The sequence below is a fragment of the Micromonospora sp. NPDC049497 genome, assembly GCF_044465805.1.
Lineage (GTDB): Bacteria > Actinomycetota > Actinomycetes > Mycobacteriales > Micromonosporaceae > Micromonospora.
The window spans coordinates 62416-120086 of the sequence record NZ_JBITMC010000011.1 but is presented as its reverse complement, the minus strand read 5'-3'; the positions used below and the strand labels follow the sequence as shown (position 1 = coordinate 120086).

Below are 57671 nucleotides of genomic sequence, written 5' to 3'. Positions count from 1 at the left end.
GTGGGTCTGGAAGAGCTGGGCGGCGCCGTAGATGGGTCGCCGCCCCCAGTCGTCGCGGGTGAAAAGCGAGATGAGCCGTACCGACAGGTCGTCGGCGATCTCGTCGAGGGTCCGCTTCACGCCCGAGCGGGTCGGGTACTCGATCTGGAGGTCGTCGCCGAAGAACGCCGCGTAGTCGCGCAGCGCGCTGATCAGCAGGAAGTTCGTCGGCATCCAGATCGGGCCGCGCCAGTTGGAGTTGCCGCCGAACAGGCCGCTGGTGGACTCGGCCGGCTCGTAGCCGACGCAGAACTCCTGCCCGCCGAGGGTCACCGAGAAGGGCTTGTCCAGGTGGGCGCGGGACAGCGTCCGCAGGCCGTACTCGGAGAGGAACTCGTCGGTGTCGAGCATCCGGGCCAGCAGCCGGACGATCTGGTCCGGGCCGACCATGGACAGCAGGCGCTGCTGGCGGCCGTCCGGGCCGAGCCGGCGGGCGCCGATGACCGAGGCGAATTCGGGACGGTTGGTGAGGAACCAGCGCAGCCGGGCACCTAGCTCGGGCAGCCGGTGCAGGGTCTTCGCGGTGAGCCGGGTGACCGCCGCGAGCGGGAGCAGCCCGACGACCGAGCGCACCTTCAGCGGCACCTTCGTGCCGTCGGTGAGGCGCAGCACGTCGTAGAAGAACGCGTCCTCGGGATCCCAGAGGCCCTGCTCGTACGCGGCGGCGGCGATGTAGGCGAAGTGCTCGAAGAACTTGGTGGCGGTGTCCACCCAGGTGTGGTCGTGCTCGGCGAGCACGATCGCGATGTCGAGCAGGTTGAGCGCGTACATGGCCATCCAGCCGGTGCCGTCGGACTGCTCCAGCACCCCGGCGACCGGCAGCGCGGCCGACCGGTCGAAGGGACCCACGTTGTCCAGCCCGAGGAAGCCGCCCTCGAACACGTTGTTGCCGCCGGTGTCCTTCCGGTTGACCCACCAGGTGAAGTTGAGCAGCAGCTTGTGCATCACCCGGGCGAGGAAGGCGTGGTCCCGCCCGCCGTCGATCTCGAAGACCTTCAGCGCGGCCCACGCGTGCACCGGCGGGTTAACGTCACCGAACGCCCACTCGTACGCCGGGATCTGCCCGTTGGGGTGCAGGTACCACTCGCGCAGCAGGAGCAGGATCTGCTCCTTGGCGAAGCCGGGGTCGACCCGGGCGATGCTCACGCAGTGGAAGGCCAGGTCCCAGGCGGCGTACCAGGGGTACTCCCACGGGTCCGGCATGGAGATGACATCGAAGCTGGTCATGTGCCACCAGGCGCTGTTGCGCCCGTGCCGGCGGCCCGGCGGCGGGGGCGCCGAGCCGGGATCGCCCTCCAGCCACCGTTTGACGTCGAAGTGGTAGAACTGCTTGCCCCACATCAGCCCGGCGATGGCCTGCCGCGCCACGAGGGCCTCGTCGGGGGTCGCGGCGGTCGGGATGACACCGGCGAAGAACCGGTTGGCCTCGGCCCTGCGGGCCCAGACGACCGCGTCGAAGCCGGCGCCGAGGTCGGCCGGCGGGGGCGCGGTGCCGCCGGGTGGCGGTGCGGTACGCGTCAGACGCAGCCGGATCTGCCGCTGCTCCCCCGCGGGCACGGTGAGCACGTAGTGCAGCGCGCCCTTGGTGCCCTCCCGGTCGGGGTTGACCGTGGCGGCGCCGTTGACCACGTGGTCGTTGATCCCGTCCTTCGGGTAGCGGGACCGCCCGTGCAGCCCCCAGAGCCGCTCGGCGTTGGTGTCGTTGTCGCAGAGCAGCGGGATCGGGTCGCCGTCGCCCTCGAGCAGGAGCTGGCCGAGCACCCGGTGCTCGCCGACCAGCCGGGAGCCCTCGCCGACGAGGCGGGGGATCCGGTCGCCGCCGGGCAGCCCCCACGCCCAGGTGTTGCGGAACCAGAGCGTCGGCAGCACGTGCAGGGTCTCCGCCCGGTCGCCCCGGTTGGCGACGGTGACCGTGACGCACATGTCGGTCGGGGTGGCCTTGGCGTAGTCGACGGTCACCGCCCAGTACCGGTCGTCGTCGAAGATCCCGGTGTCGACCAGCTCGTACTCGGTGTCGTCCCGGCCGCGCAGCGCGTTGACCGCGACCAGTTCGTCGTACGGGAAGGGGGCCTGCGGGTAGTGGTAGCGCCACCGCATCCAGGAGTGGGTGGGGGTGGAGTCCTCGTACCACCAGTAGTCCTTGGCGTCCTCGCCGTGGTTGCCGCCGTCCCCGCCGAGGCCGAACATCCGCTCCTTGAGGATCGGGTCCCGGCCGTTCCACAGCGCCAGGGCGAAGCAGAACGTCTGCCGGTCGTCGCAGACGCCCGCCATGCCGTCCTCGCTCCACCGGTAGGCTCTGGACCGCGCGTGGTCGTGGGGGAAGTAGTCCCACGCCGTGCCGTGTTCGCTGTAGTCCTCCCGTACCGTCCCCCACGCCCGCTCGGACAGATAGGGACCCCATGCGCGCCAGTCCTGCTCCCCCGCGTCAGCCTGGGCGAGCCGGATGCGCTCCGGGTCGGGCGCGGAGGTGAACGGGTTCGAGGGGTCGGTGATCACCTGCACATCTTCGACGCCGCCGGGGTACTTGACCACAGCGGCCATTCTCGTCGTGGCGTGTGGCACCCCGTTGCCGGTGGAGGAAAGTTGATCGACATTCGCTTCGGTCCGCAGGTGTGCGGCGACCTGACCAGCGGGGCGACCCGGGAATGGGTCGTCGCGGACGGCCTCGGCGGGTACGCCATGGGCACCGTGAGCGGGCTGCGCACCCGCCGGTACCACGGTCTGCTCGTGGTGGCCGGCGACACCCCGGCGTCCCGGAACATGGGACTTGCCAGCCTCGACCCGGCGGTGGTCCTGCCGTCCGGCGCCCGGGTGCGCCTCGGCGCGCACGAGTGGTCCTCCGGCGACGTGGACCCGCGCGGCTTCGAGCTGCTGGAACGCTTCGACCTGACCGACGGGCTGCCCCGCTGGCGGTGGCGGATCGGCGACGTGGTGGTCGAGCGGGAGATCGCCATGGCGTACGGCCGGTCGTGCGTGGCGGTGGTGCACCGGCTGGTGAGCGGCGGCCCGGTGCAACTGGAGTTGAGCGCCGCGTGCACCTGGCGGGACGCGCACGGCGAGCGGCGCGCGGACGGGCCGACGCCCCGGGTGGAGCCGGTCGCCGGCGGGGCGGTCGTGGAGGGGGCGTTCCGCCTGGCCGGGCCGGGCTGGTCCCCGGAGGGCCAGTGGTGGGTCGGCGCGCACCACCGCGAGGAGGCCGCGCGCGGCCTGAACCCCGACGAGGACCTGTGGCACGCCGGCCGGTTCTCCGGCGCTCTGGAGCGGCCGGGCGACACCGTGTCGGTGCTCGCCTGGGCGGGCGACCTGGCCGACGAGCCGCCGGAGGCGACCGAGGTGGTGGCGGCGGCCCGGGCCCGCAACCGGGCCGTGGTGACCGCGGCGGAACCGGCCGACCCGGTGGAGGCGACGCTCGCCCTGGCCGCCGACGCGTTCGTGGTCGGTACGGCGAACGGGCCGGACGTGGTGGCCGGCTACCCGTGGTTCGGCGCCTGGTCGCGGGACACGATGATCTCCTACGAGGGCCTGTTCCTCTGCACCAACCGGGCCGCCGAGGGGCGGGAACTGCTGCGGTCGTACGCGGCGACCCTGTCCGAGGGCATGCTGGCCAACACCGCCGACACCGGGCGGGTGGAGTACAACACGGTCGACGCGACGCTGTGGTTCCTGCACGCGGTGAGCCGGCACGTGACCGCCACCGGCGACACCGACCTCGGCGACGAGCTGCTGCCCGCGCTGCGGGGTGTCGTGGACGCGCACGTGGCCGGCACCCGGTTCGGCATCGCCGTCGACCCCGACGACGGGCTGCTCACCCAGGGCGGCACCCCGGGCACCGCGCTGACCTGGATGGACGCCCGGGTGTACGGGGTGCCGGTGACCCCGCGCACCGGCAAGCCGGTCGAGGTCAACGCGCTGTGGATCAACGGCCTGGCGGGCCTGGCCGAGTTGGCCGAGCTGGCCGGGCAGGACGCCGAGGACCTGCACCGGCTGCACGAGCGGGCGGCGAAGGCGTTCCGCGACCGGTTCCCGTCCCCGACCGGCTGGCTGCACGACGTGGTGGACGCGCCGGCGCCCGCGTATCCGCTGGGTGGGGCCGCGTACCACGACGACGACGTGCTGCGCCCCAACCAGCTGCTGGCCTGGTCGCTGCCGTACGCCCCGCTGGAGCCGGACGAGCCGACCCTGCGTCGGGTGGCCGCCGGGCTGCTCACCCCGCTGGGCCCGCGCAGCCTGTCCCCGGACTCGCCGGAGTTCCTCGGGCGGCACCGGGGCGGGCCGGCCGAGCGGGACGGCGCCTACCACCAGGGCACCGTGTGGCCGTGGCTGCTCGGCCCGTACGCCGACGCGGCCCGGCGGGCGCGGCTCGGCGTCGACGACCTGTTCGTGGGCATCGAGGCGCACCTGACGGAGTACGGCCTGGGCTCGGTCAGTGAGACCGCCGACGGCCTGCCACCGCACCAGGCGACCGGCTGCCCCTTCCAGGCCTGGTCGGTGGCGGAGCTGCTCCGGGCGCGGAGGGGCCGCCGGTAGCGATTTACACGACGGCAACGGTCGCGTCTCCGCTGGTTAGCCGGATGCCAGCAGGATGGGTTCCGATCCAGTTACACGCCTGACGGGCATCGATTCCGGTGCCGGTCGGCGCGGGCTCGGGGACAACTCAGAGGGGGCGCCGCATGTCACCAGAGGCCGACGTGATCGACATCCACCCCGCCCGGCACCAGCGCGTGCTGATGCTCTCCTGGGAGTACCCGCCCGTGCTGGTCGGGGGCCTCGGCCGGCACGTGCACGCCCTGTCGGTGGCGCTGGCCGCCGCCGGGCACGAGGTCACCGTCGTCACGCGGCACACCGAGGGCGCGCCCCTGGAGGAGTACGCCGACGGCGTGCGCATCCTGCGCGCCGCCGAGGACCCGGTGGCGTTCCCGCTGGCCACGTCGTCGTTGCTGGCCTGGACGATGGCGTTCAACCACACGCTGACCCGTGCGGCGCTGCGGGCCACCGAGTCCGGCGCGTACGACGTCATCCACGCCCACGACTGGCTGGTCGCGCACACCGCGGTCACGCTGGCCGAGCACCTGGACCTGCCGCTGGTCACCACGATCCACGCCACCGAGGCGGGCCGGCACCAGGGTTGGCTGCCCGAGGACATGAACCGCACGATCCACGGCGTGGAGCACTGGTTGAGCAACGCCTCCACCCGGGTCATCGCCTGCTCCGGCTACATGCGCGACCAGGTCGCCCGGCTGTTCGACGTGCCGGACGACCTGGTCGACGTGGTGCCGAACGGGGTCGACGACCGCGCCTGGCACGCCCGGCCCCGGGCGGTCGCCGCCGCCCGCGCCCGGTTCGCCGGGGACGGCCCGCTGGTCGGGTACGCGGGCCGCCTGGTCTACGAGAAGGGCGTGCAGCACCTGGTCGACGCGGTGCCGCACCTGCTCCAGCGGCACCCCGGCCTGCGCGTGGTGATCGCCGGCGACGGCCCGTACCGGGACGAGCTGGTCGAGCGGACACGGCGCCTGGACCTCGGCGAGTCGGTCCGCTTCGCCGGTTTCCTGGACGCCACCCAGTTGCCGGCGGTGCTGGCCGCCACGGACGCGACGGTGGTGCCCAGCCTCTACGAGCCGTTCGGAATGGTGGCTCTGGAGGCGGCGGCGGCCGGAGCACCCCTCGCCGTGGCGCGCACCGGCGGCCTGGCGGAGATCGTCGAACCCGGCGTCACCGGCGTGACGTTCCCGCACAGCGACCCGGACGCGCTCGCCGGGGCGGTCGGCCACCTGCTCGGCGACGAGGTCTTCGCCCGGCGGGTGGCACGGCGGGCCCGGACGATGGTCAGCGAGCGGTACGGCTGGGCGACGATCGCGGCCCGGACCGCCGCCACGTACGCCACCGCGCGCCGGGAGCACGGGCCGGTGCAGGTCCGCCGGGTCACCGCCCGGCTGGGCGGTGGCCGGCAGGCGATCGTCATCCCGGAGGGGAACCTGCTCGCCGTCGGCGGCACCGCCTGCTAGGAGGACCGGGAAACCCGCCCACAGTGGATAGGCGGCTCCCGATCTCCTGGCTAAGGTGAACGCCGGGCGGGGCCGGGGCGGGGGTGGAGTGTGGAGCAGCGGCTGGTCGCCGGGCGGTACCGCCTGCTCGACCTGGTCGGGCGCGGCGGCATGGGCCGCGTCTGGCGGGCCCGGGACGAGGTGCTGCACCGCGAGGTCGCGGTCAAGCAGGTGGTCCCGCCGAGCTGGCTCACCGACGACGAACGCGACGAGCTGCGCTCCCGGGCGCTGCGCGAGGCGCGGACGGCCGCCCGCATCGACCACCCGAACGTGGTCCGGGTCTACGACGTGGTCCGGGTCGGTGACAGCCCCTGGATCGTGATGGAGTACGTCCCGTCCGGCACCCTCCAGGACGTCCTGGACGCCGACGGTCCGCTGCCGCCGGTCCGGGCGGCGGCGGTCGGGCTGGCACTGCTCGCCGGGCTGCGCGCCGCGCACACCGCGGGTGTCCTGCACCGCGACGTCAAGCCGCAGAACGTGCTCGTCGCCCACGACGGGCGGGTGCTGCTCACCGACTTCGGGCTCGCCGTGTTCGACGGCGGCGACGGGGCGATGACCCGGCCCGGCATGGTCCTCGGCTCCCCGCAGTACGTCGCCCCGGAGCGCGCCGCCGAGGGCGTGTCCAGTGTGGCGGCGGACCTGTGGTCGCTGGGCGCGACGCTGCACGCCGCGGTGGAGGGCCGGTCCCCGTACGCCCGGAGCACCGCCATGGCGACGCTCAGCGCGCTCGCCGCCGGCCCGCCCGACCCGGCGCCGCACGCCGGCCCGCTGGCCCCGGTGCTGGCCGGCCTGCTGCGGCGCGACCCGCGACGGCGGACCGACCACGAGGAGACCCACCGCCGGCTCGCCGAGGCGGCCGGGGAACCCGGATCCGACCGGGCGGAGGCCGACACCGCGGGCGAGACCGTGCCGCTGCCCCGCCCCACGGGCGGGCCCGACGTCGACGGGTCCCCGGTCGAGGGCGAGCGGATTCCGGTGACGCCCTCCGGCCCGGACGAGGACCCGGGCGTGCCCGGCCCGGCGGTTGCTGAGACGCGCGGCGGCAACGACGCGTTCCCCGCCCGTCGTCCGCCGCTGCGCCGCTGGGCGCTGGTCGGGGTGGCGTTGCTGGTCGCGGCGGCGGCCGGCGTGGGCACCGCGCTGGCTGTCGCGGGGCGTCCCGACGACGGCCCGGAGGCGGCGTGGTCGGTGGGCGGCCCGGGCGGCTACCCGCCGCCGGAGGACCACGACCGCCCCGGCGGTCCGGGTGGCCCGCGCGGTCCCGCCCCGGGCGACCCCCGGGTCACCACGGCGGACCAGCGGTACGCCCCGGACCCCGTACGGCCGCCACCGCCGGGAGGCCGGCCCCCGCCGCCGTTCCCCTGCGTCCGGCCGTACGTGGACGGCACCCTCGTGGTCGCCGCGTCCACGCCGCCCGAGGTGTCCTTCCGCCCGCCACCGGGCTGGGTCTGGCACGCCGACGACGGTTTCCGCGTGGCCGTGCCGGCCGGCTGGCGTTACTCCCGCGACGACGACGTCGCCTGCTTCCAGGACCCGGCAACCGGCCGGACGCTCAGCGTCGCCACCTCCTCCGACGCCACGGCCGACGCGCTCGACCGGCTCCGGGCCGCCCGGGCCCGCGCGCGGGCGGCGGGCACCCTGCCCGGGTACGTGGAGATCCGGCTCGGCGCGACCGCGGACTCGGCGGAGTGGGAGTGCGAGTGGGACACCCCCCATGGCGGCCGGCTGCGCGCCGTGCAGGTCGTGCCGACGCGCCCCGCCGCCCCGACCTCCCGCACCCTGGGCTGGATCACCCGGGACCGGGACTGGGCCGGGGCGGCGGAGCAGTTCCGGATCATCCGCGCGAGCCTGCGGCCGGCCGCCTGACCGACGACACGGCCGATCGCTGCGCATGAGAAATGCCGGAATGCTGACTATCGTGTGACTCGGGGTGACCGAGGGGGAGCGCGCGTGCGCCAAGGGCTGATCGCGGGCCGGTACCGGCTGTTCGACCTGGTCGGCACCGGCGGAATGGGCCGGGTCTGGCTGGCCCGGGACGAGATGCTGCACCGCGACGTCGCAGTCAAGGAGATCGTCCCGCCGACCTGGCTCGCCGAATCCGAACGCGCGGAGCTGCGGCTGCGGACCCTGCGCGAGGCGCGCACGGCCGCCCGGCTCACCCATCCGAACGTGGTGCGGGTGTACGACGTCGTGCACGACCGGGACAGCCCCTGGATCGTCATGGAGTACGTCCGGTCCCGCTCCGTCCAGCAGATCCTCCACGCCGAGGGTCCCCTGGATCCCCGGCGTACCGCACGGATCGGCCTGGCGGTGCTGGCCGCGCTGCGGGCCGCGCACGCCGCCGGAGTGCTGCACCGCGACGTGAAGCCGCACAACGTCCTGGTCGCCGACGACGGGCGGGTGGTGCTCACCGACTTCGGGCTGGCCACCTTCGAGGGGGGCGACGGCGCGATGACCGGTCCGGGCATGGTGCTCGGCTCGCCGCAGTTCGTCGCCCCGGAACGGGCCCGCGCCGGCGTCTCGGACCCCCGCACCGACCTGTGGTCGCTGGGCGCCACGCTCTACGCCGCCGTGGAGGGACAGTCCCCGTACGCCCGGGCGAACACGATGGCCACGCTCAGCGCACTGGCCACCGAGCCGCCCGACCCGATGCGCCGCGCCGGGCCGCTGCGTCCGGCGCTGACCGGGCTGCTGCAGCGCGACCCGTGGCGCCGCCTCACCGCGGCCGAGGCCGAGCCGCTGCTGCTCGCGGCGGCGGCCGACCACGACCGCCCGGTCGGCCCGGACCTGCCCCCCACGGGTCCGGGCGCAGCGCCCACGGTGGCCCGTCCCGGCACCCGCGCCTCGGCCCCGGCCGACCACGGACATCCGACCGACCACGACCGTCCAACCGGACCGGCACGGCGACCTCGACGGCGGTGGCTCGCAGCGGGCAGCGCCGCCGTCGCGCTGCTCGTCGCCGCGGGGATCGGCGTCGCGCTCACCCGGCCGGACGACACGAGGACGCCCTCCCCCGGGTCGGGCGCGGGCTCTCCGGCACCCAGGCCCGCCGCGTTCGCCTGCTCCACCCCGCCACCGCCCGGCGCCACGCCCGTCCCGTCGAAGCCACCGCCGCCCGGGGCGCTGCGGCTGGTCGACAACTGGACGTGGCACGAGGACCCGGCCGGCTGGCGGATCGCCGCGCCGGTGGCCTGGCTGCGCTGGACGGAGGGGTCGACGACCTGCTTCCGTGAGCCGGGCGGCCCTCGCGTGCTCAGCGTGGAGAGCGGCCCGCGACGCGCGGACCCCGTCGGGTGGTGGCGGTCGGAGGAGCAACGCCTCACGGCGGCCGACAGCGCGCTGCGCGACTACCGGAAGGTGGACATCTCGGCCCTGGACATGTTCGGCGGGGCGGCCCTGTGGGAGTGCGCCTGGACCAACGCCGCCGGGGACCGCGTCCAGACCGCCCGGCTGCTGGCGAACACCTCCGCCGAGCGCGCGTACACCGTCTCCTGGCTGACGAGGGAGTTCGACTGGGGGATCAACCGGGAGTTCTTCCTGATGATCCGGCAGAGCTTCACGCCCCTGCCCTGACGCGTTCCCCAGTGGACGACCGGGTGATGCCCCTGCGCCGCCACGCCGAACTACAGTGACGTAGTTTTGGCGCTCAAGATCCCCGGGAAGGTGAGCCGACATGATGGGACCGTCCCACGCGCTGTCCGGCGCGGCGGTGTGGTTGACCGGGTCGTGGGCGCTGAACCACTTCTACGACTACGAGCAGTCACCGCTGGCGATCGCGGTCGGCACGGCGGTGTGCGCCGGTGGCGCGCTCTTCCCGGACCTCGACCTGTCCGGAAAGGTGACCCGCAACCAGGGCGGGGCCACCGTGGCCCGCACGTTCGGCGTGTTCTCGCTGTTCATCGCCGAGGTGACGGAGAAGGTCTCGCTCGGGGTCTACTACGCGACGAAGCTGAGCAAGGACCCCCGCCGCAACAACGGCCACCGCACGCTGACCCACACGCTGCCGTTCACCGCCCTGGTCGGCTGGGGCACCACCGCGCTCTGCGCCGCGTACGGCAAGTGGGCCGTGATCGGCATCCTGTTCTTCATGTTCGGCCTGGCCCTGCGCGGCCTGTTCGACGAGTGGGCGGAACGGGCCGGCTGGGTGATCGTCACCCTCGCCTCGGCCGCCGCGGCCTGGTTCACCTTCGCCAACCTGCCCGGCGACCGCGGCTATCCGATGATCGGCCTGGCCGTCGGGGTGGGCTGCTTCGTGCACATCATCGGGGACATGATCACCCGGGCCGGCGTGCCGATCCTGTGGCCGATCCCGATCAAGCGACGGATGTGGACGATGATCAGCCTGCCCGACCGCATCGCCCTGCGCGCCGGCGGCAAGACCGAGGTGCTGGTGGTCCGCACCGCGCTGACGATCGTCTCCGTGCTCGCCACCCTCGGGCTGGTCGCCCCGTCGGTCCTGCAACGCTTCAACATCGACGTGTGACCGTGCTCTCCGACGCCCACCTGCCGCCGGCGGCCGACGACGAGGTGCCCGCGTTCTGGCAGGCTCTCGGGCTCCCCGGGCTCGCCGACGTGCACGTGCACTTCCTGCCGCCCCGCCTGCTGCGCCGGGTCTGGGCGTACTTCGACGCGGCGGGGCCCCTGGTCGGCACCGAGTGGCCGATCCGGTACCGGTGGAGCGACGCCGAGCGGGTCGCCCACCTGGGCCGGCTCGGCGTACGGGCGTTCAGTGCCCTCGCGTACGCCCACCGACCCGGCATGGCGGCGGAGCTGAACCGGTGGACGCTGGAGTTCGCCGCGACCACACCGGGGTGCCTGCCCTCGGCGACGTTCTTCGACGAGCCGGAGGCCGAGCGGTACGTCGCCGACGCCCTCGACTCCGGCGCCCGGGTGTTCAAGGTCCACGTGCAGGTGGGCAACTTCGCGCTGACCGACCCGGCGCTGGACCGCGTCTGGGGGATGCTCGCCGACGCGGGCGTCCCGGTGGTCACGCACGCCGGGCACGCGCCGGTCGGCACCGACCACACCGGACCGGATCCGTTCGCCGCCCTGCTCGCCCGGCACCCCGCGCTCCACGCGGTGGTGGCGCACCTGGGCGCGCCGGACTACCGGGCGTTCCTCGACCTCGCCGAGTCCTACGAGCGGGTACGCCTGGACACGACGATGGTGTTCACCACGTTCTTCGACCGGTTCGTGCCGTTCCCCGCCGACGAGCGGCCCCGGCTGCGCGCGCTGGGGCTGGCCGGCAAGGTGCTGCTGGGCAGCGACTTCCCGAACATCCCCTACCCGTACGCGGAACAGCTCGCCGGCCTGGCCCGGCTCGACCTGGGCGACGACTGGCTGCGCGCGGTGTGCTGGCACAACGCCGCCGCCCTGTTCGACCTGGACGGATAGATCAGACGCCGACGCGCTGCGGCGGGACGGTCAGACCGTAGAGCGCCATCAGCTCGGGACTGTCGACCCGGCTGCCGTCGGCCACCGAGTCGCAGGCGATGTCGACGATCTGGTCCTTGTGCGCCAGCAGGTACGGCCGGGCGCCCACGTCGGCGCTGGCCAGGGTGGCGATGCCGGACCAGTGCCGGCGACCGAACAGCATCGGGTAGCCGCGCAGCCCGCCGTAGGTGGCGCACACCAGCACGTCCGGGTACGGCAGCGCGGCCACCCGGCGCACCGCCGCGGTGGTCAGGCCCGGCATGTCGACGGGGACCACCACCACCGCCTCGATCCCCTCGTCGTCGAGGGCGGACAGGCCGGCCCGGATGGACGAGCCGACCCCCGTGCCCCACGCCCGGTTGACCACGACCGTCGCCCGGGTCAGATCCGCCGTCTCGCGGACCTGGTCGGCCGCGGCGCCCAGCACGACCACGATCCGCTCGCAACCCGCCTCGGTCATCGTGTCGATCATCTGGTTGACCAGGGGCTTCTCCCCCTGGTGCAGCAGAGCCTCCGGGCCACCGATCCGGCGTCCCCCGCCCGCGGCGATGATCATTCCTGCGATCCGGTTCAGCTGGGCCCCCTCCACAGTGGGACGGGCCGGCACCCTGGTGCCCGTCCGTCCCGTCCTACGCACACCGGTTGCAACGAACGCGGCCGGACGTGAGTAGCGGGGCAAATCGCATCGATTAGGTATCTATCCCGTTCCGCCCAGCGGGTGGTCGCCGCCCCGGGGCGGGCCATTCGTCTGGTTCTGTCGCAGAGCTTCCTCGAGTTGGTCTTCGAGGATGACGATCCGGCAGGCGGCCTCCAGGGCAAGACCCTGGTCGACCATCTCGCGAGCCCGGGCCGCCAGGCGCAGTTGATAGCGGGAGTAGCGTCGGTGCCCTCCGGCGGAGCGGTGCGGGTTGATCAGTTTCGCCTCGTCCAGGCGGCGCAGGAAGTCCTGGGTGGTGCCGAGCATCTCCGCGGCCCGACCGATGGTGTAGGCCGGGTAGTCTTCGTCGCCGAACATGTCGTCAGGGTTTTGCGTCATGTCACCTCCACGTCGAGGGCCCCGGCGCGTCAGCGCCGGGGCCCAGGGTTACGGGTCAGAACACCATCTACCGACAGGAACGTCGGCTTGTCGTATGCGCACCAGCCGCAACTGACGGCTTCGGGTGCGAGGATCGCATAAGCGTGACCGGAGACCACCTCTCGTTCGATGGAAACTGCGGTGTCCGCCGAGCCTGGAATGACGGCCGATGGCGGGCGATCCAACGGTGTACGGCCCTCCCTTTCCTCTGCTTCCGTTTCCCTTGCTGTCGTACGGTCCGCCAGCGTCGGGGCCCACGCGACTTCCTGGCCCCTGCACCTACGGCGAACATCAGGTGGAGCCCCGAGAAAGCATCGGCCTCACCTGCGCGCCCCGCGCAAATCCATCGGGGCTGATCGTGCTCCTACCACCTCTACGAGGAACGGTGAAGATCTTTCCGTTCCTCGCCGTCCGTCGTGACCTCACGGCCGGACGGTCCGTCTGCGTCGTGACGGATCTGTACTCTCGACTTGAGGAAGAGTATGCCACCCCGCCGAAGATATCCAGTCGTTCCAGCCTAGATTTTCGCTCCGTCATCAGGGGGTAGCGGATCTTGCGGTTCAGCAGAGCGCTGGCCGCGCCGGACAGCGGCCAGACGCCCGTGCCGCACCGGCCCTAACCACCAGGAACAGCCTCGTCCGGGACGAGGACGACTCGCCAAGGCCCGGTGACATGCTCGGGCACGATCTCCACGGTCACCGGGTCACCGGGGCGCAGGTCGAGCCCGAAGGGGCTCTTCCACCCCTGGTCCTTGTCGCCGTACATGCCGTTGCCGCTCGTCCCGTAGTCCCACCACTCGCCCGTGGTGACCTCGACGCCGTTGACCCGCACGTGCAGCAGACCGGGCGTCTGGGCGACCATGTCGATCTGGGCGAGCGTCCGCCAGGCCACCGTCTGACGGACCGGACGCAGCGGGTCCGTCGGGTCCGAGCGGATGACGACGGCGTCGGCGCACGCCGCCGGAGCGCAGTTCGGCGGCATCCGGTCCAGCGGAGTGGGCGTTGCCGACGGCCGGGGCGGCAGCGGATAGCGGTCGAACGGGATCCGCTCGCCGACCGCGATCCCGAACGTCGCACCGTCCGGGATCGGTGCTGCGGCCCTGCTCGACTCGTCCTGCCGCTCTGCCCCGCTGAGCCTCATGACGAAGGTGGCGGGTTCACCAACCCCGACGCCCAGGCCTGCGAAGTCCGACGGGCGCAGCGATCCACCACAGCTGCCGTCGGCCAGTTCGCGGCCGTTGACGCGCAACTCGTGCATGATCGAGACGTTCTCGCCGGCGCCGTCGCAGCGAGTGAAGACGACGAGGTCGAGGGTCGTCGGCACCACCGTCAGCTCGACCCGTTGCTCCGGCGCCGTCCCGGAGGCTGCGGCGACGACACGCGCCCCCAGGGCGTACTCCGGGAATCCCTCGATGCGTGCCGGCGACGGGCTGACCGCCGGAGCGGGGGTGACGTCCGGCTGCCCTCCAGGTACGGCGACGGCCAGCGCAACCACCGCGACCACCGCGGCGGTGGTCCAGGTCGCGATCCGCCGCCGGCGCCGCGCGACCACCCTGGTCCGTACGCCACGCAGCCGCCCCTGCGGCACGAACTGCTCGGCCGCGCCGACGGAACGGTCGTCGAACACCTGCTTGAGGTCGATCAGATTCATTGCCGAACCCCTTCCGGCGCGAACGTCTCATCGAGTCGCAGCTTGGCCAGCGCGCGGCTGGCCTGGCTCTTCACCGTTCCGACCGAGCAGCCGAGGGTCTCGGCGGTCTCAATCTCAGACAGGTCCTCGAAGTAGCGCAGCACCAGCACCGCGCGCTGCCGGCGAGGCAGACCACCCAACGCCCGCCAGAGCCGCTCCCGATCGTCCACGGTCTGGTACGGGTCGGCGCACTCCCCCGATTCGGGCAGGTCGGCGGTGGGCAGCTCGCCCCGCCACCGTCGCCGCCACGACGAGGCGTACGTGTTGACGATGATCCGCCGCACGTACGGCTCGGGATCGCCCTCGACGCGCCGCCACGCCTCCCATGCCCGCGCCAGGGCCGTCTGCAGCAGGTCCTCCGCCAGCGCCCAGTCGCGGGTGAGCAGGAAGGCGGTGCGCAGCAGCCGCGGTGAGCGGGTCGCGACGAAATCGTCGAACCCCTCCGGTGTGATCACATGCCGCCCTTCCGTCGAGTCGGTCACCCGGTAGTACCGGTCGTCGCCGGAAAAGGTTGCGTCACCGCTCCCCGCTCGGTGTCACGCGGCGTCGGCGTAGCTCTCCACGACGGACACGTCCAGCGGGAACCGCACCGGGGTGTCGCCGAACAGCAGCGCCGACGCCCTCTCGCCGCTGCGGCCGACCGCCTCCGCCACCGCCTCGGCCTGCTCCGCCGGGCAGTGCACCATCACCTCGTCGTGCTGGAAGAACACCAGCTCGGCGCCCGTGCCGGCCAGCTCCCCGCGCAGCGTGGCCAGCAGCGTCGACGCCCACTCCGCGGCGGTGGCCTGGATGACGAAGTTGCGGGTGAACCGCCCCCGTGACCGGGCCGCCCGGGCCCGGGGTGACTGCGGGTCGCCGCCGCCGCCGTCGCCCTCCCCCTCGTCGCCGAACCCGGCCGTGCCCGGCGGGCAGGTCCGCCCCAACCACGACCGGACCAGTCCGCCGGCCTCCCCGGTGCGGGCCGCCGCCTCGACGTACGCGAACGCCGTCGGGTAGTTGCTCCGCAGCACCGCCAGCGCCGGCACCGCCGCGCCACCGGTCTGCCCGTACATCGCGCCGAGCAGGGCCACCTTGGCGCGGGGCCGGTCACCGCCGAAGGCGTCCTTCGCCAGGGCCGCGTAGAGGTCCCCCGCCCCACCGGCGGCGGCCAGCCGGGCGTCACCGGAGACCGCGGCGAGCACCCGGGGCTCCAACTGGCCCGCGTCGGCGACGACGAACCGCCACCCCGGGTCGGCCACCACGGCCCGCCGGATCACCTTGGGAATCTGCAACGCCCCACCGCCCCGGGTGGCCCACCGGCCGGAGACCACCCCGCCCGGCACGTACTCCGGCTGGAACCGGCCGTCGGAGACCCAGGCGTCGCGCCAGGCCCAGCCGTGCGCCGTCCAGATCCGGTAGAGCTCCTTGTACTCCAGGACGAGCGGCACCGCCGGATGGTCCACCCCGCGCAGCACCCAGGCCCGCGTGTTCGGCACCTCCACGCCCGCCCGTGCGAACGCCCGCACCAGCTCCGCCGGGGAGTCGGCGTGCACCTGACGTACGCCGAGCGCCTCCGCGATCCGCCCGGCCAGCTCGGCCAGCCGGCGCGGCGGGCCGCCGACCGGGGACGGCTCCCCGAGCAGGTCGGCGAGGAGCGCGTCGTGCACGTCGACCCGCCACGGCAGGCCGGCGGCCCCCATCTCGACCGCGATGAGCGCACCGGCCGACTCGGCGGCGACCAGCAACCGGAACCGGCCGGGGTGCTCGGTGGTGGCGATGCGGGCGAGCTGGTCCGCGTACACCCGCGTCAGCGCCTCGATGCCCGGCCCCGGTGAACCGGACGGGGCGTCGAAGAGCGCGTCCTGACCGTGGCCGGGTGGCGCCGCCGGGCGCGGCGGCGGATCGGCCGGCACCGGCGCGCCGGTGAGCCGCGCCCAGGCGGCGGCGAACGACCGGGGCTCGCCCCAGCGGCCGGCGTGCCCGAGCAGCAGCGCCTCGGTCAGCTCGACGTCGTGGCACCGCTCGACCCGGGCACCGGCCCGCAGCAGGGCGGGGTAGACCGTGGCGCCGGAGGCCCACACCCAACGCGGGTGCCCGTCGCGCTCCCGGGCGGCCACGGCGGCGGCGAGGTCGGTGACGACCTCGGCGGGGCCGGCGGGACGGCCGGTCGGGTCGAGGGGTTGCAGCACTCCCCCGCCGACCTCGTCCGCCACCACCGCCACCAGCACGAACGTGATTCTGCCTCGCCGGTCCGACACTCCCCGCCCCCCGCCCCCCTTCGCGGGAGTGGGGCCAGTTTCACGGAAAGAGTGGTCATTCCCCCGGGAATGGCCACTCTTTCCGTGAAACTGCGTGCTCGACGGCGAGCGACGGGCGGGCGGTGCCTACTTGCTGACGCCGGCAGTCAGGCCGGACTGCACCTGCCGCTGGAAGACGACGTACACGACGAGCACCGGCAGCATCGCCATGGTCACCCCGGCGAACAGGCCGGACCAGTCGGACTTGTAGCCCTGGTTGACCGACAGCTCGATCAGGCCCTGGGCGATGACCTGGTTCTTCGGCTCCCCCGCAACCGACTGCATGAGCAGCGTCGGCAGGTACCACTGGTTCCACTGCCCGAGCACGTTGAAGATGCCGATGCTGATCAGCCCCGGCTTCGCCATCGGCAGCATCACGCTGAAGAACAGCCGGGTGTGCGACGCACCGTCGACCATGCCCGCCTCGGCGATCGCGTTCGGCAGCGTCCGGAAGAACGAGTGCATGAAGAAGACCGTGAACGACAGCGACCAGGCCACGTACACGAGGATCAGCATCACGTGCTTGTTCGGGCCCAGGAACGGCAGCACCACGCCGGTGTTGTAGACGCCCTTGAACAACGGCACCGCGGCGAGGTAGATCGGCAGCGTCAGCCCGGACAGGAACATCCAGTAGATCAGCCGGTTGCCCGGGAACTCGTAGCGGGCCAGGACGTACGCGGCCATGGAGCCCAGCAGCATGGTGAGGAAGACGCTGCCGACCAGCACCAGCAGCGTGTTGAGGAAGAAGCTGTCGATCCCCGCCGTCCAGGCGCGGGCGAAGTTGTCCCACTGGAGTGACTCGGGGAACAACGACAGCGGCTCGCGGATCACCTCGGAGTCGGTCTTGAGGGCGGACATCACCACCCAGGCCAGCGGGTAGATGACCATGACCGCCCACACCACGAGGAACAGGTGCGAGAAGCCGTTGAAGATCCGGGCGCCGAAGCCGTTGGCGGCGGAATCGGTCCCCCGGCCCGGCACGGCGCCGGCCGGCGGCGGAGCGGCGGGTCGGGTCCGGTCGGAGCTGTGTGTCACCGTGCTCATCGTCCAGGCCTCCTCAGTACTCGATCCGCTCACGGCGGGTGATCCGGAGCTGGAGGGCGGCCAGCAGGATCGTGAAGATGGCCAGTGCCACGGCGATCGCGCAGGCGTAGCCGAACTGGCCCTTCTGGAACGCGTTGAAGTTGATCACCGAGGCGAAGATCTCGCTGGCGTGGTTGGGGCCGCCCTGGCTGGGCGTCATCACGTACACCAGGGCGAACATGTCCAGGGCGATGAAGCCCAGGTACACCCAGGCCACCGAGACGGTGTCCCGCAGCAGCGGCAGGGTGATCCGGAAGAACGTGTGGAAGCGGCCCGCGCCGTCGAGCAGCGCCGCCTCGTAGATGTCCTTCGGGATCGACTGCATGGCGGCGGAGAAGAGCACCATGTAGAACCCCGCGCCGCTCCAGACCGCGATGATCAGCAACCACCACAGCACCGCCGGTACGCCGAGGAACGGCTCGGGGTCGTTGGTGAAGGCGATCGGGTTGTCGGCGTCGACCAGCCCGATCTTGATGAGCAGGCCGTTGATCAGACCCTGGCTGTCGGCCCGGTAGATCTGCTGCCACATGACCGCGATGACCACCAGGGACAGCACCTGGGGGAAGAAGAAGATCACCTTGTACAGACCGGAGCCGAAGACGCCCCGGATGCCGGCCCTGTCCTCGCGTCCGCCCACGTTGAGCAGGAACGCGAGGAACAGGGCCAGCGCGATCGTGAACAGCGGCACGGTGACCAGGAAGAACACGTTGTGCCAGAACGCCTTCCTGATCAGCTCGTCGGAGAACAGCCGGACGTAGTTGTCCAGCCCGACGAACTGCTGCCGGTCGGAGTAGCCTCCCCAGTCGGTCAGCGAGTACCCGGCCGCCTGGGCGAAGGGCCAGACCACGTAGAAGAGGTACAGCGCGACGGGCAGGGCCAGGAAGCCCGTGACGAAGCGCGCGACACCGTGCCGCATGGACTCACTCTTTTCGCTCGGTCAGGCGGTACGGGTCTGCTTCTTGATCGACGAGTCCTTGGCGACCTTGTCGGCGGCCGCCTGCATCTTGTCGACGAACTGCTGCGCGGTGAGCCGGCCGGCCATCAGCTCGGCGGAGAGGTTCTGGCTCTCCTTGTCCAGGTCGGCGTAGAAGTTCCACAGCTTGATCGAGATGAGGTCCGATCCGGCGTTCTTCATGACCTCGTTGGCGGTGGCGATCGCCGAGTCCTGCACGTTGTCCCCGGAGCCCTTGGTGGAGGCCAGCGACTTGGTCAGCTCCGCGAACTTCGCCGAGCCGGCCTTGGACAGCACGGCCCGCAGGAACTCCTTGGCCGCCGCCTTGTTCGGCGCCTTGCTCGGCACGACGAAGCCCTCACCGGCGCCGGCGTAGACGTCCTTCGGCGCCTTGTCGCTGGCGCCCAGGCCCCAGTAGTCCGACAGCTTCATCTCGAAGCCCGGCGGGATGGTCGACGCCATCTCGTTCTTCAGCCAGGTGCCGACCTGGATGAACGCGGCCTTGCCGTCCAGCCACGCCTGCTGCGACTGGGTGTGGTCGAGCTTGCCCGGGAGCAGCAGCTTGTCCTTGACCATCTTCTCCCAGACCTCGATGGCCGGCAGGACGCCGTCGGCCTTCCAGGCGTTGTCCTTCAGGTTGTCGATGTCGACGACCGCCTGCTTGCCGGCGGACTTCCAGACGGTGGCCATGATCGCCCACCGCGGGTAGTAGCCGTGCACGGCGTCGTGGACGTACGGCGCCATGCCCTTCGCCTTGATCTTCGGCGCGAGCGCGAAGAACTCCTCGAACGTCTTCGGCGGCGTCCAGCCCTCCTTGGCGAACAGGGCGCCGTTGTACCAGTTGCCCCACACCGTGTAGGCCACGTTGACCACGTAGAGCTTGCCCTGGTAGGTGCCGTCCGCGGCGGTGCCCGGCAGGAGCGAGTCCCCGACGGTGCCCTCGCTGTCCCAGGCGGGAGCGGTGAGCAGGTCGTCCAGCGGCTCGATCGCACCCTCGTTGATCAGCGTGCTGATGTCCATCATGTCGGCGCCCGAGTTCATGACCAGGTCACTCGGCTGGGTCGCCATCTTCGGCTGCTCTTCGGTCTTGATCTTCTGGGTGGAGCTCATGTTGACCGTGACGTTCGGGTGCTTGGCCTTGAAGATGACCTGGTCTTCCTTGGCCCAGGCGTCACCGAGACCACCGTTGAAGATGACCACCTTGACGGCGCTGTCGTCCTTCAGGCCGAACGGGTTGTCCTTGCTCTTCGCGGCACCGGAGTCGTCGGACTTGGTCGGCTCGCTGCCGGCGCAGGCGCTGAGCAGGCCGACGGCCGGCGTGACGAGCAGGCCCGCCGCCGCCGCGCGGCGCAGCAGGGTGCGGCGGTCGAGTTCGGGGGTAACAGACATCTGCGACTCTCCTTGGGATTCGGGTCAGGCGGTACGCCGGAGGCGCCCGGCGTACCGCGACTCGAGGGCGTGGTTGTGCTCGTCCCCACCGGGGACGTTGGCGGAGAGGTAGATAGGGGGTACCTCTCCGGCCTGGTGGAACCGTCGTACGACCTCGGCGGTCAGCAGCTGCGCCAGGAGCGCCGCGGTGACCGAGGAGACCGCACAGACCGCGCCGCCGCCCTCGAGCGGCAGCAGTGCGTCGCCGTACGGCGCGCCGTTGTCCAGCACGACGTCGGCGAGGTCGACGAGCCGCTTGCCGGACGGGTGCCGTGGGGCGACCCGCGCGGTGTGCTCGACCGAGGTGACCGCGATCAGCGGGTGACCGCGACCGGTGACCAGCGCCGCCAGCTCGACCACCGAGCCGTTGATGCCGGACTGTGACGCCACCACGAACACGTCCTGCGGTTGGGGCGTCGCGAGTGCGTAGAGCTGGTGGGCGACGGCCGGGTCGCGCTCCAGCTTCGGGTCGGCGAGCATGTCGCGCGGGGCGTCGCCGTGCAGCACCAGGTCGTGCAGGGAGATCCGGTTGGTGGGTACGAGGCCACCGGCCCGGGCGACCAGCTCCGCGGCGAACGCCTCGGAGTGGCCGGCGCCGAAGGCCTGCAGCACGCCGCCGGAGCGGAGACTGCCGGCGATCAGGTCGGCGGCGGCGGTGAGCGCGTCGGCGCTGTCGTCGACCAGCCGGTCGAGGACCGGACGGACCGCCTCGGCGTACCCCCGGGCACTGATCATGACGTGACCCCCTTCGCGGCCTTGTGCCCGTCGACGGCCTGGGCGGTACGCCGGAAGGCCGCGTGGGCGCGGTCGTGGGTGCGCTGCGCGACGGCGATGTAGAGCAGGTCGAGCACGACGAGCTGGGGATGCCGGGCGGACAGCGCGTCCGGGCGGAAGGTGGTGGCCTGGCTGGCGGTGAGCAGCACGATGTCGGCCAGCTCGGCCAGCGGCGAGCGCGGGAACCCGGTGAGCGCGACGGTGGTCGCGCCTCGGCTGCCGGCCTCGGCGAGCATCTCGATGGTCTCCCGGGTCTGGCCGGTGTGCGAGATGCCCAGCGCGACGTCGCCGGCCCGGAGCAGGGCCGCGCTGGCCAGCCCCTCGTGCACGTCGTTCCAGGCCCAGGCGGCCACCCCGATGCGGTGCAGGCTGAACTGCATCTCCTCGCCGACCAGCGCGCTGCCGCTGGCACCGAAGATGTTCACCCGGCTGGCCCCGGCGATGGCGACGGCGGCCCGTTCCACCTCGGCGAGGTCGAGCAGTGCGGCGGTGTCGTGCATGGCCCGGGTGTCGGCAGCCATGATCTGGTTGAGCACCCGGGACAGCGGGTCACCCGGTTGGATCTCCCGCCCGATGTCGACGGTCCAGCCCGCCGAGCGGGCCCGCCCGGTCTCGGCGGCGATGCCCAGCCGCAGGTCGGCGTACCCGTCGAAGCCCATCGCCCGGCAGAACCGGGTGATGGTCGCCGGCGAGGTGCCGCTTCGCTCGGCCAGTTCGACGATGGTCGCCCGGGCCGCTGCCTCCGGGTCGCTGAGCACGTGCTCGGCGACCCGGCGCAACGCCCCCGTCAACTCTCCCGCCCCGGCGCGGACCCGCGCCAGCACCCCGTCGGAGGCGACCCGCCGGTCGAACCCGTCGGCGTCGACCACCGCGGTTCCCGCGGCGGTGTCCACCTCGTGATCAACCATCGGACGCCCTTTCGGAAAAGAGTGTTAACTGTTAGTGGTAAAAGTTCTTACTGAAGGGCCCTCCCTGTCAAGACCGTGGGCGAAGTTTTCAAACTGTTACCTGGCGCACAGCCCCTGGACGGCCTCCACTCTTGCCCGGACACCCCCGCGCCGACCAGCATGAACGCTGGTTGATCAGGGAGGTGACGCCGCATGTCCGACACCGTCGTGGTCGGTCTCGACGTCGGAGGTACGTCCACCCGCGCGACCGCCCTGACCCTCGACGGCCGCCGCGTCGGCAGCGGCCGCGCCGGCGGCGGCAACCCCACGAGCCACGGCGCGGACCGGGCCGCCGACGAGCTGCGCGCGGCCCTGCGCGCCGCGCTCGCCGAGGTCGACCTCGACCGGGTACGCGCTGGCGTGATCGGCCTCGCCGGAGCCGCCCGCCTGCTCGCCGACCCCGCCGGGCGGGACGCCTTCGACCGGGCCTGGCACGACGCCGGCCTCCGCTGCCCGTATTCGGTTCACGGCGACGCCCTCGTCGCGTACGCCTCCGGCACCGCCAGCCCGCACGGCACGGTGCTGATCGCCGGCACCGGCGCCATCGCCGCCGCCGTACGGGACCTGCGGCTGGACCGCGTGGCGGACGGGCACGGCTGGCTCCTCGGCGACGCCGGCTCCGGCTTCTGGCTGGGCCGCGAGGCGGTCCGGCGCCTCCTGGCCGACCTGGACCGGGCCCGCACGCCCGACCCGCTCGGCACCCGCGTTCTCACGTCGCTGCTCGGCTCGGCCGAGGTCGCGCCCCGCCCCCGGCACACCGTCGACACGCTGATCCAGGCGGTCACCCGCCGACCCCCGGTCGAGCTGGCGCGACTCGCTCCACTGGTCGTCGACGCGGCCCGCGACGGCGAACCCGTCGCCACGGCGCTGATCGCCGAGGCGGCAGCGCACCTCGCCGAGAGCGCCGCGCGGATCCGCCCGGCCGGCGCCGCCGAGCCGGTCGTCCTCGGTGGCGGCCTGCTCACCGGCGACACCCCGCTGGGAGTGGCGGTCCGCGCCGAGGTCACGTCACGCTGGCCCGACGCGGACGTACGGACAGCCGGGGACGGTGCGGCGGCGGCCGCGTGGCTCGCCGCGCTGGACCTGCCCGAGGTCACCGACCCCGAGGCCCTGCACGCCCTCCTCGTCCACACCCCCTGACCACCCGCGACCGAGCCCCGCACCCCGCGCAAGATCAACACGATGTCATTGAAGTCGGGCTGTCCTGGGCCCGCCGACACCGCGATATCAGTGACATCGAGTGGATCAAGGCCTGAACGGCAGAACGGCAGGACCGGCGGAACGACGAAACCCGCGGAACCGGCGGAGGGAAGGTCTTTCCCCGTGATGTCTGTCAGACATAAAGATGTCCGACAGACATCACGCTCACTCAACCACTCACCGACATCCTCGACCCACCACCCACGAACCCGTGCGGACGCTTCAGGAGCAATAATCAATAACGGTCACGCGAGCGGAGTCGGGTCGGCGTGCGCAAGGAGGTCGCGGTACGCCGCTCCCAGCTGCTTGCCCATCGGAGTCGAAGGTCAGCAGGTCGACCTCGTCCGGCAGTTCCCTGCGGGCAAGCCCCTCGGCCACGTCGTGCCAGCCCGTACCGTCGCAGGACACTCCCGCCCGGGCGAGGGTCGCCACGGCCCGCTCCATGTCCACGCCGTGCAGCAGGAGACCGTAGCGGGGGCGGCTCCGGCCGCCGCAGTCGCGCACCGGCGGGTCGTCGTGCTCGACGAACACGAACGGCGCGAAGCTGGTCCGGTCGATCACACGACCGATCTATGGGCACCCGCACCCGTCCGGTGTTGTCCGGCACACCCGCCGCAACCGCGTCACTTAAGCTGGCCGGCGGTGAGGCCGGACTGCACCTGCCGCTGGAAGATGACGTACACGGCGAGCACCGGCAGCACGGCGATGGTGAGGCCGGCGAAGAGCCGGGCGTAGTCGCCGGCGTAGCCCTGGCTGACCGAGAGCGCGAAGAGCCCCTGGGCGAGCACCCACTTGTCCTCGTCGCCCTGCATGAGCACCTGCGGCAGCAGGAACTGGTTCCAGTGGTTGAGGAAGTTGAAGATCGCGACACTGATCAGTCCCGGACGCGCCATCGGCAGCATCACCTGGAAGAAGAGCCGGAAATGTCCGCAGCCGTCGACCAGCGCCGCCTCGGCCACCGAGGTGGGCAGCGTCCGGAAGAACGCGGTCAGGAAGAACACCGTGAACGGCAGGGAGTACGCGGCGTAGACCAGGATCAGGCCGGTCCAGGTGCCGAACAGGCCGGCGTTGCGCACCACGAAGAACAGTGGCACCAGGGCCAGGAAGACGGGGAACATCAGCCCGCCGACGAACAGGTAGTAGACGATCTGCCGGCCGCGGAACTCGTACCGGGCGAAGACGTAGGCGGCGGTGGCGCCCATCAGCATGGTCAGGCTGACCGAGCCGGCCACGACGATGAGGCTGTTGAGGAAGTACCGGCCGATGTTCGCACCGGTCCAGGCCCGGACGAAGTTGTCGAAGCGCAGTGCCTCGGGCAGCCCCCACGGGTCGGCGAGGATCTCGCCGTTGCTCTTGAACGCGCTGACGACCATCCACACCAGCGGCAGGACGGTCACCGCGCCCCAGAAGAGCAGGAAGCCGTGCGACAGCAGGTTCGCGACGCCGAGTTCACGGCGCAGGGGACGGTCGGCGGCGGGTGCGGCCGGAGCCGCGGTCACCGCCGCCGGCGCCGTCTCGTCCAGAGTGGTCACGACAGTTCGATCCGATCACGTCGGCCGGCCCGCAGTGCCAGCACCGCCACCGAGAGGGTCAGGAAGAACATCACGACGCCCATCGCCGAGGCGTACCCGAACTTCGTCTCGCTGCCGAACGCGGTGTCGTACATGCGCACGCCGATCACGTCGGTGGAGAAGTTCGGGCCGCCGTTGGTCATGAGCTGCACGAGAATGAACCCGTCCAGCGCGAAGATGGCCAGGTAGACCCAGGCGACCTGGACGGTGTCCCACAACAGCGGGATGGTCACCCGACGCAGGGTGGTGAGCCGGGAGGCACCGTCGAGCATGACCGCCTCGTAGATCTCCTTCGGGATGGCCGCCATGGCCGCGCCGAAGAGCACCACGTAGAAGCCGACGTTGCTCCACACCATCACCGCCAGGACACACCAGAAGGCGGTCGCCGGGTCGCCCAGCCAGGTCGGCGCCGACAGCCCGAGGCTGGCCAGCGAACTGGTCAACAGTCCCTTGTTGGGGTGGTAGACCTCCTTCCACAGCAGCGCGATGATCACGACGGAGAGCACCTGCGGGAAGAAGTAGACGGTGCGGTAGAAGGCCGTGCCGCGTACGCCGCTGACGCCGGCACGGCCCTTTCGACCGCCCATGGTGAGCATCGAGGCGAAGAAGAGCCCGAGGACGATCGTCACCACCGGCACGAGTGCCAGCAGGATCGCGTTGTTCTGCAACGCGTTCCAGACGTAGTCGTCGCGCCACAGGGCCCGGAAGTTCTCCAGTCCGATGAAGTTGGCGTCGGCGGAGTAGCCGAGCCAGTCCGTGGTGGAGATCTGGAACGCCTGCAGGTACGGCGACACGACGAAGACGACGTACAGCAGGACCGGCGGCACCAGGAAGGTGACGATCAGCGGCCACTTGCCATGTCTCACGGTGCTCTTCCCCTCCCAGGGCGGACGGCGTCAGGCGGTCCGCTTGTACTTCTTGACCGAGCTGTCCTGGGCGATCGAGTCGGCGCCCTTCTGGCACTGGTCGAGGAACTCCGCCGGGCCGATCCGGCCGCTGAAGAACTCGCCGCAGGCGGCGTCGACGAGGTTGCGCTCCAGCTTGCGGTAGTAGTTGTTGTAGACCCAGTTGAACCCGTCGGCGCCGGACGCCTCCAGGGCCTTGACCACCGTGTTCAGGCCGTACGGCAGCTCGACGCCGTCGCTGGCGCCGGCGACCACGGTCAGGCTGGACACCTTCTTCGTGAAGTCCTGGGCGCCCTTGCGCGACAGCATCGTCCGGAAGTACTCCAGGCCGCCGGCGAGGTTCTTCGCCTTGGCCGGCACCATGAACGGCTCGCCGGCGGTGCCACGGACCGCCTCGAAGGGCAGCTTGTCGCCGCTGCCCAGGCTCGGGGTGGGCTGGACGGCCATGTTGAACCCGGCCGGGGTGACGTCCTTCTGCTCGGCCTCCAGCCAGGAGCCGCACGAGATGAAGGCGGCCTTGCCCTGGCACCACGCGGTCTGCGACTGCTTGTGGTCCAGGCCCGGGGAGCCCTCCAGGATGAACTTGTCCTTGACGATCTGGTGCCACGCGTCGGCGGCGGCCTTCATCGCGTCGGACTTCCAGGCGTTCGGCTCCAGGTTGTCGATCGCCACGGCGACCTGCGGCCCGCCGAACTTGATGGCGGTGGAGATCAGCGGCCAGCTCATGTAGCGGGGGTGGGCGCCCGCGTACGTCCAGGGGGCGATGCCCGCGGCCTTGATCTGCCTGCACAGTGCGATGTGGTCGTCCCAGGTCTTCCCGTACTGCCAGTTGCGCTCGGTGAAGAGCTTGCTGGAGTGCCAGATGCCGTAGACGGTGTAGGTGTAGTTCATCACCAGGAACTTGCCGTCGTACGAACCGACCTCGACCGCGCCGGGCAGCAGGGTGTCGCGCACCTTCTTGCCGGGAATGTCGAGACTGGGTGCGTCGAGCAGCTCGCCGAGGTCGGCGATGGCGTTCTGGGAGACGAGGCCGTTGAAGTCGATCTGGCCGGCGCCGGAGTTGTTGACCACGTCCGGCGGGGTGCCGTCGACGAAGCGGGGCTGGAGGGTCTTGCTGATCTCCTGCGTCGCGGAGTGCTTGATCGTCGCCTTCGGGTACTTCTCGGTGTACATGGCCTCGTGGGCCTTGGCGTACTCCTCGCCGAAGCCGCCGTTGAAGATGACCACCTCCAGCGGCGCGTCCTCCTTGACGCCGAGCGGGTTCTGCTCGCTCTTGGTGCCCTTGTAGGTGCCGGCGTCGCCGCCGTCGTCGTCGCCACCGGTGGCGCAGCCGGCGAGCAGCCCGGCGGCGGGGGTGGCCAGCAGGCCGGCGGCGGCGCTACGCCGCAGGATGTCACGCCTGTTCATCGTCTCTCCTCGGATTCGGTGTTCCGACGACCACCGGGTACGGGGGAGGCGGTCGTCGCGCGAGGCACGGGGGAAGTTTGTCTTCAGTTCGCAACGTGTTACTGAAGAATTTCTACGGCAGGAGGGCTCGGACTTCAAGACCCGACGGCCGAACCGTTATCACCACCGGCCACACCACAGCTGGCATACGCTCGCTCCATGCGCCGACTGCGTGCGCTCGCCGAGGCCACGCCGGCTGGTCGGGAACGGATCGTCGACCTGCTCCGGGCGCTCGCCATCGTCATGGTCGTTCTCGGCCACTGGGCGGTGGCCACCATCGGGTACGACGCCGCCGGCAGGCCGACCGCCCGCTCCGCCCTGCCCGACCTGCCGTGGGCGTACCCGCTGACCTGGGTCGCCCAGGTGATGCCGGTGTTCTTCCTCGTCGGCGGGTTCGCCAACGCCGCCTCACTCTCCGCGCGCCGGGCCCGGGGCGGCGACGCCACCGGATGGCTGCTGGACCGGGCGGCGCGACTGCTCCGGCCCACCACCGCGCTGCTGGTGACGCTCGCCGCCGGCGCGGCCGTGGCGTCGCTGGCCGGCGCGCCGGCCTCGCTGGTCCGCGCCGTCGTGTACTACGCGACCATCCCGCTGTGGTTCCTCGCCGCCTACCTGCTGGTGGTTCCCCTGACCCCGGCGATGACGGCGCTGCACCGCCGCTTCGGGCTCGCCGTCCCGGTCGGGCTGGCCGTGCTCGTGGCGGCCGGTGACCTGGGACGGGCACTGGGCCCGGAGGGCCTGGCCCTGCCGAACTACCTCTTCGGCTGGCTCGCCGTGCATCAGCTCGGCATCGCCTGGCACGAAGCCCGCACGGGTGCGCCCGCGCTTCCGCTGTCCCGCCGTGCCGGCGCGGTGCTGCTGGCCGGCGGCCTCGGTGCGACGATCCTGCTCACCACCGTCGGGCCCTACCCGGTGGTCATGCTGAACGTCCCCGGCGAACGCCTGGACAACGCCGCGCCGCCGAGCCTCGCGCTGCTCACGCTCGCCACCGCCCAGGTCGGGCTGATCCTGCTGGTGCACGACCCGGTCGAGCGCTGGCTGCACCGCACCCGACCGTGGCTCGTGGTGATCGCGGTCAACGCGGTCGTGCTCACCGTCTTCCTGTGGCACCTCACGGCGGCGATCCTGCTGGTGGGCGCCCTGGACGCGGTCGGTCGGCTGCCGACCCCGCCGGCCGGCTCGGCGGCCTGGTACGCCGGGCGACTGCCCTGGGTGCTGCTGCTGGCCGTGCTCCTCGCCGTCCTGGTCGCCGTCTTCGGCCCGATCGAGGCCCGCACCGGGCGGGGCCGCGCCGACGCCCGCGCCGGCCGGGCGTCCGTCCGCACCACGCTCGCCGTCGTCGCGTACGTCGCCGTCGTGTACGCGCTGGTCGCCAACGCCCGCACGTCGCGCTCGGCCCCGGAGCCGCTGGGCCTGCCGGTGCCGGCCCTGGTGGCGTACGTCGCCGGGGCCGGCACCCTGCGGTTGCTCAGGACTGGGTCGGGAAGCCGAGGTTGATCCCGCCGTGGCGCGGGTCGAGCCAGCGGCTGGTGACGACCTTGCTCCGCGTGTAGAACCGCACCCCGTCCTCGCCGTGCGCGTGCAGGTCCCCGAAGAGGGAGGACTTCCAGCCGCCGAAGGAGTGGTAGGCCATCGGCACCGGGATCGGCACGTTGATCCCGACCATGCCGACCTCCACCTCGTGCTGGTAGCGCCGGGCCGCGCCGCCGTCGTTGGTGAAGATCGCCGTGCCGTTGCCGTACGGGCTGGCGTTGACCAGGTCGACCGCCTCGTCGTACGAGCCGACCCGGAGCACGCTGAGCACCGGCCCGAAGATCTCGTCGGTGTAGATCGACATGTCCGGGGTGACGTGGTCGAACAGCGTCGGGCCGAGCCAGAACCCGCCGGCGTCGCCGTCCGGCTCGACGTCCCGGCCGTCCACCACCGGAGTCGCGCCGGCCGCCACACCGGCCTCGACGTACCCCCGGACCCGCTCGGCGTGCGCCGCCGTGACCAGCGGACCCATGTCGCAGCCGCGCCGGCCGTCGCCGGTCCGCAGGTCGGCCACCCGCTCGGCGATCTTCGCGACCAGGGCATCGGCGATCGGCTCCACCGCGACCAGCGCGGAGATCGCCATGCACCGCTCCCCCGCCGAGCCGAACCCGGCGTTCACCGCCGCGTCGGCGGCCAGGTCCAGGTCGGCGTCGGGCAGCACCACCATGTGGTTCTTCGCCCCGCCCAGGGCCTGCACCCGCTTGCCGGCGGCGGCGCCGCGCTGGTAGACGTACCGGGCGATCGGGGTGGAGCCGACGAACGACACCGCCCGGACCGCCGGATGGTCCAGCAGCGCGTCGACCGCCTCCTTGTCACCGTTCACCACGTTGAGCACCCCGTCGGGCAGCCCCGCCTCGGCGAACCACTCGGCAAGCAGCAGCGCCGCGCTCGGGTCCTTCTCGCTCGGCTTCAGCACCACCGCGTTGCCCGCCGCCACCGCGACCGGAACGAACCACAGTGGGACCATCACCGGGAAGTTGAACGGCGAGATCACGGCGACCACGCCCAGCGGCTGCCGGATCGTGTACGAGTCGACCTCGGTCGACACGTTCTCGCTGAACGCGCCGCGCAGCGCCGAGGGCAGGCCGCAGGCGTACTCGATGACCTCCAGCCCGCGCTGCACCTCGCCGGCGGCGTCGGCGAGGACCTTGCCGTGCTCGGCGGTGATCACCTCCGCGAGCCGGTCCCGCCGCGCGTGGACCAGCTCGCGGAAGGCGAACAGCACCGCCGTCCGCCGGGCCAGGCTCACGTCCCGCCAGGTCCGCGCGGCCCGCTCGGCGGCCTCGACCGCGACCGCGACGTCCGCGGCGGAGGCCAGCTCCACCTGACCGGTACGCCGGCCGGTCGCCGGATCGAACACGTCCCCGCGCCGCTCCGACGCGCCGCCGGTCCGCTTCCCGTCGACGAAGTGCCCGATGACGTTCATGCCGTGACCGCCTCGGCGGAGGAGCGGACCGCCCCGACCAGGATGGCCAGGCCCTCCCGGGCCTCGTCCTCGGTCAGGGTCAGCGGTGGGCCCATCCGCAGCACGTTCCCGTGCAGGCCGCCCTTGCCGGCGAGCAGGCCACCGGCGCGGCACGCCTCGAACACGCGGGCGGTCAGCGCCGGGTCGGGTTCCGCCGTGCCCGGCCGGACGAACTCGACGCCGAGCATGAGGCCCTTCCCGCGTACCTCGGCGACGCAGTCGAGACCGGCCAGGGCGGACCGCAGGCCGTCGGCGAGGATCGCGCCGACGCGGGCCGCGTTGGCCTGGAGGTCGTGGTCGCGCAGATAGTCGAGGACGGCGTTGCCGGCCGCGGTGGAGACGGGGTTGCCGCCGAAGGTGGAGAAGCTGATCGCCGGCACCGACTCCAGCACGTCGGCCCGGCCGACCACCCCGGCCAGGGCGAAGCCGTTGCCGATGCCCTTGGCGAAGGTGAGCAGATCCGGCGTGACACCGTGCGCCTGGTAGCCCCAGAAGTGCTCACCGGTACGACCCCAGCCGGTCTGCACCTCGTCGCTGATCAGCAGAATGCCGTGCTCGTCGAGCACCTTCTTCCAGGCCGCGAAGAGCCCGTCCGGCGGGGCGACGAAGCCGCCGACGCCCTGGATCGGCTCGGCGATCAGGCAGGCCACGTCGCCGGCGGTCTGGGTGGCGAGAACCTCGCGCAGATCCTCCACGGCCGCCTCGATCCGGTCGGACTCCGGCAACCGGGACAGCAGGCCGCGCAGCCGCTCACCGGAGTGCAGCCAGGCCACCTGGAGCGGGTTGAGGCCGCTGGCGGACCAGTTGCGGTTGCCGGTGACGCCCATCGCCGCGTACGACCGGCCGTGGTAGCTGTTGCGCACGGCGAGGATCTGGTGCGAGCGCCGGTGGTTGGTCGCCACCAGCAGGGCCGCCTCGTTCGCCTCGGTGCCGGAGTTGGTGAAGAAGACCCGGGCGTCCGGGATGCCGGACAGGCGGGCGATCTTCTCGGCCAGCTCGACCTGCTGACGGATCAGGTAGATCGTGGAGGTGTGCACGATGCCGGTGCGGATCTGCCGCTCCACCGCCTCGCGGATCTCCGGAATGTCGTAGCCGATCATGTTGGTGAGCACGCCGCCGAAGAAGTCGAGGTAGGTGCGCCCCTGCGCGTCGGTCACCCGGCGACCGGAGCCGGAGACCAGCTCGATCGGCTCGGCGTAGTAGAGCGGCATCCAGGACGGGAGCACGGCGCGGTGCCGGGCCAGCAGGTCGTCGGTGGTCATCGTGGCACCTCTCAGCGCGGTTGGCGTCCCCGCACGCTCTCATCACCCCGTGCCAGGGACAACTGTCACTGTGTAGCGCGAGCGCACCATCCTCCTGACACCGCGTCAACCCCGGGTCGGCACGGATTCCGGGGCGTGACACCGCCACCATGCCGCTTTCCCGTCGTGGCGATGCCCGCCGGCAACGGGATCCGTGGCAGCGCCCGCCGAACTGGCGACCGGGCGGATGCCGCGCGTCGACCCTTGTCGGAGGTAGCATCCGGCTCGTGCGGATCCGGGACGTGGCGTTGCCGAGCGGCGCGGCCGGCACGAGCGTCGCCCAGCTGACGCAGGACGTACGGGCCTGGGTGGAGTCACCCCCGCTGCGGTCGCTCGTCGGGCACTTCGGCGGTGACTGGCCCACCGGCGACCTCGCCGCGGTGCTCGACGCCCTGGACGACTTCTCCGCCCGGCACTGGGACTTCCGCGCCGGTCGCGAACGCCCCGACGCCCGGGAGCCGGCCTTCGACCTGCACACCGTCGCGCTCGTCCTCGACGCCGCCGCCGCGCTCGGCCTGGTCCGTCCCGCCCCACCGAGCCGGGCGGCGTACGCCCACCTGGTCGTGCTGGGCGGGCTGGCGCACGCCTGCGTGCGCCGCGTCGCGTACGCCGCCCACCTGCTGCGCACCGGCCCGGAGGTCACCGGCGAGGCCGCCGTGCTCGGCAGCTTCCGGCCCCTGTCCGAGGTGGAGCGACGCATGCTCGCCGACGCCGGGCTGCCGCCGTGCGCCACCGAGGTCGACGTGCTGGACGCGGCCGTCCGGCGGCTGTTCGGGGTGGCCGCACCCGCCGACGAGGACGGCCACGACGCCGGGCACCCGCACCACTCCTGGTCCTCGCGGACGTACCGGCCGCCGGGCCTGCCGCCGGTCCGGGTCCTCGCCGCACCGTCCAGCGAGCCGGAGCACCGCCGCGCGCACACCGCCGACACCCAGCGGTTCTGGGCCGGGCACGTGCGCCTCTCCCCCGGCGACGAGGTGCTGTGCGTGACCGCGCCGATCTACGTCCCGTTCCAGCACTGCGACGCGCTGCGCACGCTCGCGCTGCCGTACGGCTGCGGGGTGGAGACCGTCGGCGTCGACCCGGCCCTGCCGGACGTGGCGGTGCTGCCCGAGCCGACGCTCACGCCGGGCCGGTACCTCCAGGAGATCCGCTCGGCGATCCGGTCGGCACGGGCGCTGCTGGTGTAAGGAAGGGCCCCCGCTTAACGCCTGAGGTAGAGGAAGGGCCCCTTCTTAACCGGTGGCGGTGTCCCGGACGGCCTGGGCGAACACCTCGGAGCGGTGCTCGAAGTTGCGGAACCGGCCGTAGCTGGGGGCGGCCGGCGACAGCAGCACCACCCCGCCGGGCGGGGTCACGTCGCGGGACAGCCGGACCGCGTCGACCAGGTCGTCGACCGTCTCGGTACGCACCTTCGGCAGCCCGTCCAGCGCCGCCACGATCCGGAGCCCGCTGTCGGGGATGCCGATGACGGTGATCTCGCGTTCGGCGAGGTGCTCCGCCAGCGGGGTGTAGTCCAGGCCTCGGTCGGTGCCGCCGACGATCACGGTCAACGGCCGCCCCTCGTACGCGTCGATGGCGTGCATGGCCGCGTACGGGCTGGTGGCCAGGGTGTCGTCGACGAAGGTGAGACCGGACGGGTCGACGATCTCGGTGAGCCGGTGCGCGAGCCCCTGGAACTCGGCCACCGCCACGGCGAGGGTGTCCTTCCGGGCGACCACGTCCACGCCGAGGGCGTCGAGCACGGCGAGGGCCACGCAGAGGTTGCCCTCGTTGTGCCGGCCGACCAGCGGCAGCACCGCGCGGGGGAACAGCGGCTGGTCTCCGAGGTGGAACCAGGGCGTGCCGTCTCCGCCGGTGGCCACGTGCGCGGTGTCCGGAGTGCCGGCGCGGACGGCCGGCCGGTCGCCCAGCTCGGCGGCGAGCCGCGGGTCCGCGCCGTTGACCACGACCGTCTCCGGCCCGTGCGCGAGGAGGTTCAGCTTGTCCCGGTAGTACTCCCGCTCACCGCCGTGCGCGTCCAGGTGCTCCGGGAACAGGGCGGTGACCACCGCGACCCGGGGCGAGTCGGTCAGGTCACTGCACTGGTAGCTGGACAGCTCCAGCACGTACAGCTCGGCCTCCGGCAGGTCCAGCGTCGGCACCCCGATGTTGCCGCCGAAGACGTTGGGCCGGTCCATCGCCGCCAGCAGGTGGCTGATCAGGCTGGACGTGGTGCTCTTGCCCTTGCTGCCGGTCACCCCGACGGTGCGGGCGCCGTGGTCGGCCATCCAGAGGGCGGTGCCCTGGGTGACGGTCACGCCGCGCCGTCGCAGCTCGACCAGCCACGGGTGGGTGTTCGGCACGCCGGGCGAGCGGACCACCACGTCGGCGGCGAGCAGCTGAGCGAAGCCCTCCTCGCCGGTGACCAGGGGGGCCGCCTCGGCGAGGGGCCCCTCCCACGGCAGGCTGAGGAAGTTGGCGCTGTCGTCGACCGCGACCAGGTCGGCCGGGCCGTGCGCGGCGATCGCGGTCACCGCGGCCCGACCCTCCCGGCCGGCCCCCCAGACGGCGACGGTACGTCCGCGTAGGTCAGACAGGCGCACAGGTGATCTCCTCCAGGTCGGCCGGTCGGAACGGTCGCTCTCCGGCGCACTCGGGCACCGCGGACGAACCAGGGCCTAGTATGGCGTGTGCCCAACGAGCAGCTCCGGCGGATGGACGCCTTCACCTTCCCGTCCTACTCGATCGACCTCTCCACCGGGGAGGTGTTGTTCGACTACGCCCTCAGCGGCCCCGACGGCGAGCAACGGTTCACCGAGGTGATCACGCTTCCGCTGCCGGAGGCGCCGCCGTCGGACGAGACGGTGGCGACCCTGGGCCGGGTCCTGGAGCTGCTGCACGTGGTCGCCGGGGTCAGCTACTACAAGGCCGCCGCACCGGGCCGGCTGGTGCTGCCGGCGCCGCTGGGCGAGGCCGCCGCCGCACTGGTCACCGCCGTCTACACCAAGGGCCTGGCGGAGTACGCGTACCGCAACGGGCTGCCGCACGTGCTGCTGCTGACGCCCGAGGTGCCGGCCGGCACCGTCGCCGCCGCTCGCGGGTACGACAACTCCGACCTCCGTCCCCTCTCCGCCGTCGGCGGTGGCAAGGACTCGATCGTCAGCCTGGAGGCGCTGCGGCGGGCGGGCTTCGACCCGGTGCCCTTCTCGGTCAACCCCAACCACGTGATCGTCTCGGTCAACGAGGCGTCCGGCCTGACACCCCTCGCCGCCCGACGGCGGATCGACCCGGTGCTGTTCGAGCTGAACGCGGCCGGCGCCCGCAACGGGCACATCCCGGTCACCGCGATCAACTCGCTGATCGCCGTCGCCACCGCCGTCCTCCACGGCCTGGGGCCGGTGGTGATGTCCAACGAGCGCTCCGCGTCCGACCCGAACCTGGTCTGGAACGGTCACGAGATCAACCACCAGTGGTCCAAGGGCGTCGAGGCCGAGGGCCTGCTGCGGGCGGCGCTGGCCGAGCACGCCGGGCTCACCGAGCCGTACTTCTCCCTGCTGCGGTCCCTGTCCGAGCTGCACATCGCCCGGCTGTTCGCCGCGATCGACCGCTACGACGACGTGGTGACCAGCTGCAACGCGGCCTTCAAGCTGCGCGACGCCAGCGAGCGCTGGTGCCGCGACTGCCCCAAGTGCCGGTTCGTCTTCCTGGCCATGGCGCCGTTCATGCCCCGCGAGCGGATCACCCACATCTTCGGCGGCGACCTGCTCGCCGACGACACGCAGATCCCCGGCTACCGGGAACTGCTCGGCGTGGACGGCCACAAGCCGTTCGAGTGCGTCGGCGAGGTCGAGGAGTCGGTGGTGGCGTTGAGCCTGCTCGCCCAGCAGGCGCAGTGGCGGGACACCCCGGTCGTCCGCGCCCTCGTCGACGCCGTACCCGACACCGCCTGGCAGGCCGCGACGACGAGCGACGTCTTCACCCCCGGCGGCCCGAACCACGTCCCCCCCGCCTACGTCAAGGCCCTCGAAGCCCTCACCTGATCCGCACCCCCGCTCCATGCTCCGCGCTGTTTCACGGAAACAGTGGCTATTCGCGGCCGAATAGCCACTGTTTCGGTGAAAGTGCGGGCGCCGTCAGGCGCGAGGGTGGCGGCAGGGGTCAGGGGGTGCGGATGGCGTCGAGGGCTTCCAGGGCCACGTGCAGGGAGAGGCAGGCCTCGACCGAGTCCAGGTCGACGTCGAGGATGCGGGCGATCCGGGCCAACCGTTCGTAGAAGGCCGGCCGGGACAGGTGGGCGGCGGCCGCCGCCGCGGACTTGTTCCGGCCCGCGTCCAGGTACGCCCGCAGGGTGCCGAGCAGCTGCTCGCGGGGGTGCTGCGCGTCGTACGCCAGCAGGGCCCCCAGCTCGCGCTCGACGAACGTCTGCACCCGGGGCTCGTCCCGCAGCAGGTGCAGCAGGCCCGCGAGCCCGACGTGCGGCAACCGGAAGATCGGCAGGTCCCGGCGGTCCCGGCGGGCGGCGTCGGCGATCTGCCGTGCCTCGACCAGCGAGCGGCGGGCCTCCCGCAGGCTGCCGACCCCCGACCCGGCGGCGATGATCACGGCGCCGGTGGCGGTCACCCGTCCTCCGGAGCCGGCCACCGCGCGGGCCGGGCCGGCCTGCCGGGGCGCGGACGCGTCGGGACGGCCCCGCCGCAGCGCGGCGGCGAACGCGGCCAGCGCCCGCTCCTCGGCGGCGGCCTCGGGCAGGGCCAGCAGCGCGCCGACGGCCTGGTCGTCGACGGCACTGGTCAGCCCGGTCAGTTTCGCCTCCCGCAGCGCCTGGCCGACCGCCTCGGCCAGGTCACGCAGCCGCGCTGGCGCGGCCTCCGGGTCCGGTTCGCCGGCCGGTGCGCCGTCGTCGGTCCGGTGACGGACCACCACACCGACGAGGTGCCGGCGGTCCAGCACCACCCCGAGCGCCTTGGCCCGCAGCGCCACCTCGTCCACCGGCCGCGAGTGGTCGAGCAGCGCGGTGAGCAGGGTGCGGTGGATCTGTCGTTCCAGGCCCTCGGCGTCACGGCGGATGAGCCGGCCCAGCGCGAGCGTGGACGCGGCCCGCTCGACGAGGATGGTGAGCCGGGTCGGCGGCACCGCGACGGTCCGGCCGGCAGTGGCCGGAACCGGGGTCTCCGGGTCGCGCCCGTCCGGCTCCCCGCCGGTCGGGTCCGCGGCGGTGTGGTCTGCGGCGGTGTGGTCCCCGGCGGGCGAGGTGGCCAGGTCGCCGCCGCCGGGCCAGCGCAGCAGCAGGCGTCCCCAGTCCTGGCCCCGGGCGCCGACCGTGGTCACCAACCAGCCGCTGTCGCCGTCGTACGCCGTCCGTCCGGCCGGTCGGATCCGCCGGGAGTGCTGCTCCCACCCGTCGAGCAGCAGCTCCGCGCTCTCCCCCGCCGGGTCGTACGCGAGCACCTGCCGGGACAGGTTCTCCAGCACGACCGGGCAGCCGGACAGCTCGGCCGCCTGCCGTACCACCTCGCCCGGGCCGGCGCCCTCCACCGACAGCTCGGTGAAGCGCTGGTGGATCTCCTCGGTGGCCCGCAGCTCGGTGAGCTGCGCGTCGACGATCAGCGCGTGCACGGCCTCGGTGATCCGCACGAACGGGGTGGCCCGCCGCAGCTCCACCAGGGGCAGCCCGCGGCGTTCGGCGGCGGCGGCCATCACCCGGGGGACCTGGTTGAGGTACCGGCGACCCAGCTCGACGACCAGCCCGGACACGCCGACATCGGCCAGGTCGCCGATGAAGGCGCGCAGCCCCGCGTCGTCGGCGGGCAGTCCGATGCCGGTGGTGAGCACCAGTTCGCCGCCGCCCAGGAGCGTGGCGATGTCCGGCACCTCGGTCACGTGCACCCAGCGGACCGGCGCGTCCAGGCCGCTGTCACCGGCGACCAGGCGCGGAGCGCCGTGGCGGACCGGGTCCAACGCGAGGACTTCACGCACGGTAGGGAACACGGCCGACACGCTACCGTCCGTGACCTGCGCTGCGCGATCGGCCGGTCGGTGGCCCGATCAGTCGGAGGTCTCCGCGCGGAGGCGTCGCTCAGTCGACGCCGAACTCCATCGCGGCGCGGTCGAGTGCCTCGTCGTCGCCGGAGGAGACGCCCCGGGACGCGATGGCCTCCGCGCCGCCCTGTGGCATCGCACCGATCAGCCCGGTCGAGGCCGCCTGCGCGGCACCGACCATCCGCTGCGGGCTCGCGCCGCCGACCATGCCGAGGGTGGCGTACTGCTCCAGCTTCGCCCGCGAGTCGGCGATGTCCAGGTTGCGCATGGTGAGCTGGCCGATCCGGTCCGACGGGCCGAACGCCGAGTCCTCGGTGCGCTCCATCGACAGCTTGTCCGGGTGGTAGCTGAACGCCGGGCCGGTGGTGTCCAGGATCGAGTAGTCCTCGCCCCGGCGCAGCCGCAACGTCACCTCGCCGGTGACGGCCGTGCCGACCCAGCGCTGCAACGACTCGCGCAGCATCAGCGCCTGCGGGTCCAGCCAGCGCCCCTCGTACATGAGCCGACCGAGGCGGCGGCCCTCGCTGTGGTAGTTCGCCAGGGTGTCCTCGTTGTGGATGGCGTTGACCAGCCGTTCGTACGCGGCGTGCAGCAGCGCCATGCCGGGCGCCTCGTAGATGCCCCGGCTCTTGGCCTCGATGATCCGGTTCTCGATCTGGTCGGACATGCCCAGGCCGTGCCGGCCGCCGATGGCGTTCGCCTCCAGCACCAGGTCGACGGGGCTGCCGAACTCCTTGCCGTTGATCGTCACCGGACGTCCCTGGTCGAAGCCGATCGTGACGTCCTCGGTCGGGATCTCCACCGACGGGTCCCAGAACCGGACGCCCATGATCGGGTTGACCGTCTCGATGCCGGTGTCGAGGTGTTCGAGGATCTTCGCCTCGTGCGTGGCGCCCCAGATGTTGGCGTCGGTGGAGTACGCCTTCTCGGTGCTGTCCCGGTACGGCAGGCCACGTTCGAGCAGCCACTCCGACATCTCCTTACGCCCACCCAGTTCGGTGACGAAGTCGGTGTCGAGCCACGGCTTGTAGATGCGCAGCTGCGGGTTGGCCAGCAGGCCGTACCGGTAGAACCGCTCGATGTCGTTGCCCTTGAAGGTCGACCCGTCGCCCCAGATCTGGACGTCGTCGGAGATCATCGCCCGCACCAGCAGGGTCCCGGTGACCGCCCGGCCCAGCGGGGTGGTGTTGAAGTACGCCCGCCCGCCCGAGCGGATGTGGAAGGCCCCGCAGGTCAGCGCCGCCAGGCCCTCCTCGACCAGGGCGGCGCGGCAGTCGACCAGTCGGGCGACCTCGGCGCCGTAGCTGAGCGCGCGACCGGGCACCGAGGCGATGTCGGGCTCGTCGTACTGGCCGATGTCGGCGGTGTAGGCGCAGGGAACGGCGCCCTTTTCGCGCATCCACGCGACCGCGACCGAGGTGTCGAGGCCGCCGGAGAAGGCGATGCCGACACGTTCACCGGTGGGCAGGGAGGTGAGAACCTTGGACACGAGGAAGATTATGCACGAAGTTGCATGGTCATGCAATCAGAAGGGTCCGAACGGCGGGTCGTCGCGACCCAGCTCCCAGAACGCCACCGCCGCGGCGGCGGCCACGTTCAACGAATCCACCCCGCGCCGCATGGGGATGACCACCCGTACGTCGCTGGCCGACTGGGCCGCCGCGGTGAGGCCGGGGCCCTCGGCCCCGAGGAGCAGCGCCGCCCGCTCACGCTGCGCCGGAGTCAGCCGCTGGATCGGTACGGCGTCCGGCGCCGGCGTCATGGCGAGCACGGTGAAGCCCGCCTCGCGCACCTGGTCCAGGCCCGCCGGCCAGCGCTCCAGCCTGGCGTACGGGACCGCGAAGACCTCCCCCATGCTGACCCGTACGCTGCGCCGGTACAGCGGGTCCGCGCAGGTCGGCGACAGCAGCACCGCGTCGATACCGAGCGCGGCGGCGCCCCGGAACACCGCGCCGAGATTGGTGTGGTTGTTGACGTCCTCCAGGATCACCACCCGTCGGGCGGTGGCCAGCACCTCGGCGGCGGTCGGCAGCGGCTTGCGCCGGAACGACGCCAGCACCCCCCGGTGCACGTGGAAGCCGGTCGCCCGTTCCAGCACGTCCGGGGTGGCCGCGTAGACCGGTGTGTCCCCGGTGTCCAGGTCGGCGAGCTGGTCGACGCGCTTGGCGTCCACGAGGTACGACCGGGCCGGGTACCCGGCGCGCAGCGCGCGACGCAGCACCAGCTCGCCCTCGGCGATGAACAGGCCGTGCGGAGGCTCCCAGCGGGTACGCAGCTCGACGTCGGTCAGCGCGCGGTAGTCGGCGATCCGGTCGTCGTCGGGGTCGGTGATCTCGTGGACGGGCACCGCACGATTCTGCCCGAGCCGCAGGTCGGGCCGACGCGTGCGGGGTGCCGCAAGGGTGTAAGGAAGGGCCCCTTCTTAACGCCTGGCGTTAAGAAGGGGCCCTTCCTTACACACCTCAGCCGCGGCGGTCGAGCCAGCGGCGCAGGTCGGCGAGGGGGTCGTCCTCCTCCGTGGGCTGCTGCGGCCGGCGCTCCGGCTCGCGGCGCTCCGGCTCGCGGCGCTCCACCGGGCGGCGCGGCTCGCCGACCAGGTCCCGGCTGGGCACACCGAACGCCTGCTCCGGCTGGCCGTCGACGGCCGTGACGATCACCCGGGCCACCGCGTCGATCACGCGGGCCTGCACGGGGCCGCCGACGGAGTCGGTCGAGTCGTCCGGATTGGCGGCGATGCCGGCAACCGCGACCTGCGGGGTGAAGCCGACGAAGCTCTCCGTGCCGTTCTCCTCCGAGCTGCCCGTCTTGCCGGCCACCGGACGGCCGTCCAGGATCCGGTTCACCGACGTGGCGGTGCCGCCGTTGCACTGGCCGAACGCCGACTGCTGGCCGACCGGGCAGCGGGCCGCGTCGGTGGCGGCGCGGGCCACGTCGGCGTCGAGCACCCGCTCGCAGGACGGGTCGCCGACCGGCACCCGCGTACCGTCGGCGGCGGTGACCGACACCACCGGCAGCGGCGTGCAGTACGTGCCCTCGGCGGCCACCGTCGCGTACGCGTTGGCGAGGTCGAGCGGGGTGGTGGCGGCCACGCCGAGGGTGAACGAACCCCAGTTCTCGGCGTTGTCCGCCGCGAAGGCGGCGTCGGCGTCGGCCCGGAAGGTGATGCCGAGGCGCTGCGCCATCTCCACCACCTTCTCCGGCCCGACCTGCTCGGCGAGCCACACGAAGTAGGTGTTCACCGAGCGGCCGAAGCCGTCCCACATCATCCGGTAGCCGTCCATCCACTCCGGGTTGGCGTTGACCGGGCACCAGCGGCCGTCGCAGCTGCCCTCGCCCTCGGCGGCGTACCGGGTGGGCAGCCGGCTCGGGGCGTCGAAACCGGTCGCGAGCGGCTTGCCGGCCTCCAGGGCGGCGAGCATGGTGAACAGCTTGAACGTGGAGCCGGCCTGGTAGCCGTCCACGCCGTCACCGCCGGAAATCAGCGGGTTGACGGTGTTCGGGTGGTTGGTCTGCCCGGCCGGGTTCGGCTCCAGGCTGTACTTCCGGTTGACGGCCATGGCGAGGACCCGGCCGGTGCCCGGCTCCACGGCGGCGATCGGCAGGGCGCGCGCGTTGTCGTAGGAGTACACGCCGGTGGCCTGCTTCTGCGCGGTCGCCTGGACCTGCGGGTCCAGCGACGTGACCACGGTGTAGCCACCCCGCCGCAGCGCCTGCTCCCGCTCCTCGGCGGTGGCGCCGAACGCCGGCTGGGTCAGCCACCAGCTCCGCAGGTAGTCGCAGAAGAAGCCCCAGTCGTCGTGGCCGGACGCGACGGCCGTGCAGCCGTTGGGTTGGGGGGTGGGCCGCAGGGTGAGCTTCTCGGTCCTGGCCGCCGCCGCCTGTTCCGCGCTGACCGCCCCGGTCTCGACCATCGAGTCGAGGACGTACGCCCGCCGGTCCAGCGCCGCCTGCCGGTCACCGTCGATCGGGCTGTACGCCTCGGGCGACTGCACCAGACCGGCCAGCAGGGCCGACTCGGCGAGGGTGAGCTGGGCCGGGGCCTTGCCGAAGTAGCGCTGACTGGCCGCCGCGATCCCATACGCGCCGGACCCGAAGTACGCGATGTTCAGGTACCGGTTGAGGATCTCGTCCTTGCCGAGGCGCTGCTCCAGCGCGGTCGCGTACCGGATCTCCTGGACCTTGCGCCCGACGGTCTGCTCGGTGGCCGCCGCGCGCTCCTCCGCGGTGCGTCCCGGGTCGGTCTTGAGCACGTTGCGGACGTACTGCATGGTCAGCGTCGAGCCGCCCTGCGCGGTCTCCCCACCGCGCACGTTGGCGACCAGCGCCCGGGCCAGGCCGCGCAGGTCCGCGCCACCGTGGTCGTAGAACCGCCGGTCCTCGGCCGCCACGATCGCCTGCCGCATCACCGGGGCGATGTCCTCCAGCGGCACGTCGGTGCGGTTCACGTCGTAGAAGGTCGTGATCAGCGTCTTACCGTCGTTGGCGTAGAGGTAGGAGCGCTGGGGTGTGGCCGGGGTACGCAACGCCTCGGGCAGTGCGGCGTACCCGCCGAGCGTCGCCCGCGCGGTGAATCCGAGCAGCAGGTTGCCCGGCAGCGCGGCGACCGCCAGGACGAGCCCGGCGAGCACGCCGGCGAGCAGCACGGTGAACAGCCGCGACAGCGGCGTACGGAGGGCCATGGTGCCCAAGGATTGTCACGAAAGCCGCCAACCGACCACCCCTGACGGTGACTGTCAGCAACTTCACGGCCCCCAACCAGCACTTTCCCATCCCACCGCCCCCACCCCCACCCCAACCCCCACCGCACCCACCCGACTCGGGCTGTTGATCAAGGGGTTCGCGTCAGGATTCGGCTCGGAGTTGACGCAAACCCCTTGATCAACTGGGTGACGGGCGGCGGTCGGGGGCGGGGGTGGCGGCGAGGCTGGCGGCTGTCGCGTCGCGGATGATGTCGCCGGGGATCAGGCGGCCGGAGCGGTAGCCGATGCCGATACCGGCGATCAGGGCGAAGATCGCGCCGAAGGTCTGCAGGGAGCCGACCAGCGCGCCGGCCAGGCCGAGCAGCGGAGCGGCGATCATGAGCATGGTGCCGTCGCCCATGCTGAACATGCCGGAGCGGGCCACCGCCCACCCGGTCAGCAGCCATCCCGCGCTGTAGAAGCCCGCACCCACCAGGACCAGCATCCGGGCGGTGGTGCCGAAGACCGGCGTCTGCTCCGCCAGGCCGGCGAACGGGAGCATGAGCACCGTTCCGGCGATGCTGGCCAGCAGGCCGGCGACCGCCGACCAGCGGCTGCGGGTCGCGGCCAGCAACCCGGTCAGCGCGAGCAGCGCGAGCAGGCCCAGCCAGACCGCCGCCACCCAGGCGATCAGGTAGATCGGCCGGCCGTCGGCCGGGTACGGGTCGGTCGCCACGCCGCCGTCGCTGGCCTTCGCCACGACGCCGTAGAGGACGGCGTACGCGGGCAGCAGCCATACCGCCCCCCGGGCGAGCCGGCGCAGCGACCAGGCCCAGCTCGCGTTGGTGGCCGGCGCGGCCGGCCCCGGCTCACCGATGAACGGCAGCACTCCGAACCCTCCGCCGGTACGCCGGGTCCCCAGCGGTCCGGCGGGGTCGTGCGCCCCGACCGGGGCCGAGGACCCTGCCCGCTTCGCCGGCTCCTTCATGCCTCACCTCGCCCGTCCCACGGGCGGCGCGGGACGCGCCGAGGCGCCCCGATGCCTGGTCACCGCCCGTCCTAGGACCGATGGTGGCAGGCGCCGGAGCGCCTCATGAGCGGTTCTCGTGTTTAGGTCAGCCCCGTTCGCGCTGGTCCGACGGGTCGGCCAACAGGCTCGCCGGAGAGACCGGTTCCGGCGCCGGCAGCCCCTGCGGGGTCTTCCCGCCGGTGGCCTGCGCCTCGGCCACGCGTACCTCGTCGTGGATCTCCTGCGCGGCTGCCGCCGCCGCCTGCGCGGCCTCCGCGGCCTCGCGCTCGACCTGGCTCGCGTGGTCGGCCGCCTCCGGCGCGGGGACGTCCCCCACCATCTGGCTCAGGCCGCCGAGCGCGCCGCCCATCCCCTCCAGTGCCTTGGTCAGCTCCGCCGGGACGATCCAGACCTTGTTGGCGCTGCCCTGGGCGATCTGCGGCAGGGCTTGCAGGTACTGGTAGGCGAGCACCTTCTGGCTCGGGTTCGCCTGGTGGATCGCGTCGAAGACCGTCCGGATCGCCTTCGCCTGACCCTCGGCCTGGAGGATCCGGGCCTGCCGGTCACCGTCGGCCCGCAGCACCGCGGACTGCTTCTCACCCTCGGCGGTGAGGATCTGCGACTGCTTGTGCCCCTCCGCGGTGAGGATCGCCGCCCGGCGGTCCCGCTCGGCGCGCATCTGCTTCTCCATCGAGTCGCGGATGCTGGCCGGCGGCTCGATCGCCTTGATCTCCACCCGGGTGACCTTGATGCCCCAGCGGCCGGTGGTCTCGTCCAGGACGCCGGAGAGGTGCCGGTTGATCTCCTCGCGGCTGGTCAGCGCCCGCTCCAGGTCCAACGAGCCGATCACGTTACGCAGCGTCGTGACGGTGAGCTGCTCGATCGCCTGGAGGAAGTTCGAGATCTCGTAGGTCGCCCGGACCGCGTCGACCACCTTGAAGTAGAGGACCGTGTCGATCGAGACCACCAGGTTGTCCGAGGTGATCACCGGCTGCGGCGGGAAGCTGACCACCTGCTCCCGCATGTCGACCTTGGTGCGCACCGCGTCGATGAACGGGACCAGGATGTTCAGCCCCGGGTTGAGGGTGCGCTTGTACTTGCCGAGCCGCTCGACGACGTCCTGGCGCTGCTGCGGCACGATCCGCACCGCCTTGGCCAGGGTGATCACCGCGATCAGCGCCACGGCTATCAGCAGGGCCGGGAGAATGAATTCCATCTGCTCACCTTTTCGCTTCGGGTAGGTCCCCGGACGGAGAAATGTCGTCCCGCCACACGAGCGCGGTGGCCCCTCGCACCTGGACCACCTGCACCCGTTCGCCGGGGGCGAAGGACTGGGTCGCGTCGTACGCGCGGGCCTGCCACAACTCGCCGTCGATCTTGACCATGCCCTGGTCGGTGCCGACCGACTCCAGCACCAGCGCCGTGCTGCCCTCGATCGCCTCCACACCGAACGGCTGTTCGCCGCTCTCCACCGCCGACCGGCGGTGCCGGCGCAGCGTCGGACGGACACCCAGCACCGTCAGCACCGACACGATCGCGAAGACGATCGCCTGGACCTCGACCGGAGCGCCGAGCGCCGCGGCACCGGCGGCGGCGAACGCGCCGACCGCGAACATGATCAGGAACAGCGTCGTCGTGAAGAGCTCGGCAATCGCCAGCACCGCACCCAGAACGATCCACCACACCGCATCCACCACCTGATCGTGACACGCCGATGCACGTGTCATCGAATTGTCATGATCAGTAGGCTCGGGTCACACCGTCACGAGGAGACAATCGTGCCCCTGCTGCCCGAAACCACCCGCCGGATCGACGACCTCGTCGCCCGGGCACAGGCCGCCGGCCGTACGCCGTCGCTGGTGCTGGGAGTGGTCCGTGACGGCACGGTGGCGCACCTCGCCACCGCCGGGGACCACCCCCGCCCGTACGGCGACCTCCAGTACCGGCTCGGCTCGATCAGCAAGACGATGACCGCGACCCTGGTCATGCAGGAACGCGACGCCGGCCGCCTGTCCCTGGACGATCCCCTCGACGCGCACCTGCCCGGCACCGGCGTCGGCGCCCTGACCATCCGCCAGCTTCTCGGGCACGCCAGCGGGCTCCAACGGGAGCCCGGCGGCGACTGGTGGGAGCGGGCCGAGGGCGTCGACCTGGCCACGCTGCTCACCGGGGTCGGCACCGAGAAGATCGCATACCCGCCGCACCGGACGTACCACTACTCGAACCTGGCGTACGGGCTGCTCGGCGGCGTGCTGGAACGGATCACCGGCACGCCGTGGGCCGACCTGCTGACCGAGCGCGTCCTCGGCCCGCTGGGCATGCGGCGCACCACGTACGCGGCCTCCGAGCCCTTCGCCCGGGGCTACGTCGTGCATCCCTGGCACGAGACGCTGCGGGAGGAGCCCCGGACCGACACCGGGGCGATGGCCCCGGCCGGGCAGCTGTGGTCGACGATCGAGGACCTGGGCCGCTGGGCGGCCTTCCTCGCCGACCCCGACCCGCGGGTGCTGGCGGCGGAGACGCTGACCGAGATGTGCGCCCCGGTGGTCATCAGCGACCTGGACACGTGGACCGGCGGGCACGGCCTGGGGCTGGAGCTCCACCGGGAGGGCGAGCGGGTGTACGTCGGCCACGGCGGCTCGATGCCCGGCTACGTCGCCGCCCTGGCCGTGCACCGGCCCTCGCGCACCGCGACGGTCGCCTTCGCGAACGCGTACGGCTTCCGGGTCGGTCACATCGGCGGACTGGGCCGGGAGGCGCTGACCACGGTGCTGGACACCGAGCCGACGGCGGTCCCGCCGTGGCGGCCGACGACCGCGCCGCCGCCCGCCGACCTGGCCGCGCTGACCGGCCGGTGGTGGTGGATGGGGGCACCCCTCGACCTGGCATGGGACCGGGCCACCGGCGAACTGGTGGCGCACGTGCGGGGCGAGCGGGAGAGCCGTTTCGTCCCGAACGGGCCGGACCGCTGGCGCGGTCGTTCCGGCCCGGAGAACGGGGAGATCCTCACGGTGCTGCGCGACCCGGCCGGCACGGTGGTCGCGCTGGACATCGCCACGTTCGTGTTCACCCGCACCCCCGACCAGGAACCCTGACCGTACGGCGGCGTCAGCCCTGCGGTTCGGTGACGAAGTCGATCAGGCGTTCCATCGCGTTGATCAGCGGGGTCTCCACGTCGGCGAAGCTGTCGACCCGGGACAGGATGTGCCGCCACATGTCGGCGGGCGCGGCGACGCCGAGCGCGCCGCACACCCCCTCCTTCCACGGCCGGCCCGGCGGCACCACGGGCCACGCCGGGATGCCCAGCGCCGCGGGTTTCACCGCCTGCCACACGTCCACGTACGGGTGCCCGGTGACCAGCACGTGCGGTGAGGTCACCCGCGCCACGATCCGGCTCTCCTTCGAGCCGGGCACCAGGTGGTCGACGAGCACGCCGAGCCGCCGCGTGGGGCCGGGCGCGAAGTCGCGTACCTCCGCGTCGAGGGCGTCGATGCCGTCCAGCGGCTCCACCACCACGCCCTCGATGCGCAGGTCGTCGCCCCAGATGCGCTCGACCAGCGCGGCGTCGTGGACGCCCTCGACCCAGATCCGGCTGGCCTTCGCCACCTGGGCGCGGACGCCGTCCACCGCGATCGAGCCGGAGGCCGTACGCCGGCGGGCGGCGGGCACCGGGGCGCGGGTCGGGCGGCGCAGGGTGACCGGCTGCCCGTCGAGCAGGAACGCCGCCGGCAGCAGCGGGAAGTTGCGCCGCCGCCCGTGCCGGTCCTCCAGCACCACCGCACCGGACTCGAACCCGACCACGGCGCCGCAGAACCCGGAGTCGGCGTCCTCGACCACCAGGTCCGGCTCGGCGTCCACCTCCGGGGTGACCTTCCGTCGCCGCCAGTTGCCCGCCAGCACGTCGTCCGCGTATCGCCCGGCCATGTCGATCACGCTAACCCCGTCCTCGTCGCGCCGCACCCAGCGCCACGCCGGGGACCGGCGTCGGCGTCACCGGCCGGCCCGGACATCGACCGGTGACCGGTCCTCGGAGGACGCACGGGGGCGAAACGGGCAGGCGACGCCGACGGAGCGGCAGTCGAGACAGGGGCGGCGGTGACCACGTACCCTTTCGGCATGTCCACCCCCGCAGCGGGCGCGGCGACGATCGCGCCGCGCCGGTCGAGCCGGTTCGTTGCCTGGGTGCGCGCGTGGCGCGCCGGGTTGGTGCCCTTCGACGAGGTCGCCGACGCCATCGCCGGCGACGAGGAGCACCTGGTCGCCGACGCGCCCGGCACCTGGACCGACGTACCGCTGCCGCAGGCGCTGCCCACCCTGGCCCGGCTCTCGCCCGACGAGATCCGCCTGGTGCTGCCCGCACCGGGCGATCCCCGTGGGCTGCCCGGCCCCGGTGACTTCGCCGGCGCGGCCCTGCTCGCCGGTGAGGCCGTGGTCGCCGGCGGTCTCGGCCTGATCCCCGAGGTCCGCACCCACGTCTCCGGCTCCGGGGACGCCTTCGAGACCGTGCTGTGGCGGTTCTACCCCCTGCCCGCGGACGCCCCCGCGGCCTCCCGCATGCTGCCCGGGGCGGCGGAGGCGGAGGCGGAGCTGGCGGCCGCTCTCGCCGAGACCACCGCCGCGCTGACCCGGCTCGACGTCGCCCAGTGGCGACCGGAGCTGGCCGGTGCGCTGGAGGCGCTACGCCGGCCCGACGGGGCGACCGACCTGCCGCCCGGGTTCGACCCACGCGCCCGCCGGCTCTTCGCCCGGGCCGCCGTGCTCGACCGGGTGCTCGCGCTGGCCGGGCACGCCGCACCGGGTGGCGCCGTCAACAACTACGAGGCCCAGCAGCGGGACGCGGCGCTGCGCCCGCTGACCACCGCCTGCCGCCAGGCCCTCGTCGCCGCCTGCAACGCCCCACTACGCCCGTAGGGCGAGGTTCATACTCCGTACGCGGCGAGGAACACCCCTACCGCCTCGTCGGCCCAGCGGTGCAGCTCGGCGTCGTCGTGCGCCTCCCGCACCGCGAACATCGCCTCGTCGAGCGGGATGGACAGGATCAGGTAGTTGAGGTGCTGCGCGGCGAGCAGCGGGTCGGGCGCGCGCAGCAGCCCGCGCTCGCTGAGCCGCGCGACGACCCCGGCGAGGGTGGCGTGGCCGCGCTCCGGCGCGGCACGGTGCCAGGCGCGGGCCAGCTCGGGGAAGCGCCCGGCCTCGCCGATCAGCATGCGCCGCAGCTGCACCAGGTGCGGCCGGGTCACCGTGGCGATGTGCTCCCGGGCGAACATGCGGAGGTCACGGGTCAGGTCGTCGGTCTCCGCGAGCGCGGCCACGAACGGCGCCCCCGCGCGTTCGGCGTCGGTGATCGCCCGGGTGAAGACGGCCTCGAAGAGGGACCGCTTGTCGGCGAAGTGGGCGTAGACGGTCACTTTGGACGCGCCGGCCCGGGCCGCCACGCGGTCCATCCCGGCACCGACGTAGCCGTGCTCCAGGAACTCCGCCAGTGCGGCGTCGAGGATCGCCTGCCGCTTGAGGTCTTTCCGCATGACGGAACTGTACTGTACCGTTCAGTTCATGGACACTGCGGCCTCACGAGACGGCACCCGGATCGCGTACGAGCGCGACGGCTCGGGCCCCCCGGTGATCCTGATCGACGCCGCCGGGCACTTCCGGGCGAACAGCTCCCTCGGTGACCTCGCGGAGCTGCTGGCGGTGCACTTCACCGTGTACCGGTACGACCGTCGGGGACGCGGTGACAGCACCGACAACCCGCCGTACACCCCCGCCCGTGAGGTCGAGGACGTCGCGGCGCTGATCGTCGAGGCCGGCGAACCCGTGTCCCTGTACGGCTACTCGTCCGGTGCCCTCGTCGCGCTGCACGCGGCGGCCGCCGGACTGGACATCCGACGGCTGGCCCTGCTGGAACCGCCGATCGACCCGGCTGAAAACTCTCCCGTGCAACGGGCGTTCACGACACGCCTGCGGGAGTTGAGCGGCGAGGACGCCGTGACCTTCTTCCTGACCGAGATCGGGGTGCCCACGGACGTGCTGGCGGGCATGCGCGGCTCACCCCACTGGGCGGCGATGGTCTCGGTCGCCCACACGCTCACGTACGACAGCCTGCTCGCCGAGGCCACCGACGCCGGCCTGCTCGCGAGAGTGACGACACCGACGCTGGTGCTGGACAGCTCCGGCAGCGACGACGACCTGACCGGCATGGCCGCCACCGCCGCCAGGTCGCTGCCGAACGGGGTGCACCGCAGCCTGCCGGGCGAGTGGCACGGCGTGCCCGCCGGGACCCTCGCGCCCGTGGTGGCCGACTTCCTGCGTCGAGGCTGAGCGGATCGACGTGGCGGCGCGGCGGCCGGTCAGATCTCGTCGATCAGGTCGGCGACCGATTCGACGATCCGCGACGGCCGGTACGGGTAGCGCTCCGCCTCGGTGCGGCTGCTGATGCCGGTGAGCACCAGGATCGTCTCCAGGCCCGCCTCCAGACCGCAGAGGATGTCGGTGTCCATCCGGTCGCCGATCATCGCGGTCGTCTCCGAGTGCGCGTTGATCGTGTTGAGCGCCGAGCGCATCATCATCGGGTTCGGCTTGCCGACGAAGTACGGCTCGACGCCGGTCGCCTTGGAGATCATCGCGGCGACCGAACCGGCCGCGGGCAGGGCGCCCTCCACCGACGGCCCCGTCACGTCCGGGTTGGTGCAGATGAACCGCGCCCCGTCGTTGATCAGCCGGACGGCCTTGGTGATCGCCTCGAAGCTGTAGGTGCGGGTCTCCCCCAGCACCACGTAGTCCGGCGCGAAGTCGGTCAGCACGTACCCGACCGCGTGCAGCGCGGTGGTCAGCCCGGCCTCCCCGATGACGTACGCGGTGCCGCCCGGCCGCTGGTCGGCCAGGAACTGGGCGGTGGCCAGGGCGGAGGACCAGATGGCTGTCTCCGGCACGTCCAGCCCCATCCGGGCCAGCCGGGCCTGGAGGTCCCGCGGCGTGTAGATGGAGTTGTTCGTCAACACCAGGAAGGGCTTGCCGGAGGTACGCAGCCGGGTGACGAACTCCGGCGCTCCGGGCACGGGCTGGCCCTCGTGGACGAGAACGCCGTCCATGTCGGTCAGCCAGCTCTCGACGGGCTTGCGGTCAAGCATGTGTCGTCCCAGGGGGTGTCGGGGCGGCGGTCAGGAGGACCGGCGGGCCGGTACGCAACAGACCGTGGGGCAGGTGTCCCACATCGGCAGCTCGCCGAGGCGACGGCGCAGGGTCACGCCGTCCGGGTCGATCCGCTCCCGGACCAGCTCCCGGACCATCGTGACGAAGCGCGGGTCGGTGCCCGGCGTGCCGGCCCGGACGAAGTCCAGGCCGAGCTGCTTGGCGGTGTCCAGCGCCTCGGTGTCCAGGTCCCACACCACCTCGAGATGGTCGGAGACGAAGCCGACCGGGCTGACCACGACGCTGGTGACGCCCTGCTCGGCGAGCGCCGCGAGGTGATCGTTGACGTCCGGCTCCAGCCACGGCACCTGCGGCGGGCCGGACCGGCTCTGCCAGACCAGGTCGTACGGCAGGTCGGGGGCGGACGCGGCGTGCACCAGCCGGGCGGTCTCGGCGAGCTGCGCCGTGTACCGGTTGCCGTGCGGGCCGGCGTTCGCGTCCATCGAGTTGGGGACCGAGTGGGCGGTGAAGACCAGTCGCGTGGTGGACCGCTTCGCCGGGTCGAGCTGCGCGAGCGCGGCCCGCACCGCGTCGGCGTGCGGCTCGACGAAGCCGGGGTGGTCCCAGAACTGGCGCAGCTTGTCGATCATCGGAGCGTCCGCGCCGACGGCGGCCCGGGCGGCGGCGATGTCCTCCTGGTACTGCCGGCAGGACGAGTAGCCGCCGAGCGCGCTGGTGACGAACGCCAGGGCGTGCCGTACGCCGTCGTCGCGCATCTGCGCCACGGTGTCGGCGAGCATCGGGTGCCAGTTCCGGTTGCCCCAGTAGACCGGCAGGTCGATGCCGTTGGCGGCGAAGTCCTCCCGGATCGCGGCCAGCAGTTCCCGGCACTGCTGGTTGATCGGGGAGACCCCGCCGAAGTGCTGGTAGTGCTCCGCGACCTCCGCCAGCCGCTCCGGAGGCACGCCACGGCCCCGGGTCACGTTCTGCAGGAAGGGCATCACGTCCTCGGGCCGTTCCGGCCCGCCGAAGGAAACCAGCACCACCGCGTCGTACGCCATGGTCCCATTCTCGCCCCCGCCGATCACGGCGCGGCGACGCCCCCTGCTCCCCGCTGTTAAAAGGGGCCCCTTCCTCTACCGGAGGCGTTAAGAAGGGGCCCCGCCTTTCACCTCAGGCGCCGATGGCGTGGTAGCCGCCGTCGACGTGCACGATCTCGCCGGTCGTGGCCGGGAACCAGTCGGACAGGAGCGCCAGGCAGGCCCGGGCGGCCGGCTCCTGGTCGGTCAGGTTCCAGCCCAGCGGGGCCCGTTGGGTCCAGGCGTCCTCGAACTGGTCGAAGCCGGGGATCGACTTGGCGGCGATGGTGCGCAGCGGCCCGGCGGCGACCAGGTTGCTGCGGATGCCCTGCTTGCCCAGATGCAGCGCGAGGTAGCGGGACGCGGACTCCAGGCCGGCCTTGGCCACGCCCATCCAGTCGTAGACCGGCCAGGCCTTCGTGGCGTCGAAGGTCAGGCCGACCACCGCGCCACCGGCGGACATCAGCGGCAGCGACGCCATGGCCAGGGAGGTGTAGGAGTACGTCGAGACCTGCAGGGCGGTGGCGACGTCCGACCAGGGGGCGTCGAGGAAACCGCCGCCCAGGCAGCTCTGCGGGGCGAAGCCGATCGAGTGGACCACGCCGTCAAGGCCGTCGACGTGCTCGCGGACCTTGTCGGCCAGCCCGGCCAGGTGCTCCGCGTTGGTCACGTCCAGCTCGATCACCGGGGCGGGCTCGGGCAGCCGCCTGGCGATCCGCTCGACCAGGGAGAGCCGGCCGTAGCCGGTGAGCACGACCTGCGCGCCGTTCTCCTGGGCGAGCTTCGCCACCGAGAAGGCGATCGAGGCGTCGGTGATGACGCCGGTGACCAGCAGCCGCTTACCGGCGAGCAGTCCTGACATGTGTTGACCTTCCTCCGTGCTTGCTCAGTGACCCATGCCCAGGCCGCCGTCGACCGGGATGACCGCGCCCGACACGTAACCGGCGGTGTCCCCGGCCAGCCAGGTGACCACTCCGGCCACCTCCTCCGGGGTGGCGAACCGGCCGGCCGGGATGGCCTTGCGGTACTCCGCCTTGCGGTCCTCGGGCAGCGCGGCGGTCATGTCGGTGTCGATGAAGCCGGGCGCGACCACGTTGGCGGTGATGTTGCGCGAGCCCAGCTCCCGGGTGATCGAGCGGGCCACGCCGACCAGCCCCGCCTTGCTGGCGGCGTAGTTGACCTGACCCGGGCCACCGTAGAGGCCGACCACCGAGGAGATGAAGATCATCCGGCCCCACTTCGCGCGGAGCATCTTGCCCGACGCCCGCTTGGCGCAGCGGAACGAGCCGGTGAGGTTGGTGTCCAGCACCCGGGTGAACTGCTCCTCGCTCATCCGCATGAGCAGCGTGTCGTCGGTGATGCCGGCGTTGGCGACCAGCACCTCGACCGGCCCCAGCTCCGTCTCGATGGCGGTGAAGGCGGCGTCGACCGAAGCGGCGTCGGTCACGTCACAGCGCACCCCGAACAGCCCCTCGGGTGCGTCACCACTGCGGTGGGTGACCGCCACCCGGTCGCCCTGCTTCGCGAAGGCCTGCGCGATGGCCAGGCCGATTCCCCGGTTACCCCCGGTCACCAGCACGGTACGGGCCACGGCTCCCCCTCTTGCTCAGCTGATCTCGCGTCGCGTCGGAGCCTAGGCGTTACCGGTAGGTAAGCGCTAACGGCTGATCCACGCGGCCCCCGGCCCCCTCGGCCCGGGGAGGGCCGCCGCCGTCGTCGGTCCCGGCTCGTCCGACCGGTCGGCCGAGTGCGGGGACAGGCATCGGCGGGTGTACGATGATCGCGTTTGCGGGCCTCAGGTGCCCGCGTTCCGGGCCCCGCCGACCGCAGGAGGTGATCGCTGTGCGAGATAGCGATCCTCCCAGTCGTGGCCGGGCCGTCCGTCAGTCCCGCTGAGCCACGACTCAGCAGGTGAACTGACCCCGACTCCGCTCCCCCGCACCGCCCACCCGTCCGGCCGCTCGGCCGGGCCGGTCCGTGTGTGCCACCCGGAGCAGCCCGGTCACGACTTCGTGTGCGCGTCCTGATCAGCCCCTGCGGCCCGCCCACCCCGCCCGGCGGACCGTCCAGTCGCACCCGGAGCCGTCCATGAGCCGCTACGTCGCCCCGCTGGGCTTCACCCTCGCCGCCGTCTGGGTGGCCGTGCTCTTCGTCCTGGCCGGCGGCGGTCACTGACCACCGCCGGCGCCGCCGCCGACCCCGCCGCTCGCGGGGTCGGCGCGATCAGAGCATCCGGGACGACCACAGGAGACTGAGCGCGCCGGCGCAGAGCGCCAACAGCAGCGCCACCCCCGCGTACCACTGGGTGACCTCCCGTGGTTCGGTGCGGAAGCCGATCGAGCTGCCCATGTCCTGGTACACCTGCTTCAGCTCGGTCACCGAGGCCGCCTCGTAGAAGTAGCCCTCGGTGGCCTCCGCCAGGTCGGCCAGGGCCAGCCGGTCCACCGGCACGCGTTGCAGCTGGCCGCCGATGTCCACCTGACCCGAGTCGGTGCCGAACGCGATGGTGGAGACCGGTACGTTCGCGGCCTGCGCGGCGGCGGCCGCCTCCTCCACGGAGCGGCCGGACGTGCGGTAGCCGTCGGAGAGCAGCACGATCCGCGCGGGCGGGACGCCGGCCGCCCCGTCGGCGGGCACCGACCGGATCGCCTCCAGGCAGGTGAAAACCGCCTCGCCGGTCGCCGTGGCCTCGGCCAGCACCAGCCCGTCGATGGCGGCGACCACCGCCTCCCGGTCCTTGCCGGGCGACACCAGCACGTTCGCGGCCTTGGCGAACGAGACCAGCCCGAGGTTGTAGCTCTCCGGCAGCTCGCCGACGAACTGCTTGGCCGCCTCCTGGGCCGCCTCCAGCCGGTTCGGTGCCACGTCGTCGGCCTGCATGGACAGCGACACGTCGATGGCGAGCATCACGGTCGCCCGTTCCAGCGGCTCCCGGGTGTCCACCGCCGGCCGGGCCAGCGCGGTGGCGAGCACCAGCAGGCAGAGCAGGAACGCCGTCGCCGGGACGTGCCGCCGCCAGCCCAGTCCCTTCGGCGCGAGCGTACGCAGCAGGTCCACATTGGTGAACCGCATCGCGTACGCCCGCCGGTGCAGCTGCCGCCAGACGTAGAACGCGGCGAGCGCGAGCACCGGCAGCACGGCCAGCAACCACCACGGTTGCAGAAATCGGATCATCGTGTCGTCCCTCGGGTGCGGGCGTGCCGCTGCGCGGCCACGAAGCGCACCATGTCCAGCAGCCAGTCACGGTCGGTACGCAGTCGCAGGTGCGCGGCACCGGCACCGCGCAGGGCGGCGGAGATCTCCGCCCGCTGGGCGGCGGCCGCCTCGGCGTAGCGCTGCCGCAGGCGCGGGTCGGCGGTCTGCACCTCGTGCAGTTCGCCGGTCTCCGGGTCGACGACCGGGAGCACCCCGACGTCGGGCAGGTCCAGCTCGCGGGGGTCCACCACCTCGATGGCCAGCACGTCGTGCCGGACCCGCAGCTTGCGCAGCGGCCGGGCCCACTGCGGCACCGGCGCGAGGAAGTCGGAGATCACCACCGCCACACCGCGCCGGCGGGGTGGCCGGTTCAGCATGTCGACCAGCGCACCGAGATCGCTGCGCCCGGGGCGGATCTCGGTGCCGGCGATGGCCCGCATCAGGCCGTGCGCCTCCTTGCGGCCGGCGCGGGCCGGCAGCCGGGTCAGCACGCCCGGGCCGGCGACCGGAGCGGGACCGCGCCGCCACCGGCCGGCCGGGGCGACCGGTTCGGCGCCACTGCCGACGACCGCGCCGATCCGGTTGCCGCCCCGCACGGTCAGGTGGGTCAGCGCGGCGGCGGCGGCCACCACCACGTCGCGCTTGAGCCACTGGCCGGTGCCGAAGTCCAGGCTCGCCGACAGGTCGACCGCGAGCCACGTCTCCAGCTCGCGGTCGGCCACCGTACGCCGGACGTGCGGCATCGTCGTGCGGGCGGTGACCGGCCAGTCCATCCGGCGTACGTCGTCGCCGGGGCGGTACTCGCGCGACTCCCCCGCCTCGCTGCCCGGTCCCGGCAGCAGGCCGGCGTAGTCGCCCTGGAGCAGGCCGTCGAGCTTGCGGGTGACCAGGAGTTGCAGGCGGGACAGGACCGCCTCGGTGCGGTCGTGGGAAACGTCGGCGGGCCGACGGGTGGGTGGGGTCACGGCCGCTGCCCGGGCCAACCGGCGCCGGGCGGCGCGGTGGTCGGCGTGGGGCTGGACTGCTGCCGGGGCGCGACGGAGGGTAGCGGAATGGTCGACATCACCCGGTGCACGACGTGGTCGGCGGGCACGTCGTCGGCGAGCGCGTCGTAACTGAGCACCAGCCGGTGCCGCAGGATGTCCGGGGCGATGTCCTGCACGTCCTGTGGCAGGGCGTAGTCACGCCCGCGCAGCAGGGCCAGTGCGCGGGTCGCCCGGACCAGGCCGAGCGAGGCGCGGGGGCTGGCGCCGTACTGGATGAGCTGGGCGACGTCCGGCATGCCGTGCTCGGCCGGAGCCCGGGTGGCCAGCACCAGCCGGACCGCGTAGTCGACCAGCGCGTTGTGCACGAAGACCTGGTCGGCCTTGTGCTGCAGGGCGGTCAGGTCGGTGGTGGTGAACACCGGCGCCGGCTCGGGCGGGGCGACGCCCATCCGGTAGACGATCTCCCGCTCCTCGGCGTCGGTGGGATAGCCGACGACGATCTTCATGAGGAACCGGTCCCGCTGCGCCTCCGGCAGCGGGTAGACGCCCTCCTGCTCGATCGGGTTCTGCGTCGCCATCACGAGGAACGGTCGCGGCACCCGGTGGGTCTCGCCGCCGATGGAGACCTGGCCCTCGCTCATCACCTCGAGCAGTGCCGACTGCACCTTGGCCGGCGCGCGGTTGATCTCGTCGGCGAGCAGGAAGTTGACGAAGACCGGGCCCAGCTCGACGTCGAACTTCTCGCTGGACTGCCGGTAGATGCGGGTGCCCATGATGTCGGCCGGGACGAGGTCGGGAGTGAACTGCACCCGGGCGAAGGAACCGCCGACGACCTTGGCGAGGGTCTCCACGGCGAGCGTCTTGGCCACGCCGGGGACGCCCTCCAGGAGGCAGTGTCCCCGGGCGAGCAGCGCGACGAACATCCGCTCCACCATCCGGTCCTGGCCGACGATCACCCGCTTGATCTCGAACAGCGCCCGCTCCAGCAGCGTCGCGTCCTCCGCCGGCGTGGTCGCCGGGGCGGGTGTCTCCGGGCCGGCCCCGTTCGGGGTCGGAGCGTCGGGCATGGTCGGCTGGGCCACCGGTCCTCCACAGCATGATCGGTCGTCGCGGCGTGGTGCGTATCAAGACTCGCATGCCCGGCTGAGTGCCGAGGCGGGGAGAACCCGATTTCGGGCGCGCCGTCCGCTTCATCGAATCGCCGTCAACGGCTGGACAGGGACCGCCCCGCCGCGTGTACGATTCACCCGTCGCCGGGCGGCTCCCCCCGTGGCCGCCCGGCGCTAACTTTCTCGCGGCTCCCCGTTCACCGGCCATTGCCGCGTCACCCGTGCCGCCGTTCGACCGCCTCCGCGCGTCCGTAGACTGGGTGGGATGTCCGACCCATTTCCCGCCGGTGCCGCGCTGACCTGCTCCGCCCGGGGCTGCCGCGCTCCCGCGCGGTGGGAGCTGCGGTGGAACAATCCCCGGCTCCACGATCCCGACCGCCGCAAGGTCTGGCTGGCCTGCGCCGACCACCGGGCCTCCCTCGGTGACTTCCTGGACGCCCGGGGCTTCCTGCGGGAGGTCGATCCGGTGACCGGATCGCCTACTCTCGACTCGTGAGCGCGCACAACGGATTCCCACGGTGAGTGGCGAGGACGTCGCCGGGTCGCCCCACCCGGCGCCCGACGTCGCCCCGTCTCCGGCGGGCCCCCTCGACCCCTGGCCGGACACCGTCCGGTGGCAGCCCATCTCGCGGGACCTGATCTGGGTGGAGCTGCTGCGCCTGGCCGCGGGGCTGCTCGTCGTCGTGGTGGTGCTGGCCGTCGGCTGGGTGGTCAGCGGCAGCGGCCTGTTCGGGGCCGCGCTCGCCGTGGTGCTGCTGTTCGGCTGCCTGCGGGTGGTCACCATCGTGCGCGCCGTCCACGCCTGGGGGTACGCCGAGCGCGAGGACGACCTGCTGGTCCGGCACGGGTTGCTGGTGCGCCGGCTCTCGATCGTGCCGTACTCACGCATGCAGTTCGTCGACGTCAGCGCCGGCCCGCTGGAGCGCGCCTTCAACCTGGCGACCGTCCAACTGCACACCGCGGCGGCGGCCAGCGACGCCCGGGTGCCCGGGCTGCGCCCCGCGGAGGCGTCCCGGCTGCGCGACCGGCTCACCGCACTCGGCCGGGACCGGGCGGAGGGCCTGTGAGCGACCCGGCCGCGCGGGACCCGGAGCCGGTCGACCAACCCGCACCGCAACCGGCTCCGCACGCGTGGCCGGCACCACCCACCGCCCCCCATCCCGCACCCGGCCCGGTCCACGGGCCCGTGCCGGCGTACGGACCCGCGCCCCGTCCCGGCCCGCCGTACGGGCCCGCACCGCACCCGGGGCCGTACGCGCCGCACCCCGGCAGGCCCGCGCCGACGTACCCGGGCGGGCCCTGGCCCG

At 72.7% G+C, this 57671-nt stretch carries 51 protein-coding genes (2 of these 51 only partly in view); 17 read left to right on the top strand and 34 right to left on the bottom strand.

What is annotated here, in order from left to right; translation table 11 throughout:
• On the bottom strand, positions 1–2580 hold the 5' portion of the coding sequence (locus ACIBR0_RS17175) for an MGH1-like glycoside hydrolase domain-containing protein (RefSeq protein WP_396716602.1). Its footprint begins 141 nt before the window's first position; 2580 of the gene's 2721 nt are visible here — the first part of the coding sequence; the start codon lies at positions 2578–2580; its stop codon lies beyond the left edge, outside the window.
• A gap of 42 nt (positions 2581–2622) precedes the next feature.
• Here ACIBR0_RS17175 and ACIBR0_RS17170 point away from each other — a divergent pair, with 42 nt between their 5' ends.
• From ACIBR0_RS17170 to ACIBR0_RS17145, 6 genes are all read left to right on the top strand, one after another.
• Positions 2623–4566 (top strand): amylo-alpha-1,6-glucosidase, encoded by a 1944-nt coding sequence (locus tag ACIBR0_RS17170; protein ID WP_396716600.1) that lies wholly within the window; start codon positions 2623–2625, stop codon positions 4564–4566.
• Between the two features lie 143 nt (positions 4567–4709).
• Complete coding sequence (locus ACIBR0_RS17165) at positions 4710–6041, top strand: glycosyltransferase family 4 protein (protein WP_396716598.1); 1332 nt, start codon at positions 4710–4712, stop codon at positions 6039–6041.
• Positions 6042–6131: 90 nt separating this feature from the next.
• Positions 6132–7946 (top strand): protein kinase, encoded by a 1815-nt coding sequence (locus ACIBR0_RS17160; protein WP_396716596.1) that lies wholly within the window; start codon positions 6132–6134, stop codon positions 7944–7946.
• An 84-nt stretch (positions 7947–8030) separates the two neighbouring features.
• A complete protein-coding gene (locus ACIBR0_RS17155; RefSeq protein WP_396716594.1) occupies positions 8031–9653 on the top strand; it encodes a protein kinase in 1623 nt (540 codons plus the stop codon).
• A 100-nt stretch (positions 9654–9753) separates the two neighbouring features.
• Positions 9754–10563, top strand: a complete 810-nt coding sequence (locus ACIBR0_RS17150) for a metal-dependent hydrolase (RefSeq protein ID WP_396716592.1) — start codon at positions 9754–9756, stop codon at positions 10561–10563.
• 20 nt (positions 10564–10583) lie between these two features.
• The gene (locus ACIBR0_RS17145; RefSeq protein ID WP_396716734.1) at positions 10584–11474 is read left to right on the top strand and encodes an amidohydrolase family protein; all 891 of its coding nucleotides are present in this window, start codon (positions 10584–10586) and stop codon (positions 11472–11474) included.
• A 1-nt stretch (position 11475) separates the two neighbouring features.
• Here ACIBR0_RS17145 and ACIBR0_RS17140 read toward each other — a convergent pair whose 3' ends face one another.
• The 10 genes from ACIBR0_RS17140 to ACIBR0_RS17095 form a co-directional block, all read right to left on the bottom strand.
• The gene (locus tag ACIBR0_RS17140; RefSeq protein WP_396716590.1) at positions 11476–12069 is read right to left on the bottom strand and encodes an NTP transferase domain-containing protein; all 594 of its coding nucleotides are present in this window, start codon (positions 12067–12069) and stop codon (positions 11476–11478) included.
• Positions 12070–12210: 141 nt separating this feature from the next.
• Entirely contained in the window at positions 12211–12549 is a 339-nt protein-coding gene (locus ACIBR0_RS17135; protein ID WP_396716588.1) for a MerR family transcriptional regulator, read from the bottom strand.
• 654 nt (positions 12550–13203) lie between these two features.
• Complete coding sequence (locus tag ACIBR0_RS17130) at positions 13204–14238, bottom strand: hypothetical protein (protein WP_396716586.1); 1035 nt, start codon at positions 14236–14238, stop codon at positions 13204–13206.
• Complete coding sequence (locus ACIBR0_RS17125) at positions 14235–14732, bottom strand: SigE family RNA polymerase sigma factor (RefSeq protein WP_396716584.1); 498 nt, start codon at positions 14730–14732, stop codon at positions 14235–14237. Before ACIBR0_RS17125 ends, ACIBR0_RS17130 begins: the two co-directional genes overlap by 4 nt.
• Positions 14733–14813: 81 nt before the next feature.
• Positions 14814–16514 carry a bifunctional 3'-5' exonuclease/DNA polymerase gene (locus tag ACIBR0_RS17120; protein ID WP_396716582.1) on the bottom strand — a complete coding sequence of 567 codons (1701 nt, stop codon included), beginning with the start codon at positions 16512–16514 and terminating at the stop codon, positions 14814–14816.
• Between the two features lie 126 nt (positions 16515–16640).
• On the bottom strand, positions 16641–17441 hold the full coding sequence (locus ACIBR0_RS17115; RefSeq protein ID WP_357037494.1) for a carbohydrate ABC transporter permease: 801 nt from the start codon (positions 17439–17441) through the stop codon (positions 16641–16643).
• 169 nt (positions 17442–17610) lie between these two features.
• A complete protein-coding gene (locus ACIBR0_RS17110; RefSeq protein WP_357037482.1) occupies positions 17611–18552 on the bottom strand; it encodes a sugar ABC transporter permease in 942 nt (313 codons plus the stop codon).
• Positions 18553–18573: 21 nt separating this feature from the next.
• Positions 18574–19977, bottom strand: a complete 1404-nt coding sequence (gene ngcE, locus ACIBR0_RS17105) for an N-acetylglucosamine/diacetylchitobiose ABC transporter substrate-binding protein (protein ID WP_396716579.1) — start codon at positions 19975–19977, stop codon at positions 18574–18576.
• A gap of 24 nt (positions 19978–20001) precedes the next feature.
• Positions 20002–20751, bottom strand: coding sequence for an SIS domain-containing protein (locus tag ACIBR0_RS17100; protein ID WP_357037488.1), 750 nt, complete (start codon positions 20749–20751; stop codon positions 20002–20004).
• A complete protein-coding gene (locus ACIBR0_RS17095) occupies positions 20748–21698 on the bottom strand; it encodes a MurR/RpiR family transcriptional regulator (protein ID WP_396716577.1) in 951 nt (316 codons plus the stop codon). Before ACIBR0_RS17095 ends, ACIBR0_RS17100 begins: the two co-directional genes overlap by 4 nt.
• 192 nt (positions 21699–21890) lie before the next feature.
• Between ACIBR0_RS17095 and ACIBR0_RS17090 the strand changes: the two genes are divergently transcribed.
• Complete coding sequence (locus tag ACIBR0_RS17090) at positions 21891–22877, top strand: N-acetylglucosamine kinase (protein WP_396716575.1); 987 nt, start codon at positions 21891–21893, stop codon at positions 22875–22877.
• Positions 22878–23159: 282 nt separating this feature from the next.
• Here the strand turns inward: ACIBR0_RS17090 and ACIBR0_RS17085 are convergent, their stop codons facing one another.
• The 4 genes from ACIBR0_RS17085 to ngcE (ACIBR0_RS17070) all read right to left on the bottom strand — a co-directional run bounded on the left by ACIBR0_RS17085 (position 23160) and on the right by ngcE (ACIBR0_RS17070) (position 26820).
• Positions 23160–23498 carry a hypothetical protein gene (locus tag ACIBR0_RS17085; RefSeq protein ID WP_396716573.1) on the bottom strand — a complete coding sequence of 113 codons (339 nt, stop codon included), beginning with the start codon at positions 23496–23498 and terminating at the stop codon, positions 23160–23162.
• Positions 23499–23560: 62 nt separating this feature from the next.
• Positions 23561–24469, bottom strand: a complete 909-nt coding sequence (locus ACIBR0_RS17080) for a carbohydrate ABC transporter permease (RefSeq protein WP_396716571.1) — start codon at positions 24467–24469, stop codon at positions 23561–23563.
• Positions 24466–25374: a carbohydrate ABC transporter permease gene (locus ACIBR0_RS17075; protein WP_396716569.1), complete on the bottom strand. Its 909-nt coding sequence runs from the start codon at positions 25372–25374 to the stop codon at positions 24466–24468. The genes ACIBR0_RS17080 and ACIBR0_RS17075 overlap by 4 nt, the downstream gene beginning before the upstream one ends.
• A gap of 30 nt (positions 25375–25404) precedes the next feature.
• Positions 25405–26820 (bottom strand): N-acetylglucosamine/diacetylchitobiose ABC transporter substrate-binding protein, encoded by a 1416-nt coding sequence (ngcE, locus tag ACIBR0_RS17070; protein ID WP_396716567.1) that lies wholly within the window; start codon positions 26818–26820, stop codon positions 25405–25407.
• Positions 26821–27018: 198 nt separating this feature from the next.
• Between ngcE (ACIBR0_RS17070) and ACIBR0_RS17065 the strand changes: the two genes are divergently transcribed.
• Positions 27019–28356: an acyltransferase gene (locus ACIBR0_RS17065; protein WP_396716565.1), complete on the top strand. Its 1338-nt coding sequence runs from the start codon at positions 27019–27021 to the stop codon at positions 28354–28356.
• Here the strand turns inward: ACIBR0_RS17065 and ACIBR0_RS17060 are convergent.
• Positions 28328–29818: a CoA-acylating methylmalonate-semialdehyde dehydrogenase gene (locus ACIBR0_RS17060; RefSeq protein ID WP_396716563.1), complete on the bottom strand. Its 1491-nt coding sequence runs from the start codon at positions 29816–29818 to the stop codon at positions 28328–28330. The two genes, ACIBR0_RS17065 and ACIBR0_RS17060, sit on opposite strands and share 29 nt — an antisense overlap.
• A complete protein-coding gene (locus ACIBR0_RS17055) occupies positions 29815–31119 on the bottom strand; it encodes an aspartate aminotransferase family protein (protein WP_396716561.1) in 1305 nt (434 codons plus the stop codon). The genes ACIBR0_RS17060 and ACIBR0_RS17055 overlap by 4 nt, the downstream gene beginning before the upstream one ends.
• Positions 31120–31385: 266 nt before the next feature.
• Here ACIBR0_RS17055 and ACIBR0_RS17050 point away from each other — a divergent pair, with 266 nt between their 5' ends.
• On the top strand, positions 31386–32348 hold the full coding sequence (locus ACIBR0_RS17050) for a hypothetical protein (protein ID WP_396716559.1): 963 nt from the start codon (positions 31386–31388) through the stop codon (positions 32346–32348).
• Positions 32349–32393: 45 nt separating this feature from the next.
• On the opposite strand, the gene murD is transcribed toward ACIBR0_RS17050, so the two are convergent.
• Entirely contained in the window at positions 32394–33743 is a 1350-nt protein-coding gene (gene murD, locus ACIBR0_RS17045) for a UDP-N-acetylmuramoyl-L-alanine--D-glutamate ligase (protein WP_396716557.1), read from the bottom strand.
• Positions 33744–33830: 87 nt separating this feature from the next.
• Between murD and ACIBR0_RS17040 the strand changes: the two genes are divergently transcribed.
• Positions 33831–35180, top strand: coding sequence for a hypothetical protein (locus ACIBR0_RS17040; protein WP_396716555.1), 1350 nt, complete (start codon positions 33831–33833; stop codon positions 35178–35180).
• Between the two features lie 118 nt (positions 35181–35298).
• Here the strand turns inward: ACIBR0_RS17040 and ACIBR0_RS17035 are convergent, their stop codons facing one another.
• From ACIBR0_RS17035 to ACIBR0_RS17005, 7 genes are all read right to left on the bottom strand, one after another.
• Positions 35299–37137, bottom strand: coding sequence for a PucR family transcriptional regulator (locus tag ACIBR0_RS17035; RefSeq protein ID WP_396716553.1), 1839 nt, complete (start codon positions 37135–37137; stop codon positions 35299–35301).
• A gap of 79 nt (positions 37138–37216) precedes the next feature.
• A complete protein-coding gene (gene argG, locus ACIBR0_RS17030; protein WP_396716551.1) occupies positions 37217–38668 on the bottom strand; it encodes an argininosuccinate synthase in 1452 nt (483 codons plus the stop codon).
• Between the two features lie 36 nt (positions 38669–38704).
• Entirely contained in the window at positions 38705–39550 is an 846-nt protein-coding gene (locus ACIBR0_RS17025) for a TrmH family RNA methyltransferase (protein ID WP_396716731.1), read from the bottom strand.
• A 91-nt stretch (positions 39551–39641) separates the two neighbouring features.
• The gene (locus ACIBR0_RS17020) at positions 39642–41858 is read right to left on the bottom strand and encodes a transglycosylase domain-containing protein (RefSeq protein ID WP_396716549.1); all 2217 of its coding nucleotides are present in this window, start codon (positions 41856–41858) and stop codon (positions 39642–39644) included.
• A gap of 199 nt (positions 41859–42057) precedes the next feature.
• Positions 42058–42846: a hypothetical protein gene (locus ACIBR0_RS17015; protein ID WP_396716547.1), complete on the bottom strand. Its 789-nt coding sequence runs from the start codon at positions 42844–42846 to the stop codon at positions 42058–42060.
• A 127-nt stretch (positions 42847–42973) separates the two neighbouring features.
• The gene (locus tag ACIBR0_RS17010) at positions 42974–44083 is read right to left on the bottom strand and encodes an SPFH domain-containing protein (protein WP_357036465.1); all 1110 of its coding nucleotides are present in this window, start codon (positions 44081–44083) and stop codon (positions 42974–42976) included.
• 4 nt (positions 44084–44087) lie between these two features.
• Positions 44088–44561, bottom strand: a complete 474-nt coding sequence (locus ACIBR0_RS17005) for an NfeD family protein (protein ID WP_396716545.1) — start codon at positions 44559–44561, stop codon at positions 44088–44090.
• A gap of 84 nt (positions 44562–44645) precedes the next feature.
• Here ACIBR0_RS17005 and ACIBR0_RS17000 point away from each other — a divergent pair, with 84 nt between their 5' ends.
• Positions 44646–45962 (top strand): serine hydrolase domain-containing protein, encoded by a 1317-nt coding sequence (locus ACIBR0_RS17000; RefSeq protein WP_396716543.1) that lies wholly within the window; start codon positions 44646–44648, stop codon positions 45960–45962.
• A gap of 13 nt (positions 45963–45975) precedes the next feature.
• On the opposite strand, the gene ACIBR0_RS16995 is transcribed toward ACIBR0_RS17000, so the two are convergent.
• Positions 45976–46791, bottom strand: coding sequence for a DUF3097 domain-containing protein (locus tag ACIBR0_RS16995; RefSeq protein ID WP_396716541.1), 816 nt, complete (start codon positions 46789–46791; stop codon positions 45976–45978).
• A 192-nt stretch (positions 46792–46983) separates the two neighbouring features.
• Here ACIBR0_RS16995 and ACIBR0_RS16990 point away from each other — a divergent pair, with 192 nt between their 5' ends.
• Positions 46984–47778: a hypothetical protein gene (locus ACIBR0_RS16990; RefSeq protein WP_396716539.1), complete on the top strand. Its 795-nt coding sequence runs from the start codon at positions 46984–46986 to the stop codon at positions 47776–47778.
• Positions 47779–47786: 8 nt separating this feature from the next.
• Here the strand turns inward: ACIBR0_RS16990 and ACIBR0_RS16985 are convergent, their stop codons facing one another.
• Positions 47787–48392 (bottom strand): TetR/AcrR family transcriptional regulator, encoded by a 606-nt coding sequence (locus ACIBR0_RS16985; RefSeq protein WP_396716537.1) that lies wholly within the window; start codon positions 48390–48392, stop codon positions 47787–47789.
• Positions 48393–48420: 28 nt separating this feature from the next.
• Between ACIBR0_RS16985 and ACIBR0_RS16980 the strand changes: the two genes are divergently transcribed.
• Complete coding sequence (locus ACIBR0_RS16980) at positions 48421–49185, top strand: alpha/beta fold hydrolase (RefSeq protein WP_396716535.1); 765 nt, start codon at positions 48421–48423, stop codon at positions 49183–49185.
• A 29-nt stretch (positions 49186–49214) separates the two neighbouring features.
• Here the strand turns inward: ACIBR0_RS16980 and ACIBR0_RS16975 are convergent, their stop codons facing one another.
• The 4 genes from ACIBR0_RS16975 to fabG form a co-directional block, all read right to left on the bottom strand.
• Positions 49215–49994 (bottom strand): HAD-IIA family hydrolase, encoded by a 780-nt coding sequence (locus ACIBR0_RS16975; protein ID WP_357037844.1) that lies wholly within the window; start codon positions 49992–49994, stop codon positions 49215–49217.
• Between the two features lie 30 nt (positions 49995–50024).
• The gene (locus ACIBR0_RS16970) at positions 50025–51056 is read right to left on the bottom strand and encodes a ferrochelatase (protein ID WP_396716534.1); all 1032 of its coding nucleotides are present in this window, start codon (positions 51054–51056) and stop codon (positions 50025–50027) included.
• Positions 51057–51168: 112 nt separating this feature from the next.
• A complete protein-coding gene (fabI, locus tag ACIBR0_RS16965; RefSeq protein ID WP_396716532.1) occupies positions 51169–51936 on the bottom strand; it encodes an enoyl-ACP reductase FabI in 768 nt (255 codons plus the stop codon).
• A 24-nt stretch (positions 51937–51960) separates the two neighbouring features.
• Complete coding sequence (gene fabG, locus ACIBR0_RS16960; protein WP_396716530.1) at positions 51961–52665, bottom strand: 3-oxoacyl-ACP reductase FabG; 705 nt, start codon at positions 52663–52665, stop codon at positions 51961–51963.
• Positions 52666–53051: 386 nt separating this feature from the next.
• Here fabG and ACIBR0_RS16955 point away from each other — a divergent pair, with 386 nt between their 5' ends.
• Positions 53052–53249: a hypothetical protein gene (locus ACIBR0_RS16955; RefSeq protein ID WP_396716528.1), complete on the top strand. Its 198-nt coding sequence runs from the start codon at positions 53052–53054 to the stop codon at positions 53247–53249.
• A gap of 48 nt (positions 53250–53297) precedes the next feature.
• On the opposite strand, the gene ACIBR0_RS16950 is transcribed toward ACIBR0_RS16955, so the two are convergent.
• From ACIBR0_RS16950 to ACIBR0_RS16940, 3 genes are read right to left on the bottom strand one after another with little or no spacing between them, the layout of a single operon-like run.
• Positions 53298–54248: a VWA domain-containing protein gene (locus ACIBR0_RS16950; protein WP_396716526.1), complete on the bottom strand. Its 951-nt coding sequence runs from the start codon at positions 54246–54248 to the stop codon at positions 53298–53300.
• Complete coding sequence (locus ACIBR0_RS16945) at positions 54245–55252, bottom strand: DUF58 domain-containing protein (RefSeq protein ID WP_396716524.1); 1008 nt, start codon at positions 55250–55252, stop codon at positions 54245–54247. Before ACIBR0_RS16945 ends, ACIBR0_RS16950 begins: the two co-directional genes overlap by 4 nt.
• On the bottom strand, positions 55231–56337 hold the full coding sequence (locus ACIBR0_RS16940; RefSeq protein WP_396716522.1) for an AAA family ATPase: 1107 nt from the start codon (positions 56335–56337) through the stop codon (positions 55231–55233). The genes ACIBR0_RS16945 and ACIBR0_RS16940 overlap by 22 nt, the downstream gene beginning before the upstream one ends.
• A gap of 292 nt (positions 56338–56629) precedes the next feature.
• Between ACIBR0_RS16940 and ACIBR0_RS16935 the strand changes: the two genes are divergently transcribed.
• The 3 genes in view from ACIBR0_RS16935 to ACIBR0_RS16925 are tightly spaced (at most 22 nt apart) and all read left to right on the top strand, a layout consistent with a single transcriptional unit that may run on beyond the window.
• Positions 56630–56860: a hypothetical protein gene (locus ACIBR0_RS16935; RefSeq protein ID WP_396716520.1), complete on the top strand. Its 231-nt coding sequence runs from the start codon at positions 56630–56632 to the stop codon at positions 56858–56860.
• Between the two features lie 22 nt (positions 56861–56882).
• Positions 56883–57431 carry a PH domain-containing protein gene (locus tag ACIBR0_RS16930; protein WP_396716518.1) on the top strand — a complete coding sequence of 183 codons (549 nt, stop codon included), beginning with the start codon at positions 56883–56885 and terminating at the stop codon, positions 57429–57431.
• Positions 57428–57671: the beginning of a PH domain-containing protein gene (locus tag ACIBR0_RS16925; protein ID WP_396716516.1), read on the top strand. It continues 1361 nt past the right edge of the window; the window shows 244 of its 1605 coding nt (coding positions 1–244); it begins with the start codon at positions 57428–57430; its stop codon lies off the right edge, out of view. Before ACIBR0_RS16930 ends, ACIBR0_RS16925 begins: the two co-directional genes overlap by 4 nt.

Coding starts and splice junctions, on each gene's coding strand:
- ACIBR0_RS17015 (WP_396716547.1), bottom strand. CDS start 42,846: ATGAAGGAGCCGGCGAAGCGGGCAGGGTCCTCGGCCCCGGTCGGGGCG.
- ACIBR0_RS16995 (WP_396716541.1), bottom strand. CDS start 46,791: ATGGCCGGGCGATACGCGGACGACGTGCTGGCGGGCAACTGGCGGCGA.
- ACIBR0_RS16975 (WP_357037844.1), bottom strand. CDS start 49,994: ATGCTTGACCGCAAGCCCGTCGAGAGCTGGCTGACCGACATGGACGGC.
- ACIBR0_RS17060 (WP_396716563.1), bottom strand. CDS start 29,818: ATGAACGTCATCGGGCACTTCGTCGACGGGAAGCGGACCGGCGGCGCG.
- ACIBR0_RS16985 (WP_396716537.1), bottom strand. CDS start 48,392: ATGCGGAAAGACCTCAAGCGGCAGGCGATCCTCGACGCCGCACTGGCG.
- ACIBR0_RS17020 (WP_396716549.1), bottom strand. CDS start 41,858: ATGGCCCTCCGTACGCCGCTGTCGCGGCTGTTCACCGTGCTGCTCGCC.
- ACIBR0_RS17095 (WP_396716577.1), bottom strand. CDS start 21,698: ATGGTTGATCACGAGGTGGACACCGCCGCGGGAACCGCGGTGGTCGAC.
- ACIBR0_RS17130 (WP_396716586.1), bottom strand. CDS start 14,238: ATGAATCTGATCGACCTCAAGCAGGTGTTCGACGACCGTTCCGTCGGC.
- ACIBR0_RS16935 (WP_396716520.1), top strand. CDS start 56,630: ATGTCCGACCCATTTCCCGCCGGTGCCGCGCTGACCTGCTCCGCCCGG.
- ACIBR0_RS17055 (WP_396716561.1), bottom strand. CDS start 31,119: ATGACCACCGACGACCTGCTGGCCCGGCACCGCGCCGTGCTCCCGTCC.
- ACIBR0_RS17010 (WP_357036465.1), bottom strand. CDS start 44,083: ATGGAATTCATTCTCCCGGCCCTGCTGATAGCCGTGGCGCTGATCGCG.
- ACIBR0_RS16970 (WP_396716534.1), bottom strand. CDS start 51,056: ATGGCGTACGACGCGGTGGTGCTGGTTTCCTTCGGCGGGCCGGAACGG.
- ACIBR0_RS16980 (WP_396716535.1), top strand. CDS start 48,421: ATGGACACTGCGGCCTCACGAGACGGCACCCGGATCGCGTACGAGCGC.
- ACIBR0_RS17090 (WP_396716575.1), top strand. CDS start 21,891: ATGTCCGACACCGTCGTGGTCGGTCTCGACGTCGGAGGTACGTCCACC.
- ACIBR0_RS17100 (WP_357037488.1), bottom strand. CDS start 20,751: ATGATCAGTGCCCGGGGGTACGCCGAGGCGGTCCGTCCGGTCCTCGAC.
- ACIBR0_RS17165 (WP_396716598.1), top strand. CDS start 4,710: ATGTCACCAGAGGCCGACGTGATCGACATCCACCCCGCCCGGCACCAG.
- ngcE (WP_396716567.1), bottom strand. CDS start 26,820: ATGAACAGGCGTGACATCCTGCGGCGTAGCGCCGCCGCCGGCCTGCTG.
- ACIBR0_RS17135 (WP_396716588.1), bottom strand. CDS start 12,549: ATGACGCAAAACCCTGACGACATGTTCGGCGACGAAGACTACCCGGCC.
- ngcE (WP_396716579.1), bottom strand. CDS start 19,977: ATGTCTGTTACCCCCGAACTCGACCGCCGCACCCTGCTGCGCCGCGCG.
- ACIBR0_RS16990 (WP_396716539.1), top strand. CDS start 46,984: ATGTCCACCCCCGCAGCGGGCGCGGCGACGATCGCGCCGCGCCGGTCG.
- ACIBR0_RS17115 (WP_357037494.1), bottom strand. CDS start 17,441: ATGGTCATCTACCCGCTGGCCTGGGTGGTGATGTCCGCCCTCAAGACC.
- ACIBR0_RS16950 (WP_396716526.1), bottom strand. CDS start 54,248: ATGATCCGATTTCTGCAACCGTGGTGGTTGCTGGCCGTGCTGCCGGTG.
- ACIBR0_RS17065 (WP_396716565.1), top strand. CDS start 27,019: ATGCGCCGACTGCGTGCGCTCGCCGAGGCCACGCCGGCTGGTCGGGAA.
- ACIBR0_RS17110 (WP_357037482.1), bottom strand. CDS start 18,552: ATGCGGCACGGTGTCGCGCGCTTCGTCACGGGCTTCCTGGCCCTGCCC.
- ACIBR0_RS17140 (WP_396716590.1), bottom strand. CDS start 12,069: ATGATCATCGCCGCGGGCGGGGGACGCCGGATCGGTGGCCCGGAGGCT.
- ACIBR0_RS17150 (WP_396716592.1), top strand. CDS start 9,754: ATGATGGGACCGTCCCACGCGCTGTCCGGCGCGGCGGTGTGGTTGACC.
- fabI (WP_396716532.1), bottom strand. CDS start 51,936: ATGTCAGGACTGCTCGCCGGTAAGCGGCTGCTGGTCACCGGCGTCATC.